The sequence below is a fragment of the Mycobacterium tuberculosis complex sp. N0072 genome, from assembly GCF_030323725.1.
Classification (GTDB): domain Bacteria; phylum Actinomycetota; class Actinomycetes; order Mycobacteriales; family Mycobacteriaceae; genus Mycobacterium; species Mycobacterium tuberculosis.
This window is the reverse complement of record NZ_CP040689.1, coordinates 1-57671: the sequence shown is the minus strand read 5'-3', so window position 1 is coordinate 57671 and position 57671 is coordinate 1. Positions and strand designations below refer to the sequence as shown.

The window sequence follows — 57671 nt, the reverse complement described above, 5'->3', positions numbered from 1 at the left end:
AGCATGGCGTTGTCGCTGCGAACCTCCCCGCGGCGGTGGCCGACGAACACGACGTCGAACGACGGCACCCGCTGCAGCACCTCGTAGGGGCCAACCGCGTCAAGCGCGGTGTTGCCCGGAAAAAGTGCGATCGCGACCTGCATCGGGCGTCCTCTCTCGCGCATGCTCGTCGCCCAGCCGGGGACGCAGCCACGACGGTAGCCGACCTGGCGGGGCGTCGGCGGCGTTGGCAAAGACCCCTCCCACCGGGTCGTCGACTCCCCCACAAGCCGGCAGTGCCCCTGGCCCGCCGGTACGCACGAGGTCGCGCCCGGGGCGGTAGATCTGCCAGACCACCAGTCCGCACAGCACCATCACGGCGATGTCACGCAGCAACACCGTCGTGGTGAACCACTGCTCGGGCAGCGAGCGGCTCGGGTTGCCGTATAGGTAGTACATCCGCGGCACCCACACCAACGCGTCGATCGTCATCCACGCCAGCAAGATCCGGCGGTGCGGCAAAGCCAGCACGGCCAGCGGCACCAGCCAAAGCGAGAACTGGGGACTCCACACCTTGTTGACCAACAGGAAGCTGGCCACCGTCAAGAAAGTCAGCTGCGCCACGCGCGGCCGGTGGGGTGCGGTGAGCGCGATGTAAGCAATTGCCGCACAACATAACACGAACAAGAGCGTGACAACCGTGTTCAGCACCAGCGGCGGCTCCCAGAAGCCCAGGGTGGGGTCGAAGCCACGCCAGCCGGTGAACGACTTGACGACGTTGTACAACGAGTCCATGTCGTCGCCGCGCCGGGTGTTGAGCCGGAAGAACTCCGACCAGCCGCGCGGAAAGAGCAGCATCACCGGCAGATTCACCAACAACCAGGTCGCCGCCGCGGCCGCCATGGTGCGGGCCAGAGCATTCAGGCGACCGGCCCGGATGCCCAGCAGCAACAACGGGTACAAGAACAACAGCGGATACAGTTTCGCCGCGGAGCCCAACCCGATCAGCACACCGGCAAGCACCGGTCTGCGCCGCGCCCAGGCCAGCAGCCCACTCGTCGCCAAACCCGTTGCCAGCGCATCGAAATTGGTGAATATCTGAAAGATCACCAGCGGTGAGGCGGCCACCAGCGCCGCATCCCATATCCGGCGGCCGGCCAGGCCCGAGGTCGCCCAGACGGTTGTCAGCCACGCCAGCGCCAAACCGAACGCGGCGACGTTGAAGAACATCACCACTTCGGCAACCACCGGGAGGGGAGCCACCTTGCTTAACGCGGTGTAGGTCTTGGCTATCGCCATCGACAGGTACTGATAGATCCCAGTCAGCACCGGATACTCCATATAGCGCACCGCGATCTGTCCGTCGTAGCGCAGCTGCGGTGTGCCGTTGCTGTCGGTTTCGATCCAGCTTGATTTGTACGGAAACTTGCCTTGGCTCAATAACTCAGCGCCATAGAGCGGCACCGTATCGGAGTAGCACAACTGGTAGTAAGCACGCTGGTTATCCCAGTTGGCCACCCGCTGATCACCTGGACCGGTTCCGGTGGACTGCAAGCAGGCCGCTTTCGTCGACCAACCGAGCGCCAGGAACACCAACGCGATTGCAAACATCACCCGCAGCGGGGTCATCAGCCGGGTGCGGCCGATCAGCGCGTGCCGGCCTACCGGGCCACCGACGACATTCGCCAGAGCGGCACCCAATACGTCGGTGCGGCTGGGGCAATCGCGGTTATCGGCGCTCCGCAGATCGGCGGCCAAAGGAAGTGGCGAGATGTTGCTGCTTTGGGACAGCGCGCCGGTCACGGCGGCGGCGTGGGAGTCGCAGCGGGCGGGGCCGGGGGCGGTGGCGCCAGGGTAATGGTGGTCGGGGGACCGATCGGGATGGTAATCCCCGGCGCAATTTCGACCGTGGGCTGGATGACGGTCTCCGAAGGTGGTACCTCCGACGGCGGCGGCGGAGGCGGCGGCGGCGGCACACCGGCATAACCACCGACCTCGGTCGGTTTGGGGAAAGTCTCGTTCGACGTGCCCTTCAAGGCGCCGTCCATGGTTGCCTTCCAGATGTCCGACGGCAGGCCCGAGCCGTAAACCGCTGCACCCGAAGCGGTTACCAGTGGCTCGTCACCCTTGACGGTGCCCACCCACACAGCCGTAGACAACGACGGCGTGTACCCGACCATCCAGGCGTCTTTGTTCGCGGTGGTGTCACCAAATTGCGTAGTGCCGGTCTTGGCCGCCGAATCCCGCCCACCCGCTAGGTTGTGGCCACGCGAATAACCTGCGATCGGCTCCATCGCCGCAGTCACGTTGTCGGCTACCGCCTTGGGGATGCGCTGATCGCCGGTGTTGTCCGCGGTGCTGGCGTCGAAGAGGACCTGGCCGTTGGCACTGACCACCTTCTGTACGAAATGCGGCGGGTGGTAGATACCGGACGCGGCCAACGTGGCATACGCCGATGCCATGTCGATCACCCGGGTTTGGTACTGGCCCAACACGATCCCGTTGTTGGGCGGTCCACCCTTGCCATCTTCGGACAGCGTGTGCGCAACGCCCGGGAAGCTGGAGGCAATGCCGGCTTGGTGCGCGGCATCGGCCACAGCCTGTGGGCCGCCGTTGAGCTTGAGCATCAGCCGGTAGTAGGAGGTGTTCAGCGACATTTTGAGCGCCTCGGCGATGTTGCACGTCCCGCAACCCTCGCCCTCGACGTTGGTGATCTTGATGCCGTCGACCGTCAACGGAGAGCTGTCTACCTGGTAGCCCAGGCCGATCCCCTGCTCAAGGGCGGCCACCAGAGCAAACACCTTAAACGACGATCCAGTCTGCAATCCCGCTTGAGCGAAGTCAAAGCCATTGGCATTGTCGCCACCGTAGTACGCACGCACCGCCCCGTTGTGCGGGTCGATGGAAACCACGGCGGCACGCATGTCGGGGTCCTGCCCGTCCAGGTATTTCGCAACCGCCTTCTCCGCCGCCCGTTGGGCCTGCGGATCAATCGTGGTGGTGACCACCAGCCCCTGGGTGTTGAGGGTCTGCTCGTCGATGTTGAACAGCTCGAGCAACTCCCTTGTCACCTGCCGCTCGATCAGCCCGTTGGGTCCTTTGGTCTGATTCTCCGCCCGGGCCAGATCGGGCGGCACTGTCTCGGGAAACACCTGCGCCGCACGGTCATTCGGCGAGAGAGCCTTGGTTTCCACCATGCCGTCGAGTACCCAATTCCAGCGGGCATGGGCCCCTTCGGGGTCGACCGCCGGGTCCAGCGTCGAAGGCCGCCGAATCAGCGCTGCCAACAACGCCCCTTCGGCAACGGTCAGCTGCTCGACGGGCTTGTCGAAATAAGCCTTGGACGCCGCCGAAATGCCGTAGGCGCCCCGGCCGAAGTAGATGATGTTCAGATACGCCTGCAGCACATCGTCTTTAGACCACTCCCCCGACATCTTCGTCGCGATGACCAATTCTTTCGCCTTGCGCATCAGACCGCTCCACCCGTGCTGTGCGGAACCGACCAGCGCGTTCTTGACGTACTGCTGGGTAATCGTCGATCCGCCCTGCAGATCGCCGCCGAACAGGTTGTTCTTGACTGCCCGCGCGAAGCCGGTGAACGAGAATCCCGGATTCGAATAGAAATTGCGGTCTTCGGCCGCAATCACCGCCTGGCGCACATGCATCGGCACCTGGCTGAGGTTGACGTCGACCCGATTACCTTCGGGCGGAACAATTTTGGCGATTTCCGAGCCGTCGCTGGCAAGGATCGTGGAGACCTGGTTGGTACGGATGTCACCTGGCTTGGGAACGTCGACGATCAGGTAGGCCATCGTGAAGGTGACCATCGGCAACAGGATCACCACCGCCGCGGTGAGGTACAGCGAACGCCGTATCCATTTCCAGTTGATCTGGCCGACCCGGGGCAAGTCCACCCTCGGTTGGGGCAGCCGGCCGGCAGGCTGTCCGGACGAACCGGGGGGCCCGGGCGGCCCCGGTGGGCGACGTCTGCCACCAAGCTGATCCCCCCGCGGCGGTTTACCGGGCGGGGCGGCCAACGCGGCCGTGACCTCCTCGAGCGGGTCGCGCGGCGGGGGCATCGGCGGCGCGCCGTCGAGCGCGGCCTTGACCGCCTCGATGGAGTCCGCGTGCGGAGCCGATCGGTCATCGGTCACCGGCGGGAGGATCGCGGTCAGTCTGTCGTCGGGTGGAACCTGACCACGCTGGCCGGGATTCGCCGGCCCGCGCGGGGCGCCGCTGGACGACTGATGGTGACGCCCGTCGCTATTCACTGGCCGTGCGGGCCCCGTTGCGCGCCGTCCGCGTCCCGCCGGACCCCCTAGGGGGGCGTGCCGGACGTGCGGCGCCCAGGACGTATGACTTGACCAGATGATTCCAACTGCAGGTTCGACATACCTCCACCACGTGGACCGCGAACTCGGAGAACCGGGTCGCCAGCAGGATCAGTTCTTCGGCGGTGCGCGCGGACCCTGATACCGCACCGAGGTGCTCGCCGAACACCCACGACACCAGTGTGAGCTGCTCCTTGCGGCAGATCGGGCAGATGACCCGGCTGGGCTTCCCATGAAACTTTGCGGCGCGCAGCAGGTAGGGGTTGGCGTCGCACACCTCCGACACACCGGTGCGTCCCGAATACACCTCGGCCAGCAGGGAGCGTCGCCGTAGCGTGTAGTCCACTACCTGTCGCTGCAGTCGCACGCTGACCAGAGTACGACGCCATCCACACCACCGATACGCAACCGGCGCCGTTGTTGCGCGGGTACGGCGGGATCGAGTTCAGATTCCCAGCCAGACTCCTACTATCGTCCCTGTGGCGAAGTGGCTGGGCGCACCCCTTGCGCGCGGAGTATCGACGGCAACCCGCGCCAAAGACAGCGACCGGCAGGACGCCTGCCGGATTCTCGACGACGCCCTGCGTGACGGCGAGCTCTCGATGGAGGAACACCGGGAGCGCGTCAGCGCAGCTACCAAGGCTGTGACCCTAGGTGACCTGCAGCGTCTGGTGGCCGACCTGCAGGTCGAGAGCGCACCCGCACAAATGCCCGCGCTCAAATCGCGGGCGAAACGCACCGAGTTGGGCTTGCTGGCCGCTGCGTTTGTCGCATCGGTGCTGCTGGGCGTCGGCATCGGCTGGGGCGTGTACGGCAACACCCGCTCTCCGCTGGACTTCACCTCGGATCCCGGAGCAAAGCCCGACGGGATCGCCCCCGTGGTGCTGACCCCGCCCAGGCAGCTGCATTCCCTCGGCGGGCTCACCGGCCTGCTGGAGCAGACCCGCAAGCGGTTCGGCGACACCATGGGCTACCGGCTGGTGATCTACCCGGAGTATGCGTCGCTCGATCGCGTCGACCCGGCGGACGACCGCCGAGTCCTGGCGTATACCTACCGCGGCGGCTGGGGCGATGCGACCAGTTCCGCCAAGAGCATTGCCGACGTGTCCGTGGTTGACCTGAGCAAATTCGATGCGAAGACCGCTGTGGGCATCATGCGCGGCGCCCCGGAAACCCTCGGCCTCAAACAATCCGACGTCAAAAGCATGTACCTGATCGTCGAACCGGCCAAGGACCCCACCACGCCGGCTGCGTTGTCGTTGTCGTTGTATGTCTCTAGCGACTACGGCGGTGGATACCTCGTTTTCGCAGGTGACGGCACCATCAAGCACGTCAGCTACCCGTCTTGACGCGGTGATGTTGTCGCAAATATATCGAGGCGATACGATGACGCGAGGCGTCGAACCGTCGTAACGGCCATTCAAAAGCCATACAAAAGGAGGTGACTCGATGCTGGAGCTCGCCATCCTGGGTCTGTTGATCGAGTCACCGATGCATGGCTACGAGTTGCGCAAGAGGCTGACCGGCCTGCTGGGCGCGTTTCGGGCATTTTCGTACGGTTCGTTATACCCGGCGCTGCGACGCATGCAGGCCGACGGGTTGATCGCCGAGAATGCCGCCCCAGCGGGCACCCCGGTGCGGCGAGCACGACGCGTTTACCAACTGACCGACAAGGGTCGCCGTCGATTCGGCGAGCTGGTGGCCGACACCGGCCCACACAACTACACCGACGACGGTTTCGGGGTGCACCTGGCGTTCTTCAACCGCACCCCGGCCGAAGCGCGGATGCGCATCCTGGAAGGCCGGCGCCGCCAGGTCGAGGAACGCCGGGAAGGCTTGCGCGAGGCGGTGGCGCGGGCCAGCAGTTCCTTCGACCGCTACACCCGCCAATTGCATCAACTCGGGCTCGAGTCCAGCGAGCGCGAGGTCAAGTGGCTCAACGAGCTCATCGCCGCGGAACGGGCAGCACCCAACCCCGCCGAACAGACGTAAACCCAGCACGAACCAACACCCAAGACACCCCAGAGGTTATGAGGTTAGGAGAACGCCTTAATGAGTGAGCACCAGTCGTTACCGGCGCCGGAGGCGTCGACGGAGGTTCGAGTCGCCATTGTCGGCGTCGGCAACTGCGCGTCCTCGCTGGTCCAGGGCGTCGAGTACTACTACAACGCCGACGACACATCGACCGTACCGGGCCTCATGCACGTGCGGTTCGGCCCGTACCACGTTCGCGACGTCAAGTTCGTGGCGGCGTTCGACGTGGACGCCAAGAAGGTCGGCTTCGACCTGTCCGACGCCATCTTCGCCTCGGAGAACAACACCATCAAGATCGCCGATGTGGCGCCGACCAACGTGATCGTGCAGCGCGGGCCTACCCTCGATGGCATCGGCAAGTACTACGCCGACACCATCGAACTCTCCGACGCGGAGCCCGTCGACGTCGTCCAGGCGCTCAAGGAGGCCAAGGTCGACGTGCTGGTCTCCTATTTGCCGGTGGGCTCGGAGGAAGCCGACAAGTTCTACGCCCAGTGTGCTATCGACGCCGGGGTGGCGTTCGTCAACGCGCTGCCGGTGTTCATCGCCTCCGACCCGGTGTGGGCCAAGAAGTTCACCGACGCCGGGGTACCCATCGTCGGTGATGACATCAAGAGCCAGGTCGGCGCGACGATCACCCACCGGGTGCTGGCCAAGCTGTTCGAGGACCGCGGCGTGCAGCTCGACCGCACCATGCAGCTCAACGTGGGCGGCAACATGGACTTCCTCAACATGCTCGAACGTGAACGGCTGGAGTCCAAGAAGATCTCCAAGACCCAGGCCGTCACTTCGAATCTGAAGCGCGAGTTCAAGACCAAGGACGTGCACATCGGCCCGTCCGACCACGTCGGATGGCTCGACGATCGCAAATGGGCCTATGTCCGTCTTGAGGGCCGCGCCTTCGGAGATGTGCCGTTGAACCTGGAGTACAAGCTCGAGGTGTGGGACTCGCCAAACTCGGCCGGCGTCATCATCGACGCGGTGCGGGCGGCCAAGATCGCCAAGGACCGCGGCATCGGCGGACCGGTGATCCCGGCGTCGGCCTACCTGATGAAGAGCCCGCCCGAGCAGCTGCCCGACGACATCGCGCGCGCGCAACTCGAAGAGTTCATCATCGGTTAGCGTTGACTCTGCGCTCACCACGCGGGCCACTCGCACAATTGCCTGGTATCCGCAGAGTCAAACGCGGGTAACGTCCGCTGCGTGCTATCTGACGACGAACTGACCGGACTGGACGAGTTTGCCCTGCTGGCTGAGAACGCTGAGCAGGCCGGTGTCAATGGTCCACTGCCTGAAGTCGAGCGGGTCCAAGCGGGAGCCATCAGCGCGCTGCGCTGGGGCGGCTCTGCGCCGCGGGTGATCTTTCTGCACGGCGGCGGACAGAACGCCCATACCTGGGACACCGTGATCGTCGGCCTGGGTGAGCCGGCGCTGGCGGTGGACCTTCCAGGGCACGGCCATTCCGCTTGGCGGGAGGACGGCAATTACTCGCCGCAGCTCAACTCCGAGACCTTGGCGCCGGTGCTACGCGAGCTTGCGCCGGGTGCCGAATTCGTGGTCGGCATGTCGCTGGGCGGGTTGACTGCGATACGGCTGGCCGCGATGGCACCCGACCTGGTCGGCGAACTCGTTCTCGTCGACGTCACCCCGTCGGCATTGCAACGGCACGCCGAGCTGACCGCCGAGCAGCGCGGCACGGTGGCGCTGATGCACGGCGAGCGGGAATTCCCCAGCTTTCAGGCCATGCTGGACCTAACGATCGCCGCGGCCCCGCACCGCGATGTCAAGTCGTTGCGCCGCGGCGTGTTCCACAACTCCCGCCGGCTGGACAACGGCAACTGGGTGTGGCGCTATGACGCGATCCGCACGTTCGGAGATTTCGCAGGGCTCTGGGACGACGTCGACGCCCTGTCCGCGCCGATCACACTCGTGCGCGGCGGCTCGTCGGGCTTCGTCACCGACCAGGACACCGCCGAACTCCACAGGCGTGCAACGCATTTCCGTGGCGTTCACATCGTCGAGAAGTCAGGCCACTCGGTGCAAAGTGACCAACCGCGCGCCCTGATCGAGATCGTGCGCGGGGTGCTCGACACACGCTGAGCCTACGGTGGACCCATGACTTCACTCGTGCGTCCCGATCTCCCCGTTCGTATCGGCGTACAACTGCAGCCGCAGCACGCCCCCCATTACCGCGCCGTCCGAGACGCCGTCCGCCGGTGCGAGGACATCGGTGTGGACATCGCTTTTACCTGGGACCACTTCTTTCCGCTCTACGGCGACCCTGACGGCCCACACTTCGAATGCTGGACCGTCTTGGGAGCCTGGGCCGAGCAAACGTCGCACATCGAAATCGGCGCTCTAGTGACGTGCAACTCCTACCGCAATCCGGAGCTGCTTGCCGACATGGCCCGTACCGTCGACCACATCTCCGGCGGCCGGCTCATCCTGGGTATCGGGTCGGGCTGGAAACAGAAGGACTACGACGAGTACGGCTACCGGTTCGGCACAGCGGGCAGCCGCCTCGACGACCTGGCGGCTGCGCTGCCCCGGATCAAGGCGCGGCTTGGCAAGCTGAACCCGCCGCCGACACGGGACATCCCGGTGCTGATCGGCGGCGGCGGAGAGCGTAAGACCCTGCGACTGGTCGCCGAGTATGCCGATATCTGGCACAGCTTTACCGCCGGGGACAGCTACCTAGCGAAGTCGGCCGTGCTGAGCACGCACTGCTCGACCGTCGGCCGAAACCCAGCGACTATCGAACGCTCCGCCGCGGTCGACGGCGGCGGGCTGATCGCCAGCGCCGAAGCCCTCGCCGGTCTCGGTGTCACGCTGTTGACCGTTGGCTGTGACGGTCCCGACTACGACCTGAGCGCTGCGGCCGCGCTTTGCAGGTGGCGCGATGGCCGGTGAACTCCGGTTGACGTCTGTCAGATCGCGTTACCCCCGGCTTCATCTGGGAAACACCACAACGCAGACGCCGAGTCATGAGAAACTTGCCAGCGCCGGATGGCTGCAGCGGGCTGAAAGAGATGCTAGATACCGATGCCAAAAAAGTACGGGGTTAAGGAAAAGGACCAGGTTGTCGCCCACATCCTCAACCTGCTATTGACCGGCAAACTGCGCAGCGGGGACCGCGTCGACCGCAATGAAATCGCGCACGGCCTGGGGGTCAGCCGGGTTCCCATCCAAGAGGCGCTGGTTCAACTCGAACACGACGGCATTGTGTCGACTCGCTATCACCGCGGCGCGTTCATCGAGCGGTTCGACGTCGCCACCATCCTGGAACATCACGAACTCGACGGCTTGCTCAACGGCATTGCCTCTGCCCGCGCAGCCGCCAACCCCACGCCTCGGATCCTGGGCCAGCTCGACGCAGTCATGCGATCGCTGCGCAACTCCAAGGAGTCGCGGGCCTTCGCCGAATGCGTGTGGGAGTACCGGCGCACGGTCAACGACGAGTACGCAGGACCGCGGCTGCACGCCACCATCCGGGCCTCACAGAACCTGATTCCGCGAGTGTTCTGGATGACATACCAAAACAGCCGCGACGACGTGTTGCCGTTCTACGAGGAAGAGAACGCCGCAATCCATCGGCGCGAACCTGAAGCTGCGAGGGCTGCCTGCATCGGCCGTTCCGAGCTGATGGCCCAGACGATGCTGGCCGAACTGTTCCGCCGCCGAGTATTGGTCCCGCCCGAGGGCGCTTGTCCCGGCCCGTTTGGGGCGCCGATCCCTGGCTTCGCCAGAAGCTACCAGCCCTCCTCACCGGTGCCCTAATTACGCCGATCCGATGGTGAAGCCAGCAGCGGCTGCCGGCGTCTCCAATATTGACTGTCCCGTTAACGCGAGAGCCGGTTTCCGTTGGCGGTCAGTGGCATTCGACATCACTGACCATGGATCCGGCAGAACTGACAATGTAGGTAGTCAGCCATGACATGAGTGTTGTCCGCTCGATTGGCAAGAAAATGCAGCGGATTTCGGGACCAAATGCATTGGCGGTCAAAGGTCGCCCGACACAAGTCTACGGTCACACGCATGTCAGGTTAGACTGCCGGTTTATGGCGGACAGCGAATTCACCGCACCGGAAGTGACCCAACTGGCGGAGGGGCTGCACCGCGCATTGTCCAAGCTGATTTCAATGCTGCGCCGCGGGGATCCCAACGGGGCTGCAGCCGGCGACCTAACGCTGGCGCAACTGTCGATCCTGGTCACCCTGCTCGATCAAGGTCCCATCCGGATGACCGACCTGGCCGCTCACGAACGGGTGCGAACTCCCACCACCACCGTGGCGATCCGGCGGCTCGAGAAGATTGGACTGGTGAAACGCTCGCGAGACCCGTCCGACTTGCGGGCGGTGTTGGTAGACATCACGCCGCAAGGGCGGGCGGTTCACGGTGAGTCACTGGCCAACCGGCGCGCGGCTCTGGCCGCGCTGCTCAGCCAACTTCCCCGCTCCGACTTGGAAACCCTCAGGAAGGCCCTGGCGCCACTGGAGCGTCTCGCCTCGGGCGAACCGGCCAGTGGCCCTGCAAGCAACTCCCCTGCTCGCAAACGAGCGTGAAAGTACCACGCTATCAACCAATCTGGTCGCCGCCGGCTCTCGCGGCGTAACGCATACAACGAACTACCCCGCGGATTACCTCGCCCACCGTCGGCACCGCCGACACGACCTAGATGACGAGATTGACCAGCCGGCCGGCGACCACGATAACCTTGCGCGGGGTGGCACCAGCCAAGAATGCCTGGACCTTTTCGTCGGTCAGAACGGCGGCTTTCAGCGTTTCCTCGTCGGTGTCGGCGGCCACCACCACCCGGCCACGTACCTTGCCGTTCACCTGCACCGGATACTCGACCGTCTCGTCGACGAGGTAGGCGGCATCGGCCTTCGGGAACGGGCCGTGTGCCAACGAGGTGGTGTTGCCCAGTCGCAGCCACAGCTCCTCGGCAATATGTGGGGCCAGCGGAGCCAGCATTTGTACAAGCGGCTCCACGGCGGCCCGAGGCACCGCATCACGATGCTTCTTGGTCAGGTGGTTCGTGTATTCGATCAACTTAGCCGTTGCGGTGTTATTGCGAAGTGCCGCAAAGTCTTCTGACACGCCGACGATGGTGCGGTGCAACGCCCGTAGCGTATCGATGTCGAGTTCCACGCCGTCAGCCACCCGAGTTTCGCCGGTGTGCTCGTCGACGACCAAGCGCCACACCCGCTGCAGAAAACGGTACGCGCCGACAACATCCTTTGTGGCCCATGGACGTGAAGCCTCCAGCGGCCCCATCGACATCTCGTAAACCCGAAGCGTATCTGCCCCGTATGCGTCGCAGATTTCGTCCGGCGATACCGAATTCTTCAGGCTCTTACCGATTTTGCCGAATTCCTGGAAAACTTCGACCTCACCGTCAGGTCCAGGATAGACAAATCTGTCACCGCGTTCGATCACCTGCTCGGCAGGGACATAGGATCCGCGCGCATCGGTGTAAGCGTAAGCTTGAATATAGCCCTGATTGACCAGCCTGCGGTAAGGCTCGCGAGAGCTGACGTGACCCAGGTCGTACAAGACCTTGTGCCAGAACCTGGAATACAGCAGGTGCAAAACCGCGTGTTCAGCACCGCCGACGTACAAGTCGACGCCACCGGGGTCGTCCGGGCCGTGCTCAGCCGGCCGCGGTCCCATCCAATAGGCCTCGTTTTCCTTGGCGCAGAACCGTTCTGAGTTGTGCGGATCGGTGTAGCGCAGTTCATACCAGGAGCTGCCCGCCCACTGCGGCATCACGTTGGTGTCGCGGCTGTAGGGCTTCAGGCCATCACCGAGGTCCAGGTCGACGTGTACCCACTCAGTCGCCTTGGCCAGTGGGGGCGAAGGCTCGCTGTCCGCATCGTCGGGGTCGAACAAAACCGGCGAGTAGTCCGGGATATCAGGCAGCTCGACGGGCAGTGCAGCTTCGTCGAGCGCATGCGGACGCCCGTCGCTGTCATAGACGATCGGGAATGGTTCACCCCAATACCGCTGCCGCGCAAAAAGCCAGTCGCGCAATTTGAATTCGATTCGAGCCCGGCCGCGGCCCGCGGACTCCAACCGGTCGACGATGGCCCGCTTTGCTGCTGGCACGCTCATTCCATTGAGGTAATCCGAGTTGACCAGGATGCCATCGCCTGTATACGCGGATTCCGAAATATTGCCGCCGGCAATTACTTCCACGATCGGTAGACCAAATGCCCGAGCGAAGTCCCAGTCCCGCTGGTCATGACCCGGCACCGCCATGATTGCCCCGGTACCGTACCCGGCCAGCACGTAGTCGGCGATGAAGATCGGCACCGGCTCACCGTTGGCCGGGTTGATGGCGTAGCTGCCCAAGAAGACGCCGGTCTTTTCCCTGCTCTCCTGGCGCTCGAGGTCTGATTTGGCGGCGATCGCACGCCGGTAGGCGGCGATGGCCTCACCAGGTGTGCCGCCGCCGTATGTCCACAAGGGGTTGACCCCAGCCGGCCAGGACGCGGCGACCAACTCGTCGACCAAGTCGTGCTCGGGAGCCAGCACCAGATACGTGGCGCCGAACAAGGTGTCGGGCCGCGTGGTGAACACCTCGATGTCGACTTCGAACCCGTCATCGCTGGCCGCTCTCGCCGAGAACAGCGCCACCGCACCCGTCGAACGCCCGATCCAGTTGCGCTGCATGGTCTTGACCTGCTCAGGCCAATCCAGCACATCCAGGTCGTCGAGCAGCCGGTCGGCATAGGCGGTGATCCGCATCATCCATTGCCGCAACCGCTTCCGGAACACCGGAAAATTGCCCCGGTCGCTGCGGCCGTCGGCGGTCACCTCTTCGTTGGCAAGCACCGTACCTAGCCCCGGGCACCAGTTCACCAGCGAATCCGCCCGATAGACCAGCCGGTACTCGTCGATCACATCGGCTCGCTCCCCCGCGGTCAACTTGGCCCAATCCCGGCCGCCATCGAGACACCTTGCACCGGACTCGAATTCGGCGACCAGCTCTGATATCGGGCGCGCCTTGTTGGCTGTGGTGTCGAACCACGCGTTGTATATCTGTAGGAAGATCCACTGAGTCCACCTGTAGAAGTCGACATCGGTGGTCGAGAAGCTTCGTCGGCTGTCGTGGCCGAAGCCCAGCCGGCCCAACTGGCGGCGAAAGTTGACGACGTTGGCTTCGGTCCGGGTACGCGGATGGGTGCCGGTTTGCACCGCGTATTGCTCGGCGGGCAGCCCGAACGCGTCGAACCCTAGCGCATGCAGCACATTACGGCCCACCATCCGGAAATAGCGGGCATAGACGTCGGTCGCGATGTAGCCGAGGGGATGACCAACGTGGAGTCCCTCACCCGAGGGGTAGGGGAACATGTCCTGCACGAAGAGCTTGTCGTCAGGCACCGCGGCACCATCCGGTGGGGCCAGCGAGCCGACCGGGTTGGGCACGTTGAACGTCCCTAGCCGGGCCCAGTTTTCCTGCCAGGTCCGTTCCAGCCTAGCCGCGAGCTCGGCGGTATAGCGGTACCGTGGCACGTCGGAGTCCGCGTCGTCGGCACGGGGCACGCCGCCAGGCCCAGCGGTTGGCGATTCGGTCACGCCCAACAGGGTATAAGGGTGGCCCGGGAACCTCCGGGGCCGCGCTACCGGCCACGGGTTGGTCTCGGTTCCGTTGCACCACGATCAGAGGTTCATTCCAGCTGCATTTCAAGCCTGTGCACTGCCATGGAGCGCTGGTTACATTCAGCCTCGACGACGGGCACCGTCGCCCGGCCATTCGGAGGGACCGACGCAAATGATCCAGATCGCGCGCACCTGGCGGGTCTTCGCAGGCGGCATGGCCACCGGTTTCATCGGCGTGGTGCTGGTCACCGCCGGGAAGGCCTCAGCGGATCCCCTGCTGCCACCGCCGCCTATCCCTGCCCCAGTCTCGGCGCCGGCAACAGTCCCGCCCGTGCAGAACCTCACGGCGCTTCCGGGCGGGAGCAGCAACAGGTTCTCACCGGCGCCAGCACCCGCACCGATCGCGTCGCCGATTCCGGTCGGAGCACCCGGGTCCACCGCTGTGCCCCCGCTGCCGCCGCCAGTGACTCCCGCGATCAGCGGCACACTTCGGGACCACCTCCGGGAGAAGGGCGTCAAGCTGGAGGCACAGCGACCGCACGGATTCAAGGCGCTCGACATCACACTGCCGATGCCGCCGCGCTGGACTCAGGTGCCCGACCCCAACGTGCCCGACGCGTTCGTGGTGATCGCCGACCGGTTGGGCAACAGCGTCTACACGTCGAATGCGCAGCTGGTGGTGTATAGGCTGATCGGTGACTTCGATCCCGCTGAGGCCATCACACACGGCTACATTGACAGCCAGAAATTGCTCGCATGGCAGACCACAAACGCCTCGATGGCCAATTTCGACGGCTTTCCGTCATCAATCATCGAGGGCACCTACCGCGAAAACGACATGACCCTCAACACCTCCCGGCGCCACGTCATCGCCACCTCCGGAGCCGACAAGTACCTGGTTTCGCTGTCGGTGACCACCGCGCTGTCGCAGGCGGTCACCGACGGGCCGGCCACCGATGCGATTGTCAACGGATTCCAAGTGGTTGCGCATGCGGCGCCCGCTCAGGCGCCTGCCCCGGCACCCGGTTCGGCACCGGTGGGACTACCTGGGCAGGCGCCTGGGTATCCGCCCGCGGGCACCCTGACACCAGTCCCGCCGCGCTAGGTCGCGATGAGGCCGAGCAGAAACACGGGCCCGCATGGAGCTCGGTGAGCGGATTCGTCGGCGGCCTCGTATGGTGAACGAATGTTCCTCGCGGGTGTGCTGTGCATGTGTGCGGCGGCGGCGTCCGCCCTGTTCGGGAGCTGGTCGCTGTTCCATACGCCCACTGCCGACCCCACGGCGCTGGCGCTGCGCGCGATGGCGCCCACGCAGTTGGCAGCCGCAGTAATGCTGGCCGCCGGGGGAGTGGTGGCGGTGGCCGCGCCCGGGCACACCGCCTTGATGGTGGTGATCGTCTGCATTGCGGGCGCGGTCGGCACGCTGGCCGCGGGGTCGTGGCAGAGCGCCCAGTACGCGCTGCGCCGTGAAACCGCTAGCCCCACCGCCAACTGCGTTGGCAGCTGCGCGGTCTGCACCCAGGCCTGTCATTGAACAGCCTGTGGCCCACTAGGCTGGGCCGGATCGCCTGGCTCGACCGCGGCGACGCGACGCGCTGCTCTGGCAAGCTCGGCGGCGGAGTAGCCTAGTTCCGGCTCAGATCGATCGGGTGGGTGGCCAGCAGCGACAGCGGCAGCGGCTGCCGTCGCAGCACCTGCCCCCACAGGTCGGCTCTCGGCCCCACCAAAACGTCAGATGGCAACGCCGACAACACAATCCAGTCGTCGCGCTCGATTTCACCTTCGAGCTGACCGATGGTCCAGCCGGAGTACCCGGCGTAGATGCGCACCCCTTCCACCGCCGCTGCGAGCACCTCGGGGTCGGCATCCAGATCGACCATCACCAGCCTGCCCGCGACATGCCTTAGGCCCGGCACGCCTTCCGGGTCAGCGCCAACCCGCAATACCGCCAGACACAGCGCCGCGTCGCGCTTCACCGGCCCACCGATGAACATTGTCTTTGGCTTGGCCGCGAGTTTGGCCCACTGCGGCAACACGTTGTAGACCGCGGTTTCGCTGGGCCGATTGAGGACCACACCGAGGGTGCCGCCGTCGTTGTGCTCCACGATGTAGATCACACTGCGGCGAAATGTCGGTTCAAGGAGATCGGTGTTGGCCAACAATAAGGTGCCCGCTCGCACCCGTTGTGCGGCGGGTGCGACATGGTCCTCGGGGTCTTCGTGCGGCGCCACCACACCATCATCGCACCACCGTCGCATCGCCCGGGGCGAACAAGCAGGGTCGGCGAATATTTGTACTGTGGTTGGGGCGGCACGGGGTGGACCGAACCTTGCCTGTGCCCAGGGTGGAAGTGGGTTTAGTGATTCACTCCCGGATGCACGCACGCGCACCCGTCGACGTTTGGCGGTCGGTGCGCAGCTTGCCCGACTTCTGGCGTCTGCTGCAGGTGCGGGTTGCGAGTCAGTTCGGCGACGGGTTGTTTCAGGCGGGGCTGGCCGGAGCGTTGCTGTTCAACCCGGACCGGGCGGCCGACCCGATGGCCATCGCGGGGGCCTTCGCGGTGCTGTTTCTGCCCTATTCGCTGCTGGGGCCCTTCGCCGGGGCCCTAATGGACCGGTGGGATCGGCGGTGGGTGCTGGTTGGCGCCAACACCGGCCGGCTAGCCCTGATCGCCGGGGTCGGCACGATACTCGCGGTCGGAGCCGGCGACGTGCCGCTGTTGGTCGGAGCGCTGGTCGCCAACGGCTTGGCACGATTCGTCGCCTCGGGACTGTCGGCGGCACTGCCCCACGTGGTGCCGCGCGAACAGGTGGTCACGATGAACTCGGTGGCCATCGCGTCGGGGGCGGTCTCCGCGTTCCTGGGCGCCAACTTCATGCTGTTGCCTCGTTGGCTGCTCGGCAGCGGCGACGAGGGGGCCTCCGCGATCGTCTTCCTGGTGGCGATCCCCGTATCGATCGCGTTGCTTTGGTCGCTGCGGTTCGGCCCGCGGGTACTCGGCCCGGACGACACCGAACGCGCGATCCACGGATCTGCTGTCTACGCCGTGGTCACCGGTTGGCTACATGGAGCGCGCACCGTGGTGCAACTTCCGACCGTCGCTGCCGGCCTGTCCGGTTTGGCAGCGCATCGGATGGTGGTCGGTATCAACTCACTGCTGATCTTGCTCCTGGTCCGCCACGTGACCGCCCGGGCCGTTGGGGGGTTGGGTACCGCACTGCTGTTCTTCGCGGCCACCGGGCTGGGAGCCTTCCTGGCCAACGTCTTGACTCCGACCGCGATCCGGCGCTGGGGACGCTACGCCACGGCAAATGGCGCGTTGGCTGCGGCCGCCACTATCCAGGTCGCGGCCGCCGGGCTGCTGGTCCCGGTGATGGTGGTATGCGGCTTCCTTTTAGGTGTGGCCGGCCAGGTGGTCAAGCTGTGCGCCGATTCGGCGATGCAGATGGACGTCGACGACGCATTGCGCGGGCACGTGTTCGCCGTGCAGGATGCACTGTTTTGGGTCTCATACATCCTCTCGATTACCGTGGCCGCAGCCTTGATTCCCGAGCACGGGCACGCGCCCGTATTTGTGCTGTTCGGGTCGGCGATCTACCTAGCCGGGCTGGTGGTGCACACCATCGTCGGGCGCCGCGGCCAGCCTGTGATCGGTCGCTAGGGTACAAACATGCCTTTCCCGACGAACTGTTACCTCAGGAGGTGGTGATGGCGGATCCTGGGCCGTTCGTGGCAGACCTGCGTGCCGAAAGCGACGACCTCGACGCGCTGGTGGCGCACCTGCCAGCGGATCGCTGGGCCGATCCGACACCTGCGCCGGGTTGGACCATCGCACACCAGATCGGCCACCTGCTGTGGACCGATCGAGTGGCGCTGACGGCGGTCACCGACGAGGCCGGGTTCGCCGAGCTGATGACCGCCGCCGCGGCCAATCCGGCCGGTTTCGTCGACGACGCCGCGACAGAACTGGCGGCCGTTTCACCTGCCGAACTGCTCACAGACTGGCGGGTCACTCGGGGGCGGCTGCACGAGGAACTGCTGGCGGTTCCCGATGGCCGCAAATTGGCCTGGTTCGGGCCACCGATGAGCGCGGCGTCGATGGCAACAGCGCGGTTGATGGAGACCTGGGCACATGGACTGGACGTCGCCGACGCCCTGGGCGTCATCCGGCCCGCCACCCAGCGACTGCGGTCTATTGCGCATCTCGGTGTCCGCACCCGCGACTACGCGTTCATCGTCAACAACCTAACCCCTCCGGCCGAGCCGTTCCTGGTCGAGCTGCGGGGACCGAGCGGCGACACTTGGTCTTGGGGGCCATCCGATGCGGCCCAGCGGGTCACCGGGTCCGCCGAGGACTTCTGCTTCCTGGTCACCCAGCGGCGCGCGCTGAGCACTCTTGACGTCAACGCAGTAGGGGAGGACGCACAACGCTGGCTGACGATCGCCCAAGCTTTCGCCGGGCCACCCGGCCGCGGTCGATGAGCGCGCCCAGCGCGCGAAGAGAGCCGGGGCCAATCAACCCAAGCCCCGGTCGATGAGCGCGCCCAGCGCGCGAGCGCCCCGGGGGTTTGATGAGACGTCAGTGGAAGATCAGTGGGCGCCTTCCAGGCTGGACCGGGTCGTTTTGGGAGCGCTATCGGGATCCGCCGTCCACGCGTGGGTGGCAAGACGGGGCAGTGTGCCGTCTCGATAAGCCTGCGCGACGGCGCGTCGTTTGAGCTTGCCGCTGGTGGTGGTGGGAATCGCGCCGCGCCGAACCGTGATCAGTTCATCCAACTGCAGCCCAGTCGCGGCAACGACTTGACATCTCAGTCGGTCGGCTTCGGCCTTGTCGATGATGCTGTCCAATGGGCTTTCCAACACAACCACGACGCGTTCGTTGACCCCGAAACATGCGACTTTGGTCCGGTGCTGCTCGGATTCCCCGCGAATGATGAACTCGATGTCGTAGGGGAATCTGTTTTCTCCGTGGACAATGAACACCTCGTCCTGCCGGCCAAGGATGACGATTTCGTCGTCTACAAGAAAACCCAAGTCGTGGGTGTCGCAGAAGCCTTCCTCGTCGAGCGCGTCCAGCTTCTTCCCGCCCACATAGGCTTTGGCGGCCACGCTGTCGCCGCGCAGTTTGATCGTTCCGGCCCGGGCACCTGGTGCGGCGTCAATGCGCACCTCGTAGCCAGGCAGCACTCGGCCGCCGGTGACGACCTCCGCGGCGGCGTGGGTTTCGGTGCGGAATCCCGTGTTGGGCGCTGACATCGACACGGCGACGGTCGCTTCGGCCAGGCCATAGCCCGAACCCAGGGCCGTGGGGGCAAGTCCGACGCCGGCGAAGGTGGCGGCGAATCTCCGCATGCCCTCGGCATGGACGGGTTCGGAGGCGATGATCAAGCGGCGCATTTTGTGTAGGTCGATGCCTTCGATGTCGGCGCCGCGCCTGTGGTAGGCGTTGATCAGCCACTCCAGAGCGAAGTTAGGCATGAACGTGTGGGTAGCCCCGGAGCTGGTGAGCAGTCTGAGGAATCCCAACGGGTCATACAGAAACCGGTGTGGCGTGGTGAATACCGCGCTGACACTGTTGAAGAGTGCGGCGAATAGGCTGCCCACCAGCCCCATGTCATGGTGCAAGGGCAGCCAGCTGCCCATGACATCGCCGTGCTGGAATTGTGAGCCCACGGCCATTGCGCGCATGTTGGACAGCAGGTTGCGGTAGGTGATGACCACTCCGCGTGGTGCTGCGGTGCTGCCAGAGGTGTATTGGACGTAGGCGTCGTCGTCGAGGGTGCATAGCGGCCAGTCGGCGGTGGCGGTGTCGGCGAGTTGCTGGGCCGTGGCGCGGCCGAACTGCTCGTCGCCAGCCTCGGCTAGGGCAGTAAATCTGCTGATCTGGCAGTCGGTGCTGGCGGCAGCGCGTATCTCGTCGTGTTCGGCCGGTGTGCAGATCAGCACGCGGTGATGGCGCAGCAGTGGGCCGAGCCGAGTCATGAAACGCTCGGTGGTCTTCAGTGCCTCCCGCGGCGGGATGGGTACCGGCACAGCGCCATGGAGCATGAGGCCCAAAAAGCAGGACAGGAATTCCAGGTTGGTGTGGGCGGTGATCAGCACGGGTTCACCGCGTTTGAGGTCAAGACGCCGTAGCGGGGGGATGCATGCCGCCGCGCGCGCGATGAGGTCCTGATAGCTGATTACCTCGGAATCCTCGCAAGTGATCGTCAGCGTGCGGTCCGTGCAAGCCGAGATCTGCTGCCAGGCGATGGCTGGTGAAAGCAAGGCCGCCGTCATGCCCAGAAGCTTTCGGTCGCCGCCGGGTCGGCGTAAAACTCGCTAAGTCGGGTGATCCGACCACCGGCGACGGTAACCAGGATCGCCTCGCGCTGGTCGAGGACCTTCCCGGCCCTGCTGGCCCGCAATCGATACACGGCGATCACCTGGCCATCGGTGTTGCTTAACACGTCTTCAAGCGTCACCGTCATGGTGCCGTCGGCGGCGGCCGCGGTGTCGCCGAGGCACGCAACCACGTTGTCCACGCCGCGGAACACCCCAGCCAGGGCGTGCTTGCCCGGGACAAACTGCTCCACGTCGGGCGCAAAGCATTGCGTCAGCTCGGCGAGGTCGCCGCGGGCAAACGCGGCGAAAGTTCTTCGGACCAGATCAAGATCGGCGTCGTCGGTCATGCTGTTCCTTTCCCAAGTGGGGCCGGCTTGGCGGTTTCGGGGAACCAGACCGCGACGCTGGTGTAGACGTCTCCCACTGTTTTGATGTTCTGTGCGTCGCGGAAAGAGATGGCGATGTCGAATTCGTCTTCTAGCTCGGTGATCAACTGGAACAGCTTGAGCGAGTCAAAACCCAGGTCGTCGACGAGTACCTGGTTCGCGGTGATGCCGCGGTCGGTTCGCAAGATCCGTTGGATGGTGGCGTTGATGGCCTCTTTCATAGCGCGGCTCCTTGCGGGGTCAGGTCCTCGGCAAGGCCGGCAAACACGTGCAAGGCCCGGTCGAGGTCGGATTGTCGGTGGTCGGCTAGGTAGCTGGTGCGGAATCCCGAACGCTCCTCCGGCACGGCTGGGGGGGCCACCGGGTTCACATACACCCCGGAGCGCATCAGCCGCAGATAGCCCGCATGCGCCACGGTCGGGTTGCCCAGGATCACCGGCACGATCGCGGTTCCGTGATACTCGGCCTGATAGCCCTGCCGTGCCAGGCCGGTGGCCATGTACTCGGCCGCGGCCAGCACCCGAGCCCGCCGGTCGGGTTCACGCCGACTGACGCGCAGAGCCGCGTGGGTGGCAGCCGCGGCGGCCGGCGGCAGGCTGGCGGAAAACACATGACCTGAACCGTTGTGCCGGATGTAGTCCACGACGGGCCGATCTCCGGCGATGAACCCGCCGACGGAGGCAAAGGATTTGCTGAACGTGCCCATCACCACGTCCATGCGCGCCAAGACACCCAACGCGGCCGAAGCTCCTCGCCCGTCGGGGCCGAGCACGCCCAGCGCATGGGACTCGTCCACATAGACCCGGCAGCCGTGCCGGTCGGCAAGCTCGGCGATGGTGGCCAGGTCGGCGACGGTGCCTTCCATGCTGAACACCGCGTCCACGACGATGATCCGGCGGCGCCCCTCGGTGCGGCGTAGCACCCGCGCCAGGTGGTCCATGTCGTTGTGCCGGTACAAGGTGAAGTCGGCCCCGGACAACCTGGCGGCGTCGAACAGGCTGCGGTGGTTCAGCGCGTCTTGGATGATCATGTCCCCGGATTCGCATAGCGCGCTGATCGCCGCCAGGTTGCTCTGATATCCGGTGGAGCACAACACGGCGGCGGGTTTGCCCAAAAAACAGGCTAGTTCCTGCTCAAGCGAGACGTGCAAGTCCAACGTGCCGTTCAGCAACGGCGAACCCGAGCAGCCGGTGCCGTACCGTCGCGTGGCCTCCGCCGAGGCCTCCACCACCTCTGGATGGGTGGCCAGGCCCAGATACGAGTTCGTGCCCAGCAACACGATCTCGCCCAGCTCCGCGGCCTTGACCGTGGATCGCTGCGGTCCGGTGAATCGGGGATAAAAACCGTAGACTCCGCCGAGTTTGAGCCCCGTGTATTTGTGCTGACGATCGATCTTGCGAAAGATATCGTGTTCGGGTAGCCCGTCCTGGTCCAGACGTATTCGCTCTTCCCAGCGACAGAATTCCTCCGACATATCGTCGGGTAGCGTTGGCCGTTGAATATTGTGCATCATCATTCGCGCTAACGTTGCCGTATGCACCGGATCCGTGCTGTGACGCAGGAAATAGATGGTCGGTATGACTCGGGCACCCGGAATGCGAAGTTTTGTGAAATAGTTCGTAATACCCATTTCCATTCGCCGTTTATCTCGGCTGATCGCATCTTTTAGGCTGAGCATCAGCGCCGCCCGGTACAGATTCGCCTTCCTATAATGTTCAAAATCACGATCGATGCCCCACTCAAGCAGTATGTAGTTCTCATCCGCACCCCAAACGTTCAAAAAGAAGGCAATTGGCGTGCCCTGGTAGCGGAACAACCACAGTCTGCTACGTCCATGCAGATGCCGAGAACACGCCGCGAAGAACTCAGGGTTCAGGTCCTCGCGCTGGTAATCCTTTGCCTCCGTCTTGACGTTGCGCCAAAGCCGGGCCAATACCGGCGCATGCTCGGCATACTCGTCGAGTTCCTCGACCTCGATACCGAACCGCTCACGAAACTCCAGCGACGTCTTCAACGGCAGGCGCCTTTTGTGAGACAGGCAGCCCAGTGCCTCTTCCACGCTCGACCAGCTGATGGTCGTGTCTACCCGGGAAAAGCCCAGCGCAGGCCGAAAGCCCAACGGGCGCAGGATGTCAAGGTATCGCTGGTAGTGTTCCGGGTCCACGTCCCGGATCATCAAGAAATCCGACCCGTCGTCATGCGCCAACTGGTCCATCTGGCCGGCCAGCACAGGCAATACCCGCTCCAAGTCGGTGTCGGACCGCAACGCCAGCGGGTTGCTCACCATGGTGAGCAACCCGCACTCGAGGAAACGGAAGGTCATAAACCCCGGAAACCACCGTTTGATGGTCGTTCGCCAGGCCGGAGTGAGCTTGCGGTCGGTGGTGGCCAGGTCGAAACAGACGCTATAGAGGTTTGCCCGGCCTAGCGGTTGCCCATCGGCCAAATCCGCCATGAAGTAATAGTGCTTCAGGTCGTTGATCCCCGAGTCCTCGACAGGGCGCAGAAAGTCATAGCCCAAGCCAGTGGGCATCCGACCGCCCGGAAGATTCCAGCTGTCCGGACAAATGTCCCGCAGGCTGCGGTAAACCCTCGCCAGCGTGGGCCTGTCATTGTCCGTATCCACATTCACCCCCCACGCAAATACACCGCTCGAAAACAGCTAGCCTATTGGTGGACCTGAAAGCGCATCCACCACCGAAGGTGGCGGTGGGAACAGAGTCACGGGGTGCAAAGTCGAATCGACTCAGCGCTGCCGCCGATCGGCACTGCGACAACGCGCCGACACGGTCACCCAATACCGCACCTTTCGACGTTATCGCCGGCCCACCAGCACCGGCACCACAATGCACCAAACGCAACATCGCACGCGCATTGGGTCGCATAGCGCCGCTAAGAGTAGGACGTGCCGCCGTGAATTATCAATAGCCTCAGGCTGATTCACGAAAAATTGACGTTCGCTGTATAGCTAGCCGACAAATGGCTGGGGCATGTCCATCACAGCGACAATGGCGGGGCGGTTACGCTGTTATGTCAGGCAAGCGGTGCCTCGGATGCTCCCGGCCCCACCCGGCTCTTCCGAGTTGATGGGTGGCTCGTGTGACCGATTCGCGCGAACACATCTGATTCGCATCGCGGCTTCGGGGTCTGGATGCCAGCCGGGTGCCAGGCTTGGATATCGGCTTTCAGGGTGGCCACGGCCCGGCTGTGGGCCTTGCGCCCCGCGCCGAAATGCCTTGCCAGCAAATGGGCTTGATCCTCGCAGATACCGATGTCACTGCAGGCGGCCGCCGTACCGTGCCCGGTTCTCGGCCTCAACCTCGTCGCGCAGGGCCGTAATCGCCAGGTTCACTCGGTCGGCCAGCTCCCCGTGCGCGTAGCCGGTCATCACGCCCGGATGCAACGTCAGCTCGAGCAACCGCCCGTCCGAATTGGCAACAGCGCGAACGTCTCCCAAGTCCACGCTGTAGGTAACAGTTTCAGCCTGCGTGACGAGCGCCTCCCACTTGTCGGCCGCCTCGCTCAAGTCACGAAGAACCGATTCGACGAGGTCTCGGTCGCTCAGCTGGCTCGGTTCGCTGCGACTGTCCGACCCCGACACCATGACAGTATGTCCACGCCCCCCACCAGCGTCAATTCATCGCCGGACGCTTGCCGTGGGGATTCGAGAAAGCTATCGGCGTGAATCGAGTTCCCGGAACCACGCGAAGTGATAGTTCGCCGCGATCGGGTCTCCCGTGACGCTGCGCTCGGTGGCGGCCAACAACATACAGTTGAGCAGTAACGCCGGATCGACCCGGGGATACTGGGCCAAGACGTGGTGGAGCGCGGTATCGACGTGCACCCGCAACAGGTCGACTTCCTCGGCGGCGGCGCCGTTGCCGGCCGCCGTGGCCATGGCGTGCACGATCTTCGGTAAGCCGTCGTGCCGCTGGGTCGCTATGCCCAGCTCCACACTCAGGCCGGCGATCGCTGGCAACGCTCGCGGCTGCACCGAGGACGTCGGCGCGGTTGAATCGACCGCCCGACGCAGCGAGTCACCGGGGGTGTACGTCTTGCAACACGTCGTGATACCGACCAACTCGGGGGCTCTGCCGGCGCGTCGCGCCGGTGCCAACAATCGCACGCCTTCGGGAAGGGCGATGCCCGGAGGTATCCAACCATGGGCGACGTCGGTGACCAGGACCGTCGTGCCGTCCGCGTGAACGCCGACCGCCCAGTTCAGCCGTGGCTCCTGACGAGCCACGAACGCCAGGAGGCGCTGCAGTCGGGCTTCGTCATCCTCGGCGGCGGCAACCGGCCAATCCGTACAGGCCTGGTCAGCGGGCTGAACTACCGTGACGGCCGGCATGAGTCGTGTCGTGTCCAGATCCGAGCCGCCGGCGCCGCGCATACGCGGAATTTCCACGGGAACGCGCCCCGTTATCTGCCGAAGCTCGCGCATCGCCGACTCGACGCGACGCATCGCCGACGCGCGGGCGCGGTCGATCACTCTGTCTTCTTCTGCGCGTCGCGTCGAATCAGCCATCCCCGCACGCCAGATGACCATCAGCTCGTCGTTGGCAGAACCAACTATCCGATGCAGATCCGCTTTCAGATGTTCTGCAAGCGTGGCGGTTTCGGCGGTGTTAGACGAAAGCTCAGCGGGCCAGAGCCCGCCAATTACCCGTGTGGTGCAATCCAGCGAGGAGCTAAACGTCGGAATCGTGAGGGATTCCCGGGTCGCTCTCCGGAGTCGCTGGCGCGCACTCCATCGACCGAAGATCGCCACCGGGTAAGCGTACCGGCATCATCTGGCCCGCGCAGGCGGTGAGCGGGTGGTGAATTGTGTGTCAGACGGGGCCTGGGTAGCGTGGGGTTATGGCTGATTCTGCGCTGCAGCAGCAACTCGACGAGGTGCGGGCTCTGCTCACTCGAGCGCGAGAATTGTTCGGCCCCAATCCGATCGAGCCGCCCACCGACATCGCACCCGATCCCGACAGCACCAAGACCTGGCTCATCTAGCACTTCAACGGTTACGGCGGCGCAGTTGATGGGCCAGCAGCTTTTCGATCGCGACGTTCAGGTCGTCGGTCGTGGGAACCTGCGCGGACGGGGTGTGGCCCGCCGCCACGATCTCGTTGCGTACTTCCAGCAACGCTTTAAGGCAGGACACGTCGGCGGTGAGCAGGATGGCTTCCGCCAGGGTTTCTGCGTCGGTCTCCATCGCCGCCTCGCTCAGCGAGACGCTATGCATGTATCCACCGCGGCAGGACCGAACAAGAATGTGCCCGCTGGGGTGGACCGTGTCGAAAGCGGGATTGGCGTCGGTCATCGCCCTGTCATCGGCTCCCGTCAATGATGTTGCCGAGGCTGCGCGACGCCGCTCGCTCGTGCTGCTCCCACATCGCGGCCGACGTTCGCAGGTTCTGGGCAATATCGGCGTGGTTGTCGGCTTGCTGCTGGTAGCACTGCTTTCTGAGCTCGAGCAGCTCACGCCCGGTGTCGCGGAGCTCACTGAAAATAGGCCCCAGCGAGTCCAGACTTTCGCGGATCGCGTCGTGCGACGACGGCACGGTCCGCAGGTAGTCGGCGGTCTGCTGGTGATGGGCAGCGGCCTGACGTAAATGTGCAGGCTGCACGTGAATTCGATCTGTCATCCGCTGTCTCCTCTTGTTGTGACCGGGCGGTCAGTACCTATCGAGCGGCCGCCGGCCTGGTTGGTGTCGGTGCTTCGGTCCTCGCCGGCGCGGTCGCGGTCGCCGCTGGATGTATCCAGCCTAGAAAGTTTGGCCCTCGCACGGCTGAGATGTGTTGAATCTGGCCGTCCAGAAGAGCTTTGCTAGGGCCAAGGGCAAGGGCGTGGCGATCGGTGAACACACCTACGTCTCCCGCTGAGATCCGGGCGGGGTCGACGGGGTTGGCGACCGCGGTTCCCGGTAGCGGGATGGCAATTCCCTGTTGTTGGAACGCATCTGCGATCGGTGTGCCGCTGGCCGCCGCCTTGATCGCCGCGGCGAGCTGGGGACTGGCCGCGGTCACCGTCTCACCGTTGGGCAGCGTCACGGTCGTCGGAGCCTGCGGTGGCGATTCTGACTTGCCCAGCCCGGCGTCCTCGTCGGCGCCTTCTCGGTCGTCGGCGCGACGCTCATCCGGTTCGTTGGAATGCTCATAATCGGCCGGATCCCTGACTTCTTGTCCCCGTTCGTCGAAGTCCGTCAACTCCGGTTCGTCACCCACGCCGCGCAGCAGGCCGGAGAGCGGAAGCCCACCCGGCGCGCTCACACCGGGGACCAAGGCCGGTGTTGCTCCGCCACCCGGCATCGTTGCTCCGCCAAGATTGGGCAGGCTTGGCGTCGACGACGCTGATGGTATTGCCGCGGATGTGCCTCCCGGCACCTGTAGGTCATCGGCCAGCAAACCCGGATCCTCGAGCAGCAGCGAGTCGAGGAGGCAATCGGGTTCGGCTCGTGTCGGCAACTCCGGCTGCTGACCGGCACCGCGTGCGGGCGCGCCGCCCGAGCCGACCGACGCCGGTCCGCGGTCATCGGCATCGCCACGGTCGCCCTTGGATGCGTCATACAGCGATGTCCAGGCGGCCATCAGAGCGGATTTCGACGCAGCGTCCAGGCTCGCGGTCGCAACCACCTCCCGGATATCCTTGAGCTTGCCGATCAAGAAACGCTGGAAATCACGCGCGCCGGCCGGAGTGTCCAGATCGGATCGAATGCGTACCGCGGCTTCGATCTCTTGCTGAAGCTCGTGCAGCGATTCGCCACCCTCGACAGTCTTCAGATGCGCGTTCAGAATTGCCGAGACGACCTGCAGATCGAGCTGCGCGGTAGCCGAATTCTGATGTGCCAGAGCTGCTTCCGCATCCGCGATGGCACGGGCGGCGTCTCCTTGTTCCCGATCGGGCGGTGCTGGATAGTACAGGTTCGAATGCCGCTGGCGGATCTTACGCAAAATGGCATCGAGCTGTTCGGAACGTGTCGTGGACGTGACCACCGCGGTCACCTCGGTCGGTGTCAACCCGGTCTGCCACGCGTTTGGGTCACCGGTTCGGTCGCGGACGTACCTGATCGTGGCAAGGAGATCTTCGTGCGTGGACATCGCCGCGTCAAACGCCACTGCGACCCACTGCGGGCCCTGTCCCCGGCGCTTCCATGCCGCGTGACAGTACCTAGGTGTGTAGTCGCCGACAATTCACCCAACGCCTGCCGGTCCAGCGTATCCGGTCCGCAGCTAACGGGCCGGTTCCGTGTACTGTGCCCGCAGGCGCTTTAGCACAGCGCTTTTTGCGCGATCGAGCTCGTGGGCGGCGGCGACGACCGCTACGATCTCGCGCTGCTTGGCGACCAGGAACGTTTGAAACTCACGCGCTCCCATGGGCGTATCGACGGCAAGCTGATCCTGATCCGGAACCGCGCGGTCGAGTTCGGCCGCGATAGCATCCAGCCGACGGACGCTTTCCCGCATGGCCGCATGCGCGCTGGCTAGCACGTCGGCCAACTCACGGTCGGCTTCGGCCACGGCGTCGTGTTGCCTTGCCAGCAAAGCCTGGCGCTCCTGGATGACAGCTACCGAAGACCCGGCTTGCTCCGACATGGTTCAACCTTCTCATCCTGCCCGTCTGATTGGGCGATTATCTGCCACTCAGCGGTCGCCGAATCTGCACGTTGTTGCCCAGCGAGCTGACCCGAACCGACGCGCCCGCATGGGGCGCCTCGACGACCAGATTGTTGCCGATCGCCAGCTGCACGTGCCCGGGGTGCGGGAAGACCAGATCGCCCGGCCGGACCTGTGAGCGCGGCACCGGGATCCCCTCGTTGATCTGTTGATAGGTGGTGCGATCCAGGTGAACACCCGCCTGGGCGTAGGCCCACTGGACCAAACCGGAACAGTCGAACTGGTTGGGCCCCGTTGCGCCCCAGACATAGGGACGGCCAAGTCGCGACAGCGCGGCGTGGACCGCGATGCCGGCGCGACCGCTCGGCGACGGCAGCCGAAGTTTGGCCAGCGCGACCCCCGGGCCGTGCGCCACCCGGTACCGCAGCGCACGCAGCGCCGCCAGGTGCCGTCGTGCCCGTCGTCGCGCCGTCAGCACATGGGCTCGTTGCGCGCGCAGCCGCGCCACACGACGGCGTATGGCTTCGCGCTGGGCTATCGGCATAACCGCAGTAACGGTGGTATCCGAGCGAGCCTCGTCGAGAACGGTTCCGGTCGACCGCCGGGCCCATGCCCGATCCCGTTGAGCGCCGGTGATGACGGCCCCGGCCGCGGCATCGGTTCGCGCAGCAGACAGCAAGGCCGCCCGGCTGTGGTCCACGGCGAGTTGATACCGGCGCTGGCCCGCACCCACATTCAGGTCGGCAGCCCGAGACAGCAGATCCCCGTAGGGTGTGGTGCCCGCATCCAACCCCGGTCGCCGACTGTCTCCGGCGAACAGTTGATGAGCGCGACTCAACAGCTCGACCTCGCTGTAATTCACTGCTGCCCCTCATCCGCGTCGTGACTTGCCTCGATTGCGTCGACGAAGGCTCGGACGCGGGGGAGCGCGCCCGCAGGGATGACGCCCCGATTGCGGATATCCCACATTTCGTCGGCGCCGACGCCGATTAGCGCGGCCACGACCGCCTCCGGTAACGACGACTGCGCACATGCCCGATCGAACCGGGCGCTCAAGCTTGTCGGCATCCGCTCCAGTAGCGCGCCGCGCGTGGCTTCCAGCGCCCGCAGATGCTCCATGAGCCGGCCGGTCGAGTCGGCGCCGGCGTTCACCGCCACCCGCCAGGAGCTGGCGGCCAGCATCTCCGCCTTCACGCATTGCGCGATCACAGAGAGAATATACGTCTCGTATTCGTTGGAGGTCGTCGCAGGCAATCGGTCGATGACGGATTTGATGGCATCGAGCTGTGCTTCGGCGTAGCCCTCCAGCACGTCGGTATCGCTGTGGCGGTCCACGACGACCGCACCGGCGCGGCGGACAGCCGTCGGGTTGGACGGCTGTGCGGCGATCAGTCGGGCCAGCTCCGCATCGGGATCAGCGGCGACCAACAGCCGCGAGTAGGTGCCAGGCGGCAGGCCGAGGCCATTTTCGACCTTCTGAACTGTGCTTTTGTGTGGCTTGCGGGCACCGCGCTCCAGATAGCTCAGGCCCATGGTGCTTACGCCAGTGGCGGCCGCCAGGTCCGCGAGGGACCAGTCACGCGACTCGCGAAGTGCGCGAATGGCCGCGCCGGCCGACTCACGGCTCACCGCACGCTCCGGCCATAAGCCGGATACTACCCGGATACGACTCGGCCGCGGCCACCCCTTATGTATATACGTTTTTATCGCGATTCTCTTGCAGAGCCGCCACAGACATATACGCTTTTGCCTACGTTTCGTTCAACAAGGAGGCCGGCACATGGCACACCCCTGCGCAACCGACCCGGAACTATGGTTCGGGTACCCCGATGACGACGGCAGCGACGGCGCCGCTAAGGCACGCGCCTATGAGCGGTCGGCCACCCAAGCGCGGATCCAATGCCTGCGCCGGTGCCCGCTCCTACAGCAGCGCCGGTGTGCTCAACACGCGGTCGAGCATCGGGTGGAGTACGGCGTATGGGCCGGCATCAAGCTTCCCGGCGGCCAGTACCGAAAGCGCGAACAGCTCGCGGCAGCCCACGACGTGCTGCGTCGGATTGCCGGCGGCGAGATCAATTCCAGGCAGCTCCCGGACAATGCGGCTCTGCTGGCCCGCAACGAAGGACTCGAGGTCACCCCGGTGCCCGGGGTCGTGGTGCACCTGCCGATCGCACAGGTTGGCCCACAACCGGCCGCTTGATGCCCGGTCGGCAAGCCCGGCAGTTGCCAAACCCAGCGTGATCAGGCTCGGCTCGCGAGTTCGCCGAAGAAGTGGCTCGCCTGATCACCTACCATCGGCCAGGATCTGCGTGTCATCACGACGCTCGCCAAGGAGGTTGTTGTGGTGCTATCGACGGCCTTTAGCCAGATGTTCGGAATCGACTATCCGATAGTGTCCGCGCCAATGGACTTGATCGCCGGCGGTGAGCTGGCTGCCGCGGTAAGTGGCGCAGGGGGACTCGGCCTCATCGGGGGCGGCTATGGGGACCGGGATTGGTTGGCCCGGCAGTTCGATCTCGCCGCTGGAGCGCCGGTGGGCTGCGGGTTCATCACCTGGTCTTTGGCCCGCCAACCGCAGCTGCTCGACCTCGCGCTGCAGTATGAGCCGGTGGCGGTGATGCTGTCGTTCGGGGACCCCGCGGTTTTCGCTGACGCCATCAAGTCCGCCGGAACGCGGTTGGTCTGCCAGATCCAAAACCGGACCCAGGCCGAGCGAGCCCTGCAGGTCGGCGCCGATGTGTTGGTGGCTCAGGGCACCGAGGCCGGTGGGCACGGCCACGGTCCACGTTCCACCCTGACCTTGGTACCCGAAATCGTCGACCTGGTCACCGCGCGGGGAACTGATATCCCGGTGATCGCCGCCGGGGGCATCGCCCACGGCCGGGGCCTTGCCGCCGCGTTGATGTTGGGCGCCGCCGGGGTATTGGTCGGTACGCGCTTCTACGCCACGGTCGAAGCGTTATCCACACCGCAGGCGCGGGACCCGCTGCTGGCGGCCACTGGCGACGACATGTGCCGCACCACTATCTACGATCAGCTACGGCGCTATCCCTGGCCGCAAGGACACACGATGAGCGTGCTAAGCAACGCCCTCACCGACCAATTCGAGGACACCGAACTCGACATTCTCCATCGCGAAGAAGCCATGGCCAGATATTGGCGAGCCGTTGCTGCGCGTGACTACAGCATCGCCAATGTCACCGCCGGTCAAGCCGCGGGCCTGGTCAATGCCGTCCTGCCAGCCGCCGACGTGATAACCGGTATGGCGCAACAAGCGGCGAGGACGCTGACCGCGATGCGCGCCGTGTAAAAGGGTACCGAGGCGCCCCGCCACCCGGCTGCGGCCGCGACCGAGCTGAACCGGACAGCGCCGGCGATAGTCACGTCGATACCGGGGTTGCCCTGGGCTGGCCGTGGGCGTGCGCTAGCCGTTCCAACCACGCCCATGGCGGCCGTTTCGACGACGATGTCGGTCACGACTCGTCTCACAGTACAGTGGGCGAAGGGGGACTTGAACCCCCACGTCCCGAAGGACACTGGCACCTGAAGCCAGCGCGTCTGCCATTCCGCCACTCGCCCGCAACAACCGGAGGACCATACCACTGTAGTAGCCGCAGGCCCCATCCGCTGCCAGGGGCGCCGGCGGGCTCAGTGGGCGTGGCCGGCCCTTTCCGCTCGCTCACACTGTCCCGATACCATGATTGATTGACACGACATACAGGCGAGTCGTTTGCCTTGCGCCGACGATGCACCAGAACAGTGAGGCGAGCGCTGAAAGATGGGTAGCCAGAAAAGGCTGGTTCAGCGCGTTGAGCGCAAACTCGAGCAGACGGTTGGCGATGCGTTTGCCCGCATCTTTGGAGGCTCGATCGTCCCGCAAGAGGTCGAAGCCCTGCTGCGCCGCGAGGCGGCCGACGGCATCCAGTCGCTGCAGGGAAATCGCCTTTTGGCGCCCAACGAATACATCATTACCCTCGGTGTGCACGACTTTGAGAAGTTGGGCGCTGATCCTGAGCTGAAGTCAACCGGTTTTGCTCGGGACTTGGCGGACTATATCCAAGAACAGGGGTGGCAAACGTATGGTGATGTGGTCGTCCGATTCGAGCAGTCGTCGAACCTGCATACCGGCCAGTTCCGCGCCCGCGGCACTGTTAACCCCGACGTTGAGACCCACCCGCCGGTCATCGATTGCGCCCGGCCACAATCAAACCACGCGTTTGGCGCAGAACCAGGAGTAGCACCAATGAGTGACAATTCGAGCTACCGTGGCGGTCAGGGGCAGGGGCGTCCCGACGAGTATTACGACGACCGCTATGCGCGTCCGCAAGAGGATCCGCGTGGTGGCCCGGATCCGCAAGGCGGATCTGACCCCCGCGGGGGGTATCCACCCGAGACGGGCGGCTACCCGCCCCAGCCGGGCTACCCACGCCCGCGCCACCCGGACCAGGGCGACTACCCCGAGCAAATCGGGTACCCCGACCAGGGCGGTTACCCCGAGCAACGCGGCTACCCCGACCAGCGCGGGTACCAGGACCAGGGTCGAGGCTACCCCGACCAAGGGCAGGGGGGCTATCCGCCGCCCTACGAGCAACGCCCTCCTGTTTCTCCCGGCCCGGCTGCCGGCTACGGCGCTCCCGGCTACGACCAGGGCTATCGCCAAAGCGGCGGCTACGGCCCTTCACCCGGTGGCGGCCAGCCCGGCTACGGCGGGTACGGGGAGTACGGGCGTGGCCCGGCTCGCCACGAGGAGGGCAGCTATGTGCCCTCTGGCCCTCCGGGCCCGCCCGAGCAACGACCGGCTTACCCCGACCAAGGCGGTTACGACCAGGGCTACCAGCAAGGCGCCACGACATACGGCCGGCAAGACTATGGCGGCGGCGCTGACTACACCCGCTACACCGAATCCCCGCGGGTCCCGGGATACGCTCCTCAGGGTGGCGGGTACGCCGAACCCGCCGGCCGAGACTACGACTACGGCCAATCAGGCGCTCCGGACTACGGTCAGCCAGCGCCCGGTGGCTACAGCGGTTACGGGCAGGGCGGCTATGGGTCCGCCGGAACGTCGGTTACGCTGCAGCTCGACGACGGCAGCGGACGCACTTACCAGCTCCGCGAGGGCTCCAACATCATCGGTCGCGGACAGGACGCCCAGTTCCGGCTGCCCGACACCGGTGTGTCACGCCGTCACTTGGAGATCCGGTGGGACGGGCAGGTCGCATTGCTCGCAGACCTGAACTCCACCAACGGCACCACTGTTAACAATGCACCGGTACAGGAGTGGCAGTTGGCCGACGGTGATGTGATCCGCTTGGGACACTCCGAGATCATCGTCCGCATGCACTGAACCTACTGGGCTCGAAGCTGCCGGGGTTGACCCGCGCCGACCACCGTCAAAGTATCGTGACTTTGCTGACGTGCTCGGCAGCGCGGGGCCGGAGCAGACGGTGCAGGACGGAAAGGACGCCAGATGCAGGGGTTGGTACTGCAACTGACGCGTGCCGGATTCTTGATGTTGTTGTGGGTATTCATCTGGTCCGTGCTACGGATCTTGAAGACCGACATTTATGCGCCGACCGGCGCGGTCATGATGCGCCGCGGCCTGGCGCTGCGAGGGACGCTCTTAGGCGCGCGTCAGCGCCGGCACGCTGCACGCTACCTGGTGGTGACCGAAGGTGCGTTGACTGGCGCGCGTATCACGCTGAGCGAACAGCCGGTGTTGATCGGGCGCGCCGACGACTCGACCCTGGTGCTGACCGACGACTACGCCTCGACGCGGCACGCTCGGCTGTCTATGCGCGGCTCCGAGTGGTACGTCGAAGATCTAGGATCGACCAACGGCACTTACCTGGACAGGGCGAAGGTGACGACTGCGGTACGAGTTCCGATCGGAACGCCGGTTCGCATCGGCAAAACTGCAATCGAGTTGCGCCCGTGACCCGCGCTGGCGACGATGCAGAGCGCAGAGAAGCGGTGGGGGCGCGCCCCCACAAGTGGGGGGTACCCCCACCCGCTTGCGGGGGAGAGTGGCGCTCGTGACCCTGGTCCTGCGATACGCGGCGCGCAGCGATCGCGGCTTGGTACGCGCCAACAACGAAGACTCGGTCTACGCTGGGGCACGGCTATTGGCCCTGGCCGACGGCATGGGTGGGCATGCGGCCGGCGAGGTGGCGTCCCAGTTGGTGATTGCCGCATTGGCCCATCTCGATGACGACGAGCCCGGTGGCGATCTGCTGGCCAAGCTGGCTGCCGCGGTGCGCGCCGGCAACTCGGCTATCGCAGCGCAAGTCGAGATGGAGCCCGATCTCGAAGGCATGGGTACCACGCTCACCGCAATCCTGTTCGCGGGCAACCGGCTCGGCCTGGTGCATATCGGTGACTCGCGCGGTTACCTGCTGCGCGACGGTGAGCTGACGCAGATCACCAAGGACGACACGTTTGTCCAAACGCTGGTCGACGAAGGCCGGATCACCCCGGAGGAGGCGCACAGCCACCCGCAACGCTCGTTGATCATGCGGGCGTTGACCGGCCATGAGGTCGAACCGACGCTGACCATGCGAGAAGCCCGCGCCGGTGATCGTTACCTGCTGTGCTCGGACGGGTTGTCCGATCCGGTTAGCGATGAAACTATCCTCGAGGCCCTGCAGATCCCCGAGGTTGCCGAGAGCGCTCACCGCCTCATTGAACTGGCGCTGCGCGGCGGCGGCCCCGACAACGTCACTGTCGTCGTCGCCGACGTCGTCGACTACGACTACGGCCAGACCCAACCGATTCTGGCCGGGGCGGTCTCAGGCGACGACGACCAACTGACCCTGCCCAACACCGCCGCCGGCCGGGCCTCTGCCATCAGCCAGCGCAAGGAGATCGTTAAACGCGTTCCGCCACAGGCCGATACATTCAGTCGGCCACGGTGGTCGGGCCGACGGCTAGCATTCGTTGTCGCACTGGTGACCGTGCTGATGACTGCGGGCCTGCTCATTGGTCGCGCGATCATCCGCAGCAACTACTACGTAGCGGACTACGCCGGCAGCGTGTCCATCATGCGGGGGATTCAAGGGTCGCTACTGGGCATGTCCCTGCACCAGCCTTACCTGATGGGCTGCCTCAGCCCGCGTAACGAGCTGTCGCAGATCAGCTACGGACAGTCTGGGGGCCCTCTCGACTGCCATCTGATGAAACTGGAGGATCTGCGACCGCCGGAGCGCGCACAGGTTCGGGCCGGTCTCCCGGCCGGCACTCTCGATGACGCCATCGGGCAGTTGCGCGAACTGGCGGCCAACTCCCTGCTGCCGCCTTGCCCGGCGCCGCGTGCCACGTCCCCGCCCGGGCGCCCGGCCCCACCCACCACCAGCGAGACAACCGAACCAAACGTCACCTCCTCGCCAGCCGCTCCATCACCCACCACCTCCGCGTCGGCCCCCACCGGAACTACTCCTGCCATCCCCACGAGTGCCTCCCCGGCAGCGCCCGCGTCGCCGCCGACGCCTTGGCCCGTCACCAGCTCGCCGACGATGGCCGCACTTCCGCCACCCCCGCCTCAGCCGGGCATCGACTGCCGGGCGGCGGCATGACGACACGACTGCAAGCGCCGGTGGCCGTAACGCCCCCGTTGCCGACTCGGCGCAACGCTGAACTGCTGCTGCTGTGCTTTGCCGCCGTAATCACGTTTGCCGCACTGCTGGTCGTGCAGGCCAATCAAGACCAGGGGGTGCCCTGGGACTTGACTAGCTACGGACTGGCCTTCCTGACCCTGTTCGGATCCGCGCATCTGGCCATCCGGCGCTTCGCCCCCTACACTGACCCGCTGTTGCTCCCGGTGGTGGCACTGCTCAACGGACTTGGCCTGGTAATGATCCACCGCCTCGATCTGGTGGACAACGAGATCGGCGAGCATCGGCACCCCAGCGCAAACCAGCAGATGCTGTGGACGCTGGTGGGCGTAGCTGCCTTCGCGCTCGTGGTGACCTTCCTCAAGGACCACCGACAGCTCGCACGCTACGGCTACATTTGCGGGCTCGCGGGTCTGGTTTTCTTGGCAGTTCCCGCGCTGCTCCCGGCAGCACTGTCCGAACAGAACGGCGCCAAGATCTGGATCCGGTTGCCCGGCTTCTCGATTCAACCCGCCGAATTTTCAAAGATTCTGCTGCTGATCTTCTTTTCGGCGGTACTGGTGGCCAAACGCGGCCTGTTCACCAGCGCCGGCAAACATTTGCTCGGAATGACCCTGCCGCGCCCGCGAGACCTCGCGCCACTGTTGGCAGCCTGGGTCATCTCGGTGGGTGTGATGGTCTTCGAGAAAGACCTCGGCGCTTCGCTGCTGCTGTACACATCGTTTCTGGTGGTGGTTTACCTCGCCACCCAGCGGTTCAGTTGGGTCGTCATCGGCCTGACTCTGTTCGCGGCAGGAACCTTGGTGGCGTACTTCATTTTTGAGCACGTCCGGCTCCGCGTACAGACCTGGCTGGATCCGTTCGCAGATCCAGACGGCACCGGATATCAGATCGTGCAGTCGCTTTTCAGCTTCGCTACAGGCGGTATCTTCGGCACCGGGCTCGGTAATGGTCAACCCGACACCGTGCCCGCGGCATCCACCGATTTCATCATCGCCGCGTTCGGCGAAGAGCTTGGGTTGGTGGGCTTGACGGCCATCCTGATGCTCTACAGCATCGTGATCATCCGGGGTTTGCGCACGGCCATCGCCACCCGCGATAGCTTCGGCAAGCTGCTGGCCGCCGGCCTCTCATCGACGCTAGCCATTCAGCTGTTCATCGTCGTCGGCGGTGTGACCCGACTCATTCCGCTGACCGGGTTGACCACACCGTGGATGTCCTACGGCGGGTCTTCACTGCTGGCCAACTACATATTGCTGGCCATCCTGGCACGCATCTCGCACGGAGCCCGCCGCCCACTGCGCACCCGCCCACGAAATAAGTCGCCGATTACGGCGGCCGGCACCGAGGTCATCGAACGCGTATGAACGCCTCTCTGCGCCGAATATCGGTGACCGTGATGGCGTTGATCGTGTTGCTACTGCTCAACGCGACCATGACGCAGGTCTTCACCGCCGACGGGCTGCGTGCCGATCCCCGCAACCAGCGAGTGTTGCTCGACGAGTATTCACGGCAGCGCGGCCAGATCACCGCTGGTGGCCAACTGCTGGCGTACTCGGTAGCCACCGACGGCCGCTTTCGTTTCCTGCGGGTCTATCCCAATCCTGAGGTGTACGCGCCGGTTACCGGCTTCTACTCCCTGCGCTATTCCAGCACCGCCCTAGAACGAGCCGAGGACCCGATATTGAACGGGTCCGACCGCCGTCTGTTCGGCCGCCGGCTGGCCGACTTCTTCACCGGTCGCGACCCACGCGGCGGTAATGTCGATACCACGATCAACCCGCGCATTCAGCAAGCCGGCTGGGACGCGATGCAGCAAGGCTGCTACGGGCCCTGTAAGGGAGCGGTGGTCGCCCTTGAGCCATCAACCGGCAAGATTTTGGCGTTGGTGTCTTCTCCGTCCTACGACCCCAACCTGCTGGCGTCGCATAACCCCGAGGTGCAGGCGCAAGCCTGGCAGCGGCTTGGCGACAATCCCGCCTCTCCACTGACCAACCGTGCCATCTCTGAGACGTATCCACCGGGTTCGACTTTCAAAGTGATCACCACTGCGGCCGCGCTGGCCGCCGGGGCCACCGAGACCGAACAGCTGACTGCGGCGCCCACAATTCCGTTGCCAGGCAGCACCGCCCAGCTAGAGAACTACGGCGGTGCGCCGTGCGGGGACGAACCCACCGTGTCGCTGCGTGAGGCATTCGTCAAATCATGCAACACCGCATTCGTCCAGCTGGGCATCCGCACCGGCGCCGACGCCCTGCGCAGCATGGCGCGCGCGTTCGGTCTCGATAGCCCACCGCGCCCAACTCCGCTGCAAGTGGCGGAATCAACCGTCGGGCCTATCCCGGACAGCGCCGCACTAGGGATGACCAGTATCGGCCAAAAGGACGTTGCGCTGACCCCGCTAGCGAACGCAGAAATAGCCGCGACCATCGCAAACGGCGGCATTACGATGAGGCCTTATCTAGTCGGCAGCCTCAAGGGACCGGACCTAGCCAATATCTCAACCACCGTCGGATACCAGCAGCGCCGCGCGGTGTCACCGCAGGTCGCCGCTAAGCTAACAGAGCTGATGGTCGGCGCCGAGAAAGTCGCACAGCAGAAAGGGGCAATCCCCGGCGTGCAGATCGCATCCAAGACGGGCACCGCCGAACATGGCACCGACCCTCGTCACACTCCACCGCACGCTTGGTACATCGCCTTTGCGCCCGCACAAGCGCCCAAGGTGGCTGTTGCCGTGCTGGTGGAGAACGGGGCTGATCGGCTGTCCGCCACCGGAGGTGCCCTCGCGGCACCGATCGGGCGGGCGGTGATCGAAGCCGCACTGCAGGGGGAACCATGAGCCCCCGAGTTGGCGTGACGCTGTCGGGCAGATACCGCCTGCAGCGCCTCATCGCCACCGGTGGTATGGGCCAAGTCTGGGAGGCCGTGGATAACCGGTTGGGCCGGCGTGTTGCGGTGAAGGTGCTCAAGAGCGAGTTCTCCTCCGATCCGGAGTTCATCGAACGGTTCCGGGCCGAAGCGCGCACCACCGCGATGCTGAACCATCCGGGCATCGCCAGCGTGCACGACTACGGCGAAAGCCAGATGAACGGGGAGGGTCGCACGGCCTACCTGGTGATGGAGCTGGTCAACGGCGAGCCACTAAATTCGGTGCTCAAACGCACCGGCCGGCTGTCGTTGCGGCACGCACTGGACATGCTCGAGCAGACCGGCCGCGCTCTGCAGATCGCGCATGCCGCTGGCCTGGTGCACCGCGACGTCAAACCGGGCAACATCTTGATCACCCCCACCGGGCAGGTGAAGATCACCGACTTCGGCATCGCCAAAGCCGTCGATGCAGCGCCCGTGACCCAGACCGGCATGGTGATGGGCACCGCCCAATACATCGCGCCGGAGCAGGCCCTCGGTCACGACGCCAGCCCGGCCAGCGACGTCTATTCACTGGGAGTTGTTGGGTATGAAGCGGTTTCGGGTAAACGGCCGTTCGCCGGCGATGGTGCCCTGACCGTGGCAATGAAGCACATCAAGGAGCCGCCGCCGCCGCTGCCTCCCGACCTGCCGCCCAATGTGCGAGAACTCATCGAGATAACTCTGGTGAAGAACCCCGCGATGCGCTATCGCAGTGGGGGACCGTTCGCCGACGCGGTGGCAGCGGTGCGCGCCGGCCGCCGGCCCCCGCGGCCCAGCCAGACACCCCCCCCTGGCCGGGCCGCCCCGGCGGCCATTCCGTCGGGTACGACAGCCAGGGTCGCGGCCAACTCTGCTGGCCGGACTGCGGCATCCCGTCGATCCCGCCCGGCCACGGGTGGTCACCGGCCGCCGCGGCGCACGTTTTCGTCCGGTCAGCGTGCGCTGCTCTGGGCCGCGGGGGTGCTGGGGGCGCTGGCAATCATCATCGCCGTGCTGCTCGTCATCAAAGCGCCCGGGGACAACAGCCCGCAGCAGGCACCGACGCCGACCGTGACCACCACCGGGAACCCTCCGGCCAGCAACACTGGCGGGACTGATGCTAGCCCGCGACTCAATTGGACGGAACGCGGGGAAACACGTCATTCTGGACTGCAAAGCTGGGTTGTCCCGCCGACACCGCATTCGCGCGCGTCGCTGGCCCGATACGAGATAGCGCAATGACCACCCCTTCCCACCTGTCCGACCGCTACGAACTTGGCGAAATCCTTGGATTTGGGGGCATGTCCGAGGTCCACCTGGCCCGCGACCTCCGGTTGCACCGCGACGTTGCGGTCAAGGTGCTGCGCGCTGATCTAGCCCGCGATCCCAGTTTTTACCTTCGCTTCCGGCGTGAGGCGCAAAACGCCGCGGCATTGAACCACCCTGCAATCGTCGCGGTCTACGACACCGGTGAAGCCGAAACGCCCGCCGGGCCATTGCCCTACATCGTCATGGAATACGTCGACGGCGTTACCCTGCGCGACATTGTCCACACCGAAGGGCCGATGACGCCCAAACGCGCCATCGAGGTCATCGCCGACGCCTGCCAAGCGCTGAACTTCAGTCATCAGAACGGAATCATCCACCGTGACGTCAAGCCGGCGAACATCATGATCAGCGCGACCAATGCAGTAAAGGTGATGGATTTCGGCATCGCCCGCGCCATTGCCGACAGCGGCAACAGCGTGACCCAGACCGCAGCAGTGATCGGCACGGCGCAGTACCTGTCACCCGAACAGGCCCGGGGTGATTCCGTCGACGCCCGATCCGATGTCTATTCCTTGGGCTGTGTTCTTTATGAAGTCCTCACCGGGGAGCCACCTTTCACCGGCGACTCACCCGTCTCGGTTGCCTACCAACATGTGCGCGAAGACCCGATCCCACCTTCGGCGCGGCACGAAGGCCTCTCCGCCGACCTGGACGCCGTCGTTCTCAAGGCGCTGGCCAAAAATCCGGAAAACCGCTATCAGACAGCGGCGGAGATGCGCGCCGACCTGGTCCGCGTGCACAACGGTGAGCCGCCCGAGGCGCCCAAAGTGCTCACCGATGCCGAGCGGACCTCGCTGCTGTCGTCTGCGGCCGGCAACCTTAGCGGTCCGCGCACCGATCCGCTACCACGCCAGGACTTAGACGACACCGACCGTGACCGCAGCATCGGTTCGGTGGGCCGTTGGGTTGCGGTGGTCGCCGTGCTCGCTGTGCTGACCGTCGTGGTAACCATCGCCATCAACACGTTCGGCGGCATCACCCGCGACGTTCAAGTTCCCGACGTTCGGGGTCAATCCTCCGCCGACGCCATCGCCACACTGCAAAACCGGGGCTTCAAAATCCGCACCTTGCAGAAGCCGGACTCGACAATCCCACCGGACCACGTTATCGGCACCGACCCGGCCGCCAACACGTCGGTGAGTGCAGGCGACGAGATCACAGTCAACGTGTCCACCGGACCCGAGCAACGCGAAATACCCGACGTCTCCACGCTGACATACGCCGAAGCGGTCAAGAAACTGACTGCCGCCGGATTCGGCCGCTTCAAGGAAGCGAATTCGCCGTCCACCCCGGAACTGGTGGGCAAGGTCATCGGGACCAACCCGCCAGCCAACCAGACGTCGGCCATCACCAATGTGGTCATCATCATCGTTGGCTCTGGTCCGGCGACCAAAGACATTCCCGATGTCGCGGGCCAGACCGTCGACGTGGCGCAGAAGAACCTCAACGTCTACGGCTTCACCAAATTCAGTCAGGCCTCGGTGGACAGCCCCCGTCCCGCCGGCGAGGTGACCGGCACCAATCCACCCGCAGGCACCACAGTTCCGGTCGATTCAGTCATCGAACTACAGGTGTCCAAGGGCAACCAATTCGTCATGCCCGACCTATCCGGCATGTTCTGGGTCGACGCCGAACCACGATTGCGCGCGCTGGGCTGGACCGGGATGCTCGACAAAGGGGCCGACGTCGACGCCGGTGGCTCCCAACACAACCGGGTCGTCTATCAAAACCCGCCGGCGGGGACCGGCGTCAACCGGGACGGCATCATCACGCTGAGGTTCGGCCAGTAGCTTCGCCCGCGCTAGCGGTTGAAGTTGGGAAGTGCGGTGAGATGGCGGTGAGCACTTCGTTTTCCAGCCGACGTACCAGGGTGTCGTCTTGCGTCCATCCGCAGCAGGTGAGCCAGTTGGCCAGTATGCGGTGCCCGCCCTCGGTGAGAATCGACTCCGGATGGAACTGGACACCGTGGATCGGCAGCCCGGTGTGCTGCACGGCCATGATCACACCGCTGCTAGTGCGGGCCGTGACCCTCAGCACCGCTGGCAGCGACTTAGGCAGAATTGTCAACGAATGGTATCGAGTGGCCGTGAAGGGATCCGGAAGCCCTTGTAGCACACCGACATTGGTGTGGAATACGCTGCTGGTCTTGCCGTGCAATAGCTCGGGCGCACGGTCCACGGTGGCGCCGAACGCAACGCCGATGGCTTGGTGCCCAAGGCAGACCCCCAGCAAAGGGGTGTGTGCTGCCGCACACGCGTGCACCATACTCACCGACGCGCCCGCGCGCTCCGGGGTACCCGGACCGGGACTGAGCAGGACACCGTCGAATTGGCCGGCGACGGCGGCCTCATCGGATAGCCGGTGGTCGTCGTTGCGCCACACCTCGGCCTCGATGCCGAGCTGGCCGAGGTACTGCACCAGGTTGAACACGAAGCTGTCGTAGTTGTCAACGACCAGGATCCGCATCGTGACAGGCTACCGCCTGACCCTGCCGGCAGTCGTTCAGTAGTCCAAGGGGCCTGCAGGCTGCGCGAAGTGCATCCGGACGGGATCGGCATAGCCGACTATCTGCAAGTCAGGATGGACTTCTTCGCGGTACCCGAGGCCGAACCGGACCACGTACTGCTTGTAGAGCGTCACCAGGGGAGCCGCAGCCAGAGCAGCCTGCATGGCGGCGGCGTCTCCGATCGCGGCGATCGTGTAGGGCGGGCTATAGGTACGCCCGTTGAGCAGCAACGTGTTTCCGACACAACGAGCTATCGACATCGCGATGATGCGCTGGTCCTGCATCTGGATCGCCTCAGCACCGGCATTCCACAACGCGTTGAGGACAGCCTCGATGTCTTGCTGATGCACAACCAGATCGTCCGGGGACGCGTCGCGCGGAAACCGGCCGTTGGCGTCGCGTTGCGCGTCTTGCAGGGTAACCACCAGGCCCGGCCCATGGACCGGATTCATAGCCGCCACACCGGCCAGCTCGGCGGACCGCCGCTGCATGGCCGCCAACGCGGTATCGACAGATCGGCCGTGCACCGAGTCGATTCTGGTGGTCAGCGCTTCGCGTTCGGTGGCGAGACGGTTCACCGATGCCTGCGCCCGACGGACAAGGTCGACCAGTCGCGGCGCATCGCTGCGGCGGATCTCGGTGCCGCCCGACACCCCATGCGTGGCGGCCAGCAGCAGCCCCGCCAGCAAGCACACTAAGGGGACACTGAAACGCCACGCCGATCGGCGCCGATCAATCATGGTCTCTCCGTTTTCCGGGCAGGGTGTTGGGTGGGTTAGTCTCATAACAAGGTATGCCTGCAGCTGCAACTTCTATCGTTGCACCCCGGGCCATTCGTCGTCTTGTCGAGGTAGTCCCGCCAGATCCCGAGGAAAGTGATGCCCAAGTCCAAGGTCCGCAAGAAGAACGACTTCACCGTCAGCGCGGTGAGCCGCACGCCGATGAAGGTGAAGGTCGGACCGTCGAGCGTATGGTTCGTCTCGTTGTTCATCGGTCTGATGCTGATCGGACTCATCTGGTTAATGGTGTTTCAGTTGGCAGCCATTGGCAGCCAAGCCCCCACAGCGCTCAATTGGATGGCGCAACTCGGTCCCTGGAACTATGCGATCGCGTTCGCTTTCATGATCACCGGTTTGTTGCTCACGATGCGCTGGCATTGATCCACGCCGCCGATAGAATGAATTCATATTCTGGTCGGGTCGTTACTGTGCCAGCAACCTTTTGGTCACTCAATCACACGCATGTGATTCATCCCCACTGTTGATAGCGTCTGTGGATAACTTTGTCTGCAGTGGTGAGAGGGTCTAAGGAATACATGCAGCAAACAGCATGGGCGCCTCGCACCTCGGGAATCGCTGGTTGCGGAGCCGGGGGAGTCGTGATGGCTATTGCGTCTGTGACCTTAGTCACAGACACGCCCGGGCGGGTGTTGACCGGAGTTGCCGCGCTGGGTCTGATCTTGTTTGCGAGCGCCACTTGGCGCGCACGTCCAAGGCTGGCAATTACCCCCGACGGCCTGGCGATCCGAGGTTGGTTCCGGACGCAGCTATTACGACATTCCAATATCAAGATCATGCGAATCGACGAGTTTCGCCGTTACGGCCGCCTGGTGCGCCTGCTCGAGATCGAAACGGTCAGCGGGGGGCTGCTGATTTTGTCCCGCTGGGATCTCGGCACCGACCCAGTGGAGGTGCTCGATGCGCTTACCGCTGCCGGTTACGCCGGTCGCGGCCAAAGGTGAGCGGACTTGGCGTGAGGGCGTCCGGTTGAACGGCCCCAACGGCGTGTCGGTGTACCGCCACGTGCCCTGGCGGGTCCACAAGGTGTATTCGAGCGACGAGCCGACGTAGCTTCGGGTCAGGAGATGGTGATCGACTCGATCACCACCGGGTCCGTCGGCCGATCGTTGCCGTCGGTGGCCGTCTTGGAGATCGCCTCCACAACCCGCTGTGACTCCGCGTCGATCACTTCACCGAAAATGGTGTGGCGCCGGTTCAGGTGCGGAGTCTTGCCGACGGTGATGAAAAACTGTGAGCCGTTGGTGCCCGGACCGGCGTTGGCCATCGCGAGCAGATAGGGCTTGTCGAATTGCAGCTCGGGGTGGAACTCGTCGGCGAACTTGTAGCCGGGTCCGCCGCGACCCGTCCCGGTTGGATCGCCACCCTGGATCATGAAGCCCTGGATCACCCGGTGAAAGACCGCGCCGTCGTAGAACGGGCCGGACGGGCCACCTGATGCGTTTTGGGTCGAATAGTCCTTGGTGCCCTGCGCAAGGCCCACAAAATTGGCGACGGTCTTGGGCGCATGGTTTCCGAACAGGGCGATCTTGATGTCGCCGCGGTTAGTGTGCAGCGTGGCGGTAGCGGTCGCAAGGGGGCTGTTAGTCACGGAATCACAGTCTGCCATTACGCCCGGGCGGGCCCCCACCCGGTGCCCGGAACACAAACCCGCACGCGGCGCACCCGCAACGAGCCCGCCGACGGGCCAGTGATGGCAGTCTGTGAAGGAACTTGACCGAGTTATTGAGCGCAAGCCTCGGCCCGGACACAGAAAGGCGGCAAAATGAGTGAGCAGGTGGAAACCCGGTTGACCCCACGCGAGCGGCTGACCCGGGGTCTGGCCTACTCTGCGGTGGGTCCCGTGGACGTGACCCGAGGCCTCCTCGAACTCGGGGTCGGACTTGGGCTTCAGTCCGCCCGGTCGACCGCGGCCGGGCTTCGCCGCCGTTACCGGGAAGGCCGATTGGCCCGCGAGGTCGCTGCCGCCCAAGAGACGCTCGCTCAAGAGCTGACCGCTGCCCAGGACGTGGTGGCCAACCTACCGCAGGCCCTACAGGACGCCCGGACCCAACGTCGCAGCAAACACCACCTCTGGATCTTCGCGGGGATCGCGGCGGCCATCCTCGCCGGCGGTGCCGTCGCCTTCAGCATCGTCCGGCGCTCGTCGCGACCGGAGCCGTCGCCCCGACCACCGAGCGTCGAGGTGCAACCGCGCCCCTGAGGCCGGTCGTCACACGGTGGGGCCTAGGGATTCGAACCCCTGACCCCCGCCTTGCACAGGCGAATCATGATGCAGATCAATGGGTTACAACTCAGTCCACCTGCGAAAGGACACAACTGCGGTTAACAGTAGTTATCTGTAACTGTGGTCAATCGCCCAAGAATCGTGCCAGCATCGTCGCGTGCTGGTCGCTTACATAGACGAGTCCGGCAATACCGGAGACCCCGCCAACGGCGGATCCATGACTTTCGCTCTAGGGTGCGTGCTCGTGGACGCCGACAACCGGCCGACCGCGTTCGATGGGTTGCTGAGCTTCTAGCGTTCCCGGACTCGGCGGGCGGCTACATGCGCGGCAGCCATGTGCGGCGCCGGTGGTGGTCGCAGGCGGTGACCGCGGCGCAGCTGTTCCCTCAGACTGTGATGGACGCTACCGGGAAGCCGGCGGTGGTGTAGGAGTTCAAAACTGCATGAGCTCGGCACACCCGGCGTCGTTGGCGATCCAGGCCGGGGCGAATTCAAGGCACTTCAGAACATGCTCGAACACGACTCCGCCGGGTTGACCTTGGACCGCTACCGCCACCTGTACGGGTCGGGTGTCGAGGCCGTCGGAGTGGCCATCAACGCCCTCTTCACTCGCGATTGTGATCAAACGTGGTCATTCGAAGTATCCGAGCTACGCTTTTCACTTGTGGAGCCTAGGGGACTCGAACCCCTGACCCCTGCCTTGCAAAGGCAGTGCTCTACCAACTGAGCTAAGGCCCCTCTTCGTCACCGGTTATGTGATCAGGAGGTGGATCGCCGGCCACATGCCAGACATCGGCTCCGCGTCGGAACCGCACGACGATGGCCGCCACAGCGATCGCGGCCAGTGGCAATGCGAACCTCACCGAACGTCGTGACGGGCACATGGTCGTGGGCCTAGGAGGACTCGAACCTCCGACCTCTTCGTTATCAGCGAAGCGCTCTAACCGCCTGAGCTATAGGCCCGTACTCGCGTACGGCCGAGCGACGAGATTACCGCAACCGGCGCCCGACTCTCAAAACATTAGTCCCGGTCTGCCAGCGTCACTTCGATGCCGCCGATCAGATCGGTGATCAGGTTGTAGACGAACGCACCGATGGTGGCAAGCGCGGTCATCAGGACGATGTTGACCAAGCCGATCAGGAATGCGCCGCCGAAGATGGTGCCGCTGGAGACAAGTTCCGCGCTGCTGCCGCTCGCGTTGTTCAACAGGTCACCGACGTTGCTGTTGAGCTTGGCCCATACGCCCATACCGCCGAGCACCAGGTAGAGGAACGCGACCGTGATCATCCAGACGAAGAACAGCGCCACCGACAACAACAGCGACACCTTCAACGTGCTCCATGGATCAATCCGTCGGATCTGCATGCTGGCTCGAACCGGCCCGCGGCTTCGCCGCGCCGACAGCTGGACACGGGCGTCTCTACTCTCAGCGGTAATCGAACGACCGCCGCTCGAACCGGCGGCCGAATCCCCTCTCGATCCCGCGCCACCCTCCGCGGGACGCGCCGGCGCGGGGTTGCGTTGCGGGGCCCGCGGAGTCGGGCCGGATAGGTCGGGCAGCTCGCTGGCATAGGCCTCGGCGGGGGAACCGTCGCCACACCCCAGCGAAGCGTCGGGATCCGGCTGCGGGGTCCTGACCGCGGCGGCTGGGCCGGTCACCGGGGCAGACGCACCGGAGATGAAGCGATTCAGCCGAGCATCGGCGGCGGCGGGCGGGTTGGTCGGGCGCCCCTCAGGGTGTGATACCGGCGGCGGCTGATGATGCCCCGCTTGGGATTGCCGAGTCGCAGCACGCTGCCACGGCGGCGGGTCTCCAGCATCTGGTATGCGGCCTGGCCCGGTCGCTGCCCGATGTGCGCCCCCACGGTCGACCAAGCCATCCGCATTCGGGCCGTCGCCCTTGCTGAGCGCCCCCGGCTCGTTCGGTGCAGTCACCCCGACTCCTAACACTCGTACCCGGCTGCCGAGCCTAGCTGCCCGATTCCTCCTCAGATCGCTACGCGATCCGCATCGTCGTCGGGCGAGCCTGATTAATTGCCCGTCTGGTCTGCGCCGTTGGCGTCCACGGCATTATCGTCGCCACTTTCTTCGGCGTTGCGCGCGATGGCCAACAGTGTGTCGCCCTCGCCCAGATTCATCAACCGAACACCCTTGGTCTGCCGTCCCGCCTTGCGAACCTGGCGTGCCGCGGTGCGGATCACGCCACCGCCGGAAGTGACGGCATACAGCTCGCTGTCGTCGTCGACAATCAACGCCCCAACCAACCTGCCGCGCCGGCGGTCGTACATGACCGTCAGCACACCTTTACCGCCGCGGCCCTGTACCGGGTATTCCTCGATCGCGGTACGTTTCGCATAGCCCCCTGACGTCGCCACCAGCAGATAGGTGCCTTCACGCACGACGTTTAGCGACAGCAGCCGGTCGTCGATATTGAACCGCATGCCCTGCACACCCGAGGTGGCACGACCCATTGGCCGCAGCGCCTCGTCGGTCGCCGAGAACCTGATGGACTGCCCGTTGGCCGAGACCAGCAGCAGGTCGTCGTCGGCCGAACACAGCACCGCACCGACCAGCTCGTCGTTGTCGCGCAGGTTGACCGCCACGATTCCGCCCGAGCGATTGGAGTCGAAGTCGGTCAGCTTGGACTTTTTCACCAGCCCGTTGCGAGTGGCCAGCACCAGGTACGGGGCGTCGGTGTAGCCGCGGATCTGGATGACCTGGGCGATGCGTTCCTCGGGCTGGAAGGCTAACAGGTTGGCCACGTGCTGCCCGCGCGCCGTCCGGGAGGCCTCGGGCAAGTCATAGGCCTTGGCCCGATAAACCCGTCCCTGGGTGGTGAAGAACAGGATCAAATCGTGGGTGGAGCACACGAAGAAGTGCGCGACGATGTCGTCCTGCTTCAACCCCGCACCCTGCACGCCCTTGCCGCCGCGTTTCTGGCTGCGATACAGATCGGTCTTGGTGCGCTTGGCGTATCCCGTTTCGGTGATAGTGACAACGACGTCCTCGCGGGCGATCAAATCCTCGTCGCTGACGTCTCCGTCGGCCGCGATGATCCGGGTACGCCGGTCGTCGCCGTGCCTGTCCACGATTTCGGCGAGTTCGTCGCGCACGATCCCACGCTGCCGCTCGGGTTTTGCCAGGATGTCTTCCAGATCGGCGATCTCGGCCTCGATTTTGGCCAGGTCGTCGATGATGCGCTGGCGTTCCAGTGCGGCCAGGCGCCGCAACTGCATGTCCAGGATTGCCTGGGCCTGGATCTCGTCGATGTCGAGCAGCTCGATCAGTCCGGCCCGGGCGATATCGACGGTCTCCGACGCCCGGATCAGTGCAATGACCTCGTCCAGCGCGTCGAGCGCTTTAACCAGGCCGCGCAGAATGTGGGCTCGCTCGTTTACCTTGCGCAGCCGGTAGGTGGTGCGCCGCACAATGACGTCGAGTTGGTGGTCAACGTAATAGCGGATCAGCTGGTCCAGCCGCAGCGTGCGCGGCACCCCGTCGACGATCGCTAGCATGTTGGCGCCAAAGCTGGTCTGCAGCTGGGTGTGCTTGTAAAGGTTATTGATCACCACCTTGGCCACCGCATCGCGCTTGATCTCGATGACGATGCGTAAACCGACCCGATCGCTAGACTGGTCCTCAATGTTGGAAATGCCGGCCAGCTTGCCGTCTCGGACCTGTTCGGCGATCGAAGTGATGAAGTTGTCGTGGTTGACCTGATACGGCAACTCGGTGATCACCAGCGAGGTACGACCGCGGGAATCCTCTTCTACCTCAACAACTCCGCGCATTCGAATGGAGCCGCGGCCAGTTTTGTAGGCATCAGCGGTGCCCTGGGATCCGACGATCAGTCCGGCGGTCGGGAAGTCCGGGCCTTCAACCCGCCCCATGACCGCGGCCAGGGTCTCCTCTTCGTCGGCGTCGTGATTCTCCAGCGCCCAGAACACCGCGTCGGCCAGCTCACGCAGGTTGTGCGGCGGGATATTGGTTGCCATGCCGACCGCGATGCCGCCTGACCCGTTGGCCAGCAGGTTGGGGAACCGGCTGGGTAGCACCGTCGGCTCTTGCACCCGGCCGTCGTAGTTAGGGATGAAATCGACTGTCTCCTCGTCGATTTCCCTCAGCATCTCCATCGCCAACGGGGTCAGCCGGGCTTCGGTGTACCTCATCGCCGCCGGTGGGTCATTGCCTGGCGAGCCGAAGTTGCCCTGGCCGTCCACCAGCGGGTAGCGCAGCGACCAGGGCTGGGCCATGCGCACCAGGGTGTCGTAGATCGACGCGTCGCCGTGCGGGTGGTAGTTGCCCATGGTCTCGGCAACCGACCGGGCCGACTTGGCGTGGCTGCGGTCCGGGCGGAAGCCGGAATCGAACATTGCATAGAGCACCCGGCGATGCACGGGCTTGAGCCCGTCGCGCACCTCCGGCAGCGCGCGGCCGACGATCACGCTCATCGCATAGTCGATGTAGCTGCGCTGCATCTCCTGCTGGATGTCAACCGGTTCGATCCGGTCGAGCGAGTCGTCAGGCGGCAACGTCGTGTCTGTCATCTATTCCTCGTTTGCAATCGAACGCAGGGTTGCGTTAGACATCCAGGAACCGAACATCCTTGGCGTTGCGGGTGATAAAGCTGCGCCGCGCGTCGACGTCCTCGCCCATCAGGATGGAGAACAACTCGTCGGCGGCGGCGGCGTCGTCCAGCGTCACTTGACGCAACACACGAACCGAGGGATCCATGGTGGTCTCCCACAACTCCTTAGCGTCCATTTCACCTAGACCCTTGTACCGCTGAATGCCGTCTTCCTTGTTGATCTTCTTCCCGGCCTTCAGCCCCGCCTCCAGCAGACCGTCGCGCTCGCGGTCGGAGTATGCGAATTCCGGGTCACTGCGCTGCCACTTGAGTTTGTACAGCGGCGGTTGTGCCAAAAACACATGCCCGTTCTCGATGAGCGGCCGCATGAACCGGAACAACAACGTCAACAACAGCGTGGAAATATGTTGGCCGTCAACATCGGCGTCGGCCATCAGCACGATCTTGTGGTAGCGCAGCTTGCCGATATCGAACTCGTCGTGGATCCCGGTGCCCAGCGCCGTGATGATCGCCTGAACTTCGGTGTTCTTTAGCACCCGGTCGATGCGCGCTTTCTCCACATTGATGATCTTGCCGCGCAGCGGAAGTATCGCCTGGAACATCGAATCGCGACCGCTTTTTGCAGAACCGCCGGCCGAGTCACCTTCTACGACATACAGTTCGGACTTGCGCGGATCCGTGGAACGGCAATCGGCCAGCTTGCCGGGCAATCCACCGATGTCGGTGGCGCTCTTACGCCGCACCAACTCTCGTGCCTTACGTGCCGCGATACGGGCTTGCGCCGAGGACACAGCCTTGTTCACAACGACTTTCGCGTCGGTGGGGTTGGCTTCAAACCAGTGGGTCAGCTGTTCGTTACAGACCTTCTGCACAAACGATTTGACCTCGGTGTTGCCCAACTTGGTCTTGGTCTGGCCCTCGAACTGCGGTTCGCTGACCTTCACCGAGATCACAGCGGCCAGGCCTTCCCGGATATCGTCACCGGTGAGGTTGGGGTCCTTGTCCTTCAGTAGCTTGCGGTCCTTGGCGTACTTGTTCACCACCGACGTCAGCGCGCTGCGGAAGCCCTCTTCGTGGGTGCCGCCCTCGTGGGTGTTGATGGTGTTGGCGAAGGTGTGCACCGACTCCGAATACCCAGCGTTCCATTGGATCGCGATCTCCACCTCGTGCCCGGTGCCCTTGCCGGAAAAGTCCACGATGCTGCTATGAATCGCGTTCTTGGTGCGGTTGATGTGTTTCACGAAGTCCACCAGGCCACCCGGATAGTGAAAGGTGCGGCTCTTAACTTTGTGCGGTGCAGTGGATTCGGCTGCGCGTTCACTTGCCGACTTCGGCGCCTCGGCGACGTCGCTGACCACTTCGTCGACGACCTCGTCTTGGGTCACCCTCTCGTCGGTCAGGTTGATGGTCAGCCCCTTGTTGAGGAACGCCATCTCTTGCAGCCGGCGGGCGACGGTTTCGAAGTCGTATTCCGTGGTTTCGAAAACAGCGGGGTCGGCCCAGAACCGCACCGTTGACCCCGTCTTCTTGGTCGGCGCCCCTTGCTTGAGGCCCAGGGGTTCCGACTTCTCATAAACCTGAGACCACTCGTACCCGTCGCGCTTGATCTCGACTTCGAGCCGGGTGGATAGCGCGTTAACCACCGACACGCCGACGCCGTGCAGACCACCAGATATCGCATACGCGTCCGAGTCGAACTTGCCGCCGGCATGTAGTTGTGTCATCACCACGTCGACGGTCGGTATGCCGGAGGCGTGGGTGGCGACCGGAATGCCGCGGCCGTCGTCGGCGACCTCGACACCGCCATCCTCAAGCAGCACTACGTTCACTGTGGTTGCATAACCGGCCATCGCCTCGTCGACCGCGTTGTCGACCACCTCCCAAATGAGATGGTGTAAACCGCGCTCACCGGTCGAGCCAATGTACATGCCGGGACGTTTGCGGACGGCCTCCAGCCCTTCGAGAATGGTGATAGACGCAGCGCCGTATTCGTCTTGGGCCTTCTTTTTCTGGGCAGCCACGATCCGAATACTCTCCTCAGGGGTTGCGTGCATGCGGTTGAGTCGCCGCAGGGGGTCGCACACCACTGTACCGTGATCGGGCGCCAGGGCCGATCTTCTGGCCTCGTTTTTACCCATCTAACCGCGCCGTGCGTCGGACATCTTTCTTCCTGGTGCGTCCCGACGTCCGGCATACGGATCCGCTTCGTCCTCGAGGCTCTCAGGCCGGGACCGGAGCGCCTTGTTCTGGGCCGATCGACGTGTTATCCGTAGGTGTCGCGCGGACCCCTACCGGCAATATGGCGAGGCCCCTTGCGCCACGATGGTGCCGCCGGCCCGGTGATCTTTAGCGATCGCACCACATCGTTGCCAACCGCTGCGGCGATCTTGGCCAGAAGCTGGGCCTGCATGATCCTCAACTGCGTCGCCCACGCCGTCGACTCCGCAATCACGCTCAACACCCCGTCGTTTAGCGCAGTCGGGCGTGCATGTTCGGCGATCTGGTGGCCGACCACCGCAGACCACTGGCCGAGCACCATACCCTCGGCGACCCGCACCGACCAGCCGCGTTTCTTTGCCAGCTCACGAGCGGCCTTACCCAGCGGTTGTGGATCACGAATGTCGGGCCCCGGACCCGACCAGCTTCGTCGCCGTCCGGCCACCCGACCCGACGCAACGGAAGCGACCCGCCCTCGACCGGCGTCTTGTCCGCGCGCGCGGGCAGCAGCACGAGCTTCGTCCAGGGTGCGCCTGACCAAATCCAACCCTGGTGACTTCATTGATCGCTCACCGCGATTCTGGTCGGGCCGGTCAACAGAACCCGTCATGGCAGAACCACCGACATCGATCCGGTGTCATCGGCACGCACATCGATGTGCACCCGCCTGGCGTCCCAGCCGGCGGGAATATCCTCGAGCACCGCGGCAGTCACCAACACCTGTTCGGCGGACTCGGCCGCCGTCGCCAACGCTCGACGGCGCATGACATCCAGTTCGGCGAACACGTCGTCGAGCAACAACACCGGCTCACCACCATCAACGCGTAACAGTTGATAGGCCGCCAACCGCAGTGCCACCGCCAACGACCACGCCTCCCCATGGCTAGCAAATCCTTTCGCGGGTTGATCGCCTAGTCGCAGTATTAGGTCGTCACGGTGCGGACCAACTAGACAAACCCCACGCTCGAGTTCGGCATCCCGACGGGCCGCCAGCGCCGCCAACAGCCGAGCTGCTAACAATTGCCGATCGGTATCTGACTGCTCGCTGGGACCGGTTACATCCATGCTGGCCCGATAACCGATAGACGCCGATCGCGATTCCGGCGCCAACAGCTGGTATGCCTTCTTCACTTCCGGTGCCAACTGGTTGACCAAATCGATGCGGGCGGCCACCAGTTCAGCCCCGTGCTCCGCCAAACGACTGTCCCATACCTCAAGAGTGTCAAACACACCCCGGTCACCCCGATACCGTGCTCCAGGTACGGACTTCAATAACGCCGTCCGCTGGCGCAACACCCTCTCATATTCGGCTCGTACCGCAGCGATCGCAGGCCTACGCACGATCGCCAGATCATCCAGATAGCGCCGCCGGTCAGCGGGATCCCCACGAACCAACCCCAGATCCTCAGGGGCAAACAACACAGCTCGAAGCACTCCGACCACATCACGTGTACTTCGGACCGATGATCGATTCAATCGCGCTTTGTTGACTCGCCCCGTGGCGATCTCGAGGTCGACGGCACATTCTCTACCGTCGTTCACCACGATCGTGGAGATCACCGCACGATCGGTACCTACCCGGATCAACGGCAAATCGGCGCTAACGCGGTGCGAACCTAACGTCGTCGAATACCACAGTGCCTCAATAAGATTCGTCTTACCATAACCGTTAGGCCCAACAAAAACCGTCCGCCCTGGATGCAATTCCAGATCTACACATGCCCAGGACCGGAAGTCACGCAGCCCCAAATGACGGACGTACACCTACCCGGGCGCCAAGTGCTCAGCCCGGCAACCGAACCGGCATCAACAGATAGACATAGTCCGTCGACACCGCCGGGAACGGACCGTTGCCATTCAGACCCGCCACAGGGCGATCGTCCCCGGACACCGGACGTAGCAAGGCAGGCTTACCCGCAGTCGTAAACCCGAAAGACACTCGCTCCGAGCGCAACGAACTCAAACCGTCCGTTAGATAGGTTGGGTTAAACGCAATCGTCAATGGTTCACCGGCATAGTCAACAACAAGATCTTCCTCGGCTCGTCCAACATCATCGGCACCCGCAGAAAGCCGCACGCTGCCATCAGCGAACTCCATGCGCACCTGCGCGCCCCGATCAGCTACCAACGCAACCAGCTTGATCGCTTCGATCAACTCGGCCACGTCCATGGTGGCCACCGCGGTGTGTTCGGTTGGTAGCAACTGCCGAAACTTCGGGAACTCGGCATCAAGAAGTCGCGTGGTGCTGCGCTTGCCGTTCCCACTGATACCGAGCAGGCCATCCTTGCCCACCCCCGGCCCAGTACCCAACGACAAACGAACGTCAGAGCCGCCGATGCCCGCTTTGGCGGCCTCGGCCAGCGTCTTGGCCGGGACCAGCACAGCCGCTTCGATATCTGGCGACGACGCCGACCACTTCAGTTCTCGAACAGCCAGGCGAAACCTGTCGGTAGCGGCCAAAACCACCGTCTCACCGAGGATTTCGACCCGGATGCCGGTCAACATAGGCAGCGTGTCGTCCCGGCCGGCGGCGATAGCGACCTGACTGATTGCCTCGGCGAATAATTCCGCAGGCAACAATCCGGTCTCTTCCGGCAGCGTCGGCAGCGTCGGATAATCCTCGACTGGCATCGTCGGTAGCGAAAACCTGGCGTTACCGCAGGTCAATGCGACCCGGTTACCTTCGACATGAACGTCTACGGGCTTGTTAGGCAACGCCCGGGTAATATCGGACAACAATCGGCCAGAAACTAAAACGCTTCCAGGAGAAACAATTTCAGCGCCAACCTGGGCCTCGGCGGAAACCTCGTAGTCGAATCCGGAAATCGTCAGACCGTTGTCCGAGCCGGTCAACAACACGCCGGAGAGCACCGGCACCGCGGGCCTGGCTGGCAGATTTTTAGCCACCCACGACACCGCATCGGCGAAAGACTCTCGTAGCAAACGAAACGTCAAGTCGGTGAGGCCAACTCTTGTCGTAGCCGCGTCCATTGCGCCCTTTCACCTCACGATGAGTTCGATCCCGTGGCTAGCGCCCCGCTAGCGTGGGGACTGCCAACGACGAACGCCCATGACGCGTGACCCGCCACGACGGCCGCAACAGCAGTCGAACAACAACCGTAGAGCTTCTCACGTCAACTTGAAAGTTCATCATTGACCTCTGACCCACCGCGACGAGCCAGTTATGCGGGTGGTATCCAGCGAACGATCCCCAGCGCTGTCTTTCCAAGAACAAACGACGAAGAAATCTCGGTAACAGTATTAGAGGGTGTGCAGTTTGGGGACAGTCTGGTCTTGGTGCAGGTCGACGTCGGTCGGAGTTGTGGATGACGGTGGCGATGACTGTGGGGTGTGTGTTGGGTCGGTGGGGATGAGGCGTGGGTTGTGAACGGAACCGCCGGGACTGTATGAGTCTGTGCGCGGTTTGTGCACAGCGACACTCACAGCCAATCTCTGTGACTGGTGTGACCTGGGAGAGAGAAGTTTTTTTAAGAACGTTGTCGGAAGAACACGCCGTGCTAGCGCTTGGAGCGCTGACGGATGCGAGTGGTGAGTTCTTTGACGTGATCAAAGACCTCACGGCGCTCGGCCATCTCGGACAGGATCTTGCGTTGGGCGTACATGACGGTTGTGTGATCACGGCCGAACGCTTGGCCGATTTTGGGCAACGAAAGATCGGTGAGCTCACGACACAGGTACATCGCAATCTGTCGTGACTGGGCCAGTGCTCGGGTCTTGCCGGGCCCGCGAAGCTCTTCGACGGTAGTGTCGAAGTATTCGGCGGTGGCAGCCATGATCGTCGCCGCGCTGATTTGCATGGTGTTGGCGTCGGCGATCAGATCGCGAAGCACAATCTCGGCCAGCGCTTTGTCGATTGGTGTTTTGTTCAATGAGGCGAACGCGGTGACCCGGATCAGCGCGCCCTCGAGTTCACGGATATTGCGTTCGATACTGCTGGCGATGAGTTCGAGGACATCGTCGGGGACCGCGAGCCGTTCCATCTGTGCTTTCTTGCGCAAGATGGCGATGCGGGTCTCCAGCTCGGGTGGTTGTACGTCAGTGATCAGCCCCCACTCAAAGCGGGTTCTCAGCCGGTCCTCGAGGGTGGCGAGCTGCTTGGGTGGGCGGTCAGATGAGATGACGATTTGCTTGTTGGCATTGTGCAAGGTGTTGAAGGTGTGGAAGAACTCCTCTTGAATACCCTCTTTGCCTTCAATGAATTGGATGTCGTCGACCAACAGCACGTCTACGTCGCGGTAGCTGCGTTTGAATGCGACCTTGCGGTCATCGCGGAGCGAGTTAATGAAGTCGTTGGTGAATTCCTCGGTGGAGACATATTTGACCCGCATTCCCGGGAACAACCGTTGGGCATAGTTGCCTGCCGCGTGTAGCAGGTGTGTCTTGCCGAGACCGGACTCGCCCCAGATGAACAGGGGGTTGTAAGCGCGGGCGGGTGCTTCTGCGATCGCCAAGGCGGCGGCGTGCGCGAACCGGTTGGAGGCGCCGATAACGAACGTATCAAAGGTGTAGCGACGGTTAAGGCTGGTTACGCCAGCGGTAGCGGAATCGGTATTGTGCGGGCGCTCGGTGAAGTAACTTGGCCAACTGTGCTGGTTATCGCCCCGTGCCGCAGCGCTGTCATCAATCTCGTCGTTGTCGGTTGTGGTGTCTGGCGATGTGGTAGCAGGATTTTCGGAAGGCGGCACGGTAGTGTCGTCGGCTTCGTCGGTCGCCGGCGGAGCGATGCGGACCCCGAGTTGGATCTGATGTCCGAGTCGGCGGCTGAGAGCGTCGGTAATCGGGGCCCGCAGATGGCGCTCGATTTCGTTTTGGACAAAGCTGCTCGGCACGGATAACAGAGCAAACCCCTCGACGATGGTCAATGGCTGGACGAGATTGAGCCAAGCCCTTTGCTGAGGGGTCAGCGGAGCGCTGAGATTAGCATCACTGCTGGGTCCGTCGTCAACCTTAGGGTCGCCGTTAAGTTCGGAGACGACCGCGTTCCACACTGTGGTGAAGCCTGAACCGGGGTCATCGGTCAACGACGTATCTCCCTGGTTCTCGTTAGTTCCGGGTCTTGGTTCCGGGTCGAGCTACAACCGTTGTTGTGGGCAGGTGAACTGTCCACATGGCTATCCACAAATGTGGACAGTACCGTCGATAACCAGCCGCAAACTACCGGCAACGGCTCGCGATCCTCGTGTTGAAAACACCCGGTTCAAGTTGTCCGGGCCGCTAGTCG

Annotated in this window: 54 protein-coding genes, 3 tRNA genes and 1 pseudogene (1 of these 58 running past the window's edge); 25 read left to right on the top strand and 33 right to left on the bottom strand. The window is 64.2% G+C overall.

Going from position 1 to position 57671, the window contains the following annotated elements; genetic code table 11:
• The 4 genes in view from FF952_RS00285 to FF952_RS00270 are tightly spaced (each overlapping or abutting the next) and all read right to left on the bottom strand, a layout consistent with a single transcriptional unit that may run on beyond the window.
• Window positions 1–143 carry the 5' portion of a DJ-1/PfpI family protein gene (locus FF952_RS00285; protein ID WP_003912418.1) on the bottom strand. It extends 496 nt beyond the left edge of the window, so 143 of the gene's 639 nt are visible here — the first part of the coding sequence; its start codon is at window positions 141–143; the stop codon falls past the left edge of the window.
• Window positions 100–1782: a glycosyltransferase family 87 protein gene (locus FF952_RS00280; protein WP_003400514.1), complete on the bottom strand. Its 1683-nt coding sequence runs from the start codon at window positions 1780–1782 to the stop codon at window positions 100–102. Before FF952_RS00280 ends, FF952_RS00285 begins: the two co-directional genes overlap by 44 nt.
• Window positions 1779–4250 carry a transglycosylase/D,D-transpeptidase PonA1 gene (gene ponA1, locus FF952_RS00275; protein ID WP_031653681.1) on the bottom strand — a complete coding sequence of 824 codons (2472 nt, stop codon included), beginning with the start codon at window positions 4248–4250 and terminating at the stop codon, window positions 1779–1781. The genes FF952_RS00280 and ponA1 overlap by 4 nt, the downstream gene beginning before the upstream one ends.
• Window positions 4243–4677, bottom strand: a complete 435-nt coding sequence (locus FF952_RS00270) for a DUF5318 family protein (RefSeq protein ID WP_003899789.1) — start codon at window positions 4675–4677, stop codon at window positions 4243–4245. The genes ponA1 and FF952_RS00270 overlap by 8 nt, the downstream gene beginning before the upstream one ends.
• 112 nt (window positions 4678–4789) lie before the next feature.
• Between FF952_RS00270 and FF952_RS00265 the strand changes: the two genes are divergently transcribed.
• The 7 genes from FF952_RS00265 (at window position 4790) to FF952_RS00235 (ending at window position 10906) form a co-directional block, all read left to right on the top strand.
• Window positions 4790–5659, top strand: coding sequence for a DUF1707 SHOCT-like domain-containing protein (locus FF952_RS00265; protein WP_003400498.1), 870 nt, complete (start codon window positions 4790–4792; stop codon window positions 5657–5659).
• 100 nt (window positions 5660–5759) lie between these two features.
• Window positions 5760–6302, top strand: coding sequence for a PadR family transcriptional regulator (locus tag FF952_RS00260; protein ID WP_003899787.1), 543 nt, complete (start codon window positions 5760–5762; stop codon window positions 6300–6302).
• A gap of 60 nt (window positions 6303–6362) precedes the next feature.
• Window positions 6363–7466 (top strand): inositol-3-phosphate synthase, encoded by a 1104-nt coding sequence (locus tag FF952_RS00255; protein ID WP_003400492.1) that lies wholly within the window; start codon window positions 6363–6365, stop codon window positions 7464–7466.
• An 81-nt stretch (window positions 7467–7547) separates the two neighbouring features.
• Window positions 7548–8444, top strand: a complete 897-nt coding sequence (locus tag FF952_RS00250) for an Rv0045c family esterase (protein ID WP_003400489.1) — start codon at window positions 7548–7550, stop codon at window positions 8442–8444.
• A 15-nt stretch (window positions 8445–8459) separates the two neighbouring features.
• On the top strand, window positions 8460–9254 hold the full coding sequence (locus FF952_RS00245) for an LLM class F420-dependent oxidoreductase (RefSeq protein WP_003400486.1): 795 nt from the start codon (window positions 8460–8462) through the stop codon (window positions 9252–9254).
• Window positions 9255–9386: 132 nt separating this feature from the next.
• Window positions 9387–10121 (top strand): GntR family transcriptional regulator, encoded by a 735-nt coding sequence (locus FF952_RS00240; protein ID WP_003899786.1) that lies wholly within the window; start codon window positions 9387–9389, stop codon window positions 10119–10121.
• A gap of 281 nt (window positions 10122–10402) precedes the next feature.
• A complete protein-coding gene (locus tag FF952_RS00235; protein ID WP_003912416.1) occupies window positions 10403–10906 on the top strand; it encodes a MarR family winged helix-turn-helix transcriptional regulator in 504 nt (167 codons plus the stop codon).
• 109 nt (window positions 10907–11015) lie between these two features.
• Here the strand turns inward: FF952_RS00235 and leuS are convergent, their stop codons facing one another.
• Entirely contained in the window at window positions 11016–13925 is a 2910-nt protein-coding gene (gene leuS, locus FF952_RS00230) for a leucine--tRNA ligase (RefSeq protein WP_031680875.1), read from the bottom strand.
• 196 nt (window positions 13926–14121) lie between these two features.
• On the opposite strand from leuS, the gene FF952_RS00225 reads away from it, so the two are divergent.
• Window positions 14122–15054: an LpqN/LpqT family lipoprotein gene (locus tag FF952_RS00225; protein ID WP_003900793.1), complete on the top strand. Its 933-nt coding sequence runs from the start codon at window positions 14122–14124 to the stop codon at window positions 15052–15054.
• Between the two features lie 81 nt (window positions 15055–15135).
• The gene (locus tag FF952_RS00220; RefSeq protein WP_003400465.1) at window positions 15136–15483 is read left to right on the top strand and encodes a membrane protein; all 348 of its coding nucleotides are present in this window, start codon (window positions 15136–15138) and stop codon (window positions 15481–15483) included.
• Window positions 15484–15574: 91 nt separating this feature from the next.
• Here the strand turns inward: FF952_RS00220 and FF952_RS00215 are convergent, their stop codons facing one another.
• Window positions 15575–16183, bottom strand: a complete 609-nt coding sequence (locus FF952_RS00215) for a YqgE/AlgH family protein (protein WP_003400460.1) — start codon at window positions 16181–16183, stop codon at window positions 15575–15577.
• A 101-nt stretch (window positions 16184–16284) separates the two neighbouring features.
• Here FF952_RS00215 and FF952_RS00210 point away from each other — a divergent pair, with 101 nt between their 5' ends.
• Both FF952_RS00210 and FF952_RS00205 read left to right on the top strand, forming a co-directional pair.
• A complete protein-coding gene (locus FF952_RS00210; protein WP_003400431.1) occupies window positions 16285–17610 on the top strand; it encodes an MFS transporter in 1326 nt (441 codons plus the stop codon).
• A 47-nt stretch (window positions 17611–17657) separates the two neighbouring features.
• Complete coding sequence (locus FF952_RS00205; protein ID WP_003400427.1) at window positions 17658–18431, top strand: TIGR03084 family metal-binding protein; 774 nt, start codon at window positions 17658–17660, stop codon at window positions 18429–18431.
• Between the two features lie 108 nt (window positions 18432–18539).
• Here the strand turns inward: FF952_RS00205 and fadD34 are convergent, their stop codons facing one another.
• The 7 genes and pseudogenes from fadD34 to FF952_RS00175 all read right to left on the bottom strand — a co-directional run bounded on the left by fadD34 (window position 18540) and on the right by FF952_RS00175 (window position 25430).
• Window positions 18540–20228: a fatty acyl-AMP ligase FadD34 gene (gene fadD34, locus FF952_RS00200; protein WP_003400425.1), complete on the bottom strand. Its 1689-nt coding sequence runs from the start codon at window positions 20226–20228 to the stop codon at window positions 18540–18542.
• Window positions 20225–20620, bottom strand: coding sequence for a nuclear transport factor 2 family protein (locus FF952_RS00195; protein ID WP_003400421.1), 396 nt, complete (start codon window positions 20618–20620; stop codon window positions 20225–20227). Before FF952_RS00195 ends, fadD34 begins: the two co-directional genes overlap by 4 nt.
• The gene (locus FF952_RS00190) at window positions 20617–20880 is read right to left on the bottom strand and encodes an acyl carrier protein (protein ID WP_003400418.1); all 264 of its coding nucleotides are present in this window, start codon (window positions 20878–20880) and stop codon (window positions 20617–20619) included. Before FF952_RS00190 ends, FF952_RS00195 begins: the two co-directional genes overlap by 4 nt.
• The gene (locus FF952_RS00185) at window positions 20877–23192 is read right to left on the bottom strand and encodes an aminotransferase class I/II-fold pyridoxal phosphate-dependent enzyme (protein WP_003905217.1); all 2316 of its coding nucleotides are present in this window, start codon (window positions 23190–23192) and stop codon (window positions 20877–20879) included. Before FF952_RS00185 ends, FF952_RS00190 begins: the two co-directional genes overlap by 4 nt.
• Before the next feature lie 602 nt (window positions 23193–23794).
• Window positions 23795–23920 (bottom strand): annotated as a pseudogene (locus FF952_RS20865) (hypothetical protein); the annotation flags it as partial.
• 13 nt (window positions 23921–23933) lie between these two features.
• Window positions 23934–24263, bottom strand: coding sequence for a DUF2710 domain-containing protein (locus tag FF952_RS00180; protein ID WP_003400413.1), 330 nt, complete (start codon window positions 24261–24263; stop codon window positions 23934–23936).
• Between the two features lie 69 nt (window positions 24264–24332).
• The gene (locus tag FF952_RS00175) at window positions 24333–25430 is read right to left on the bottom strand and encodes a DUF5632 domain-containing protein (protein ID WP_003400411.1); all 1098 of its coding nucleotides are present in this window, start codon (window positions 25428–25430) and stop codon (window positions 24333–24335) included.
• An 89-nt stretch (window positions 25431–25519) separates the two neighbouring features.
• Between FF952_RS00175 and FF952_RS00170 the strand changes: the two genes are divergently transcribed.
• Window positions 25520–25663 carry a hypothetical protein gene (locus FF952_RS00170; RefSeq protein ID WP_003400408.1) on the top strand — a complete coding sequence of 48 codons (144 nt, stop codon included), beginning with the start codon at window positions 25520–25522 and terminating at the stop codon, window positions 25661–25663.
• Between the two features lie 4 nt (window positions 25664–25667).
• Here FF952_RS00170 and FF952_RS00165 read toward each other — a convergent pair whose 3' ends face one another.
• From FF952_RS00165 to FF952_RS00140, 6 genes are all read right to left on the bottom strand, one after another.
• Entirely contained in the window at window positions 25668–25973 is a 306-nt protein-coding gene (locus FF952_RS00165; RefSeq protein ID WP_003400405.1) for a DUF2694 domain-containing protein, read from the bottom strand.
• Window positions 25974–25980: 7 nt separating this feature from the next.
• Window positions 25981–26298, bottom strand: a complete 318-nt coding sequence (locus FF952_RS00160) for an ESX-1 secretion-associated protein (protein ID WP_003400401.1) — start codon at window positions 26296–26298, stop codon at window positions 25981–25983.
• A 37-nt stretch (window positions 26299–26335) separates the two neighbouring features.
• Window positions 26336–27751, bottom strand: coding sequence for a DUF4226 domain-containing protein (locus tag FF952_RS00155; RefSeq protein WP_025990662.1), 1416 nt, complete (start codon window positions 27749–27751; stop codon window positions 26336–26338).
• Between the two features lie 132 nt (window positions 27752–27883).
• Window positions 27884–28246, bottom strand: a complete 363-nt coding sequence (locus FF952_RS00150; protein WP_003400395.1) for a DUF4226 domain-containing protein — start codon at window positions 28244–28246, stop codon at window positions 27884–27886.
• A 37-nt stretch (window positions 28247–28283) separates the two neighbouring features.
• A complete protein-coding gene (locus tag FF952_RS00145; RefSeq protein WP_003400393.1) occupies window positions 28284–29129 on the bottom strand; it encodes a C40 family peptidase in 846 nt (281 codons plus the stop codon).
• Entirely contained in the window at window positions 29126–29896 is a 771-nt protein-coding gene (locus FF952_RS00140; protein WP_003400391.1) for a helix-turn-helix domain-containing protein, read from the bottom strand. The genes FF952_RS00145 and FF952_RS00140 overlap by 4 nt, the downstream gene beginning before the upstream one ends.
• 151 nt (window positions 29897–30047) lie before the next feature.
• On the opposite strand from FF952_RS00140, the gene whiB5 reads away from it, so the two are divergent.
• Window positions 30048–30467, top strand: a complete 420-nt coding sequence (whiB5, locus tag FF952_RS00135; RefSeq protein ID WP_003400388.1) for a transcriptional regulator WhiB5 — start codon at window positions 30048–30050, stop codon at window positions 30465–30467.
• A gap of 141 nt (window positions 30468–30608) precedes the next feature.
• Complete coding sequence (locus FF952_RS00130; RefSeq protein WP_003905212.1) at window positions 30609–31577, top strand: NAD(P)H-dependent flavin oxidoreductase; 969 nt, start codon at window positions 30609–30611, stop codon at window positions 31575–31577.
• Between the two features lie 186 nt (window positions 31578–31763).
• Here FF952_RS00130 and FF952_RS00125 read toward each other — a convergent pair.
• Window positions 31764–31846, bottom strand: a tRNA-Leu gene (locus FF952_RS00125).
• Between the two features lie 199 nt (window positions 31847–32045).
• Between FF952_RS00125 and fhaA the strand changes: the two genes are divergently transcribed.
• The 7 genes from fhaA (at window position 32046) to pknB (ending at window position 41882) form a co-directional block, all read left to right on the top strand.
• A complete protein-coding gene (gene fhaA / locus FF952_RS00120) occupies window positions 32046–33611 on the top strand; it encodes a cell division-associated protein FhaA (RefSeq protein WP_003899777.1) in 1566 nt (521 codons plus the stop codon).
• Window positions 33612–33734: 123 nt separating this feature from the next.
• The gene (locus FF952_RS00115; RefSeq protein ID WP_003400373.1) at window positions 33735–34202 is read left to right on the top strand and encodes an FHA domain-containing protein FhaB/FipA; all 468 of its coding nucleotides are present in this window, start codon (window positions 33735–33737) and stop codon (window positions 34200–34202) included.
• A 97-nt stretch (window positions 34203–34299) separates the two neighbouring features.
• Entirely contained in the window at window positions 34300–35835 is a 1536-nt protein-coding gene (gene pstP / locus FF952_RS00110; protein ID WP_031653679.1) for a serine/threonine phosphatase PstP, read from the top strand.
• Window positions 35832–37241 carry an FtsW/RodA/SpoVE family cell cycle protein gene (locus FF952_RS00105; protein ID WP_003905207.1) on the top strand — a complete coding sequence of 470 codons (1410 nt, stop codon included), beginning with the start codon at window positions 35832–35834 and terminating at the stop codon, window positions 37239–37241. Before pstP ends, FF952_RS00105 begins: the two co-directional genes overlap by 4 nt.
• Complete coding sequence (gene pbpA, locus FF952_RS00100) at window positions 37238–38713, top strand: D,D-transpeptidase PbpA (protein ID WP_003899775.1); 1476 nt, start codon at window positions 37238–37240, stop codon at window positions 38711–38713. The genes FF952_RS00105 and pbpA overlap by 4 nt, the downstream gene beginning before the upstream one ends.
• The gene (gene pknA / locus FF952_RS00095) at window positions 38710–40005 is read left to right on the top strand and encodes a serine/threonine protein kinase PknA (protein WP_003400358.1); all 1296 of its coding nucleotides are present in this window, start codon (window positions 38710–38712) and stop codon (window positions 40003–40005) included. The genes pbpA and pknA overlap by 4 nt, the downstream gene beginning before the upstream one ends.
• Window positions 40002–41882, top strand: coding sequence for a Stk1 family PASTA domain-containing Ser/Thr kinase (gene pknB / locus FF952_RS00090; protein ID WP_003905206.1), 1881 nt, complete (start codon window positions 40002–40004; stop codon window positions 41880–41882). The genes pknA and pknB overlap by 4 nt, the downstream gene beginning before the upstream one ends.
• Here pknB and FF952_RS00085 read toward each other — a convergent pair.
• On the bottom strand, window positions 41860–42558 hold the full coding sequence (locus FF952_RS00085) for an aminodeoxychorismate/anthranilate synthase component II (RefSeq protein WP_003400352.1): 699 nt from the start codon (window positions 42556–42558) through the stop codon (window positions 41860–41862). The genes pknB and FF952_RS00085 overlap by 23 nt on opposite strands.
• Before the next feature lie 36 nt (window positions 42559–42594).
• Window positions 42595–43338 carry a DUF881 domain-containing protein gene (locus FF952_RS00080; protein ID WP_015291828.1) on the bottom strand — a complete coding sequence of 248 codons (744 nt, stop codon included), beginning with the start codon at window positions 43336–43338 and terminating at the stop codon, window positions 42595–42597.
• A gap of 138 nt (window positions 43339–43476) precedes the next feature.
• Between FF952_RS00080 and crgA the strand changes: the two genes are divergently transcribed.
• Together crgA and FF952_RS00070 are read left to right on the top strand one after the other, a co-directional pair.
• Entirely contained in the window at window positions 43477–43758 is a 282-nt protein-coding gene (gene crgA / locus FF952_RS00075) for a cell division protein CrgA (protein WP_003400344.1), read from the top strand.
• A 155-nt stretch (window positions 43759–43913) separates the two neighbouring features.
• Complete coding sequence (locus tag FF952_RS00070; RefSeq protein WP_003902798.1) at window positions 43914–44339, top strand: PH domain-containing protein; 426 nt, start codon at window positions 43914–43916, stop codon at window positions 44337–44339.
• 116 nt (window positions 44340–44455) lie between these two features.
• Here the strand turns inward: FF952_RS00070 and ppiA are convergent, their stop codons facing one another.
• Window positions 44456–45004 carry a peptidylprolyl isomerase PpiA gene (gene ppiA / locus FF952_RS00065; protein WP_003400321.1) on the bottom strand — a complete coding sequence of 183 codons (549 nt, stop codon included), beginning with the start codon at window positions 45002–45004 and terminating at the stop codon, window positions 44456–44458.
• A 156-nt stretch (window positions 45005–45160) separates the two neighbouring features.
• Here ppiA and cwsA point away from each other — a divergent pair, with 156 nt between their 5' ends.
• Both cwsA and FF952_RS00055 read left to right on the top strand, forming a co-directional pair.
• Window positions 45161–45598 (top strand): cell wall synthesis protein CwsA, encoded by a 438-nt coding sequence (cwsA, locus tag FF952_RS00060; RefSeq protein ID WP_003400307.1) that lies wholly within the window; start codon window positions 45161–45163, stop codon window positions 45596–45598.
• A gap of 181 nt (window positions 45599–45779) precedes the next feature.
• Window positions 45780–45917 (top strand): hypothetical protein, encoded by a 138-nt coding sequence (locus tag FF952_RS00055; RefSeq protein ID WP_003400297.1) that lies wholly within the window; start codon window positions 45780–45782, stop codon window positions 45915–45917.
• Window positions 45918–46055: 138 nt separating this feature from the next.
• On the opposite strand, the gene FF952_RS00050 is transcribed toward FF952_RS00055, so the two are convergent.
• The 10 genes from FF952_RS00050 to dnaA form a co-directional block, all read right to left on the bottom strand.
• Window positions 46056–46247 (bottom strand): hypothetical protein, encoded by a 192-nt coding sequence (locus FF952_RS00050; protein ID WP_003400294.1) that lies wholly within the window; start codon window positions 46245–46247, stop codon window positions 46056–46058.
• 40 nt (window positions 46248–46287) lie between these two features.
• Window positions 46288–46360, bottom strand: a tRNA-Ala gene (locus FF952_RS00045).
• Between the two features lie 151 nt (window positions 46361–46511).
• A tRNA-Ile gene (locus tag FF952_RS00040) sits at window positions 46512–46585 on the bottom strand.
• A 58-nt stretch (window positions 46586–46643) separates the two neighbouring features.
• Window positions 46644–47558, bottom strand: coding sequence for a DUF3566 domain-containing protein (locus tag FF952_RS00035; RefSeq protein ID WP_003905204.1), 915 nt, complete (start codon window positions 47556–47558; stop codon window positions 46644–46646).
• Window positions 47559–47653: 95 nt separating this feature from the next.
• Window positions 47654–50170, bottom strand: a complete 2517-nt coding sequence (gene gyrA / locus FF952_RS00030) for a DNA topoisomerase (ATP-hydrolyzing) subunit A (protein WP_031680874.1) — start codon at window positions 50168–50170, stop codon at window positions 47654–47656.
• Window positions 50171–50204: 34 nt separating this feature from the next.
• Window positions 50205–52232, bottom strand: a complete 2028-nt coding sequence (gene gyrB / locus FF952_RS00025) for a DNA topoisomerase (ATP-hydrolyzing) subunit B (protein ID WP_014587925.1) — start codon at window positions 52230–52232, stop codon at window positions 50205–50207.
• 242 nt (window positions 52233–52474) lie between these two features.
• Complete coding sequence (locus FF952_RS00020) at window positions 52475–53038, bottom strand: DNA replication protein DciA (protein WP_003899769.1); 564 nt, start codon at window positions 53036–53038, stop codon at window positions 52475–52477.
• The gene (gene recF, locus FF952_RS00015; RefSeq protein WP_003899768.1) at window positions 53035–54192 is read right to left on the bottom strand and encodes a DNA replication/repair protein RecF; all 1158 of its coding nucleotides are present in this window, start codon (window positions 54190–54192) and stop codon (window positions 53035–53037) included. Before recF ends, FF952_RS00020 begins: the two co-directional genes overlap by 4 nt.
• Window positions 54193–54211: 19 nt before the next feature.
• Window positions 54212–55420: a DNA polymerase III subunit beta gene (gene dnaN / locus FF952_RS00010; protein WP_003400271.1), complete on the bottom strand. Its 1209-nt coding sequence runs from the start codon at window positions 55418–55420 to the stop codon at window positions 54212–54214.
• A 527-nt stretch (window positions 55421–55947) separates the two neighbouring features.
• Window positions 55948–57471, bottom strand: a complete 1524-nt coding sequence (dnaA, locus tag FF952_RS00005) for a chromosomal replication initiator protein DnaA (RefSeq protein ID WP_003400253.1) — start codon at window positions 57469–57471, stop codon at window positions 55948–55950.
• Window positions 57472–57671 lie beyond the last annotated feature (200 nt).

Excerpts from the sequence above, each read along its gene's own strand:
- FF952_RS00260 (WP_003899787.1), top strand. The coding sequence starts at position 5,760 with ATGCTGGAGCTCGCCATCCTGGGTCTGTTGATCGAGTCACCGATGCAT.
- FF952_RS00255 (WP_003400492.1), top strand. The coding sequence starts at position 6,363 with ATGAGTGAGCACCAGTCGTTACCGGCGCCGGAGGCGTCGACGGAGGTT.
- FF952_RS00245 (WP_003400486.1), top strand. The coding sequence starts at position 8,460 with ATGACTTCACTCGTGCGTCCCGATCTCCCCGTTCGTATCGGCGTACAA.
- FF952_RS00240 (WP_003899786.1), top strand. The coding sequence starts at position 9,387 with ATGCCAAAAAAGTACGGGGTTAAGGAAAAGGACCAGGTTGTCGCCCAC.
- FF952_RS00235 (WP_003912416.1), top strand. The coding sequence starts at position 10,403 with ATGGCGGACAGCGAATTCACCGCACCGGAAGTGACCCAACTGGCGGAG.
- FF952_RS00225 (WP_003900793.1), top strand. The coding sequence starts at position 14,122 with ATGATCCAGATCGCGCGCACCTGGCGGGTCTTCGCAGGCGGCATGGCC.
- FF952_RS00220 (WP_003400465.1), top strand. The coding sequence starts at position 15,136 with ATGTTCCTCGCGGGTGTGCTGTGCATGTGTGCGGCGGCGGCGTCCGCC.
- FF952_RS00205 (WP_003400427.1), top strand. The coding sequence starts at position 17,658 with ATGGCGGATCCTGGGCCGTTCGTGGCAGACCTGCGTGCCGAAAGCGAC.
- fadD34 (WP_003400425.1), bottom strand. The coding sequence starts at position 20,228 with ATGACGGCGGCCTTGCTTTCACCAGCCATCGCCTGGCAGCAGATCTCG.
- FF952_RS00195 (WP_003400421.1), bottom strand. The coding sequence starts at position 20,620 with ATGACCGACGACGCCGATCTTGATCTGGTCCGAAGAACTTTCGCCGCG.
- FF952_RS00190 (WP_003400418.1), bottom strand. The coding sequence starts at position 20,880 with ATGAAAGAGGCCATCAACGCCACCATCCAACGGATCTTGCGAACCGAC.
- FF952_RS00185 (WP_003905217.1), bottom strand. The coding sequence starts at position 23,192 with ATGCCCACTGGCTTGGGCTATGACTTTCTGCGCCCTGTCGAGGACTCG.
- FF952_RS00180 (WP_003400413.1), bottom strand. The coding sequence starts at position 24,263 with ATGGTGTCGGGGTCGGACAGTCGCAGCGAACCGAGCCAGCTGAGCGAC.
- FF952_RS00170 (WP_003400408.1), top strand. The coding sequence starts at position 25,520 with ATGGCTGATTCTGCGCTGCAGCAGCAACTCGACGAGGTGCGGGCTCTG.
- FF952_RS00165 (WP_003400405.1), bottom strand. The coding sequence starts at position 25,973 with ATGACCGACGCCAATCCCGCTTTCGACACGGTCCACCCCAGCGGGCAC.
- FF952_RS00160 (WP_003400401.1), bottom strand. The coding sequence starts at position 26,298 with ATGACAGATCGAATTCACGTGCAGCCTGCACATTTACGTCAGGCCGCT.
- FF952_RS00155 (WP_025990662.1), bottom strand. The coding sequence starts at position 27,751 with ATGTCCACGCACGAAGATCTCCTTGCCACGATCAGGTACGTCCGCGAC.
- FF952_RS00150 (WP_003400395.1), bottom strand. The coding sequence starts at position 28,246 with ATGTCGGAGCAAGCCGGGTCTTCGGTAGCTGTCATCCAGGAGCGCCAG.
- whiB5 (WP_003400388.1), top strand. The coding sequence starts at position 30,048 with ATGGCACACCCCTGCGCAACCGACCCGGAACTATGGTTCGGGTACCCC.
- fhaA (WP_003899777.1), top strand. The coding sequence starts at position 32,046 with ATGGGTAGCCAGAAAAGGCTGGTTCAGCGCGTTGAGCGCAAACTCGAG.
- FF952_RS00115 (WP_003400373.1), top strand. The coding sequence starts at position 33,735 with ATGCAGGGGTTGGTACTGCAACTGACGCGTGCCGGATTCTTGATGTTG.
- FF952_RS00105 (WP_003905207.1), top strand. The coding sequence starts at position 35,832 with ATGACGACACGACTGCAAGCGCCGGTGGCCGTAACGCCCCCGTTGCCG.
- pbpA (WP_003899775.1), top strand. The coding sequence starts at position 37,238 with ATGAACGCCTCTCTGCGCCGAATATCGGTGACCGTGATGGCGTTGATC.
- pknA (WP_003400358.1), top strand. The coding sequence starts at position 38,710 with ATGAGCCCCCGAGTTGGCGTGACGCTGTCGGGCAGATACCGCCTGCAG.
- pknB (WP_003905206.1), top strand. The coding sequence starts at position 40,002 with ATGACCACCCCTTCCCACCTGTCCGACCGCTACGAACTTGGCGAAATC.
- FF952_RS00085 (WP_003400352.1), bottom strand. The coding sequence starts at position 42,558 with ATGCGGATCCTGGTCGTTGACAACTACGACAGCTTCGTGTTCAACCTG.
- FF952_RS00080 (WP_015291828.1), bottom strand. The coding sequence starts at position 43,338 with ATGATTGATCGGCGCCGATCGGCGTGGCGTTTCAGTGTCCCCTTAGTG.
- crgA (WP_003400344.1), top strand. The coding sequence starts at position 43,477 with ATGCCCAAGTCCAAGGTCCGCAAGAAGAACGACTTCACCGTCAGCGCG.
- FF952_RS00070 (WP_003902798.1), top strand. The coding sequence starts at position 43,914 with ATGCAGCAAACAGCATGGGCGCCTCGCACCTCGGGAATCGCTGGTTGC.
- ppiA (WP_003400321.1), bottom strand. The coding sequence starts at position 45,004 with ATGGCAGACTGTGATTCCGTGACTAACAGCCCCCTTGCGACCGCTACC.
- cwsA (WP_003400307.1), top strand. The coding sequence starts at position 45,161 with ATGAGTGAGCAGGTGGAAACCCGGTTGACCCCACGCGAGCGGCTGACC.
- gyrA (WP_031680874.1), bottom strand. The coding sequence starts at position 50,170 with ATGACAGACACGACGTTGCCGCCTGACGACTCGCTCGACCGGATCGAA.
- FF952_RS00020 (WP_003899769.1), bottom strand. The coding sequence starts at position 53,038 with ATGACGGGTTCTGTTGACCGGCCCGACCAGAATCGCGGTGAGCGATCA.
- dnaN (WP_003400271.1), bottom strand. The coding sequence starts at position 55,420 with ATGGACGCGGCTACGACAAGAGTTGGCCTCACCGACTTGACGTTTCGT.